Raw genomic sequence first — 56,069 nt, 5'->3', positions numbered from 1 at the left:
CCAACCCCGGCTACGCGCCGCGGATACCGGAAAAGCCGACGTTGCAACATTTTTCGGCGCTATTCGACAATGACCTGACCATGGGCTCGCTGTGGAACTCCGTGCTGCTGTCCTTCTTCTGTATGGTGCTGGTGGTTTCGAGTGCTGCGCTGGCGGCGTACGCGCTGTCCCGGGTCCGGGTTCCCGGCCGAGATGCCTTGCTGTACTTGCTTTTACTGCTGTCCAGTGTGGTCACCGGCACCGCGGCGATGGTGCCGATCTTCCTGATGATCTGGAAGCTCGGGCTGCTTGACCAGGAGTTCGGCGTGGTGCTCGTGCTGTCCGGCGGCTTGTTGCCTGCGGCGATCTTCATCCTGAAAGACTTCATGGACTCGGTGCCCCGGTCCTATGAGGAATCGGCCCGGGTGTTCGGGGCCGGACCGTTGCGCATCCTGCGCGACATCGTGGTGCCGATCGCCCGGCCGGGGCTGGCCACCATCGCGGTGTGGACCGTGGTGAATGTGTGGGGCAGCTATCTGGTGCCGTTCCTGCTGCTGCGCGATCAGGACAAGCAACCTGCCGCGGTGGTGGTGCGCACCTTCTACGACGAGGGCGGCGGCGCGCAGCTCGGTCCGATCTCGGCGTTCTCGCTGCTGTACTCGATTCCGGTGGTGCTGATGTATCTATTCGTCAACCGGCGCTACGGCTTCCGGCTCCACGGAGGGATCAAGTCTTAGATGGCACAGATCGATCTGGTCGACCTGACGAAAGTCTTCCCCGGCGACGTGACAGCCCTTGACGCCCTGACCTTCACAATTCAGGACGGTGAGTTCTTCGCGCTGCTCGGGCCGTCCGGGTGCGGCAAGACCACGCTGCTGCGCACCATCGCCGGGCTGGAAACCCCGACCGGCGGACAGATTCGGATCGGCGACAAGGACGTCACGCGGTTGTCGCCCGGGCGGCGCGACGTCGCGATGGTGTTCCAGGATTACGCGCTGTTCCCGCACATGACGGTGGTCGACAACATCGCCTATCCGCTGAAGGTCCGCGGCACCGATCGGCGGACCCGGGCGGCGAAGGCCACTGAGACCGGAAATCAGCTGTCCCTCCAGGGATTAATGGATCGCCGCCCCGCCGAACTCTCCGGCGGCCAGCAACAGCGAGTGGCGCTGGCCCGCGCAATGGCCTGCCACCCCAAGGTTTTTCTGTTCGACGAACCACTGTCCAACCTCGACGCACGCCTACGCCTCGAAGCCCGCACCTTCTTGAAGAAACTGCAACACGATCTCGGCGTCACCACCGTCTTCGTCACCCACGACCAGGCCGAGGCGCTGGCCCTGGCCGATCGAATCGCGGTGATGTCGAACGGCCAGATCCGCCAACTCGGCACCGCCCGTGCGGTATTCCGCCGCCCCGCCGATACCTTCGTAGCCAACTTCATCGGATCGACGCCGATGAACCTGATCCCGGGGGAACTGGTCGGCCAGGACCCCTCCGTCATCTGGGGTGCCCGCCCGGAGTACCTGACCTTCTCCGCCACCTCCGTACCGGATGCTTTGCGCGGCAAAGTATCCACGGTCGAACACCTCGGTGCCACCTCGTTGGTGACGGTGGCGGCCGACGGGTTCAGCGTCGGTGTCACGGTGCCAGAGGCGGACGAGCCCGCCTCGGGCACCGACGCTTGGGTAGTCCCCCAACCCGACCGAGTCCTGCTGTACGACGCCGAAACAGGTCGCCTACGCGCCTAACCATCGTTGCCGGGTCCAGGGGAAGAAGTCACGCTCGGCAGCGGCGATGAGGTCGCGATAGCCCATGCCGTAGGTCCACGCCGCGTACCGGAACGCGTCGAGTGCCGCCTCGAGTGGGTCTTCGTGGTCAACGCAGAAGTAGGCACCCACCGGCGGATATTGCTGAATGTGCGCACTCGAGCCCGGCACCCCGGAGACGACCGTCTTCGATATGCGCGGGTCACTGTCGAGGCGGCGGCGCAACCGCGCACTGCTCTGGAAATGCGGCGGCGGTGGCTGATTGCCGTCCATGGCCAGCAGGCCTTCGCGGATCCAATCGACGCCGGCGAGGCCCGCATGTTCGAAGGCACGGTGCACACTCCAACGCGCGAAGGCGCGCTGCTGCTCCGGGGTGAGTGCTTCTACATCCTCGAGCAGGCCGGGGCCGAGCGCCGACAGATAGTACGCGGAGACGATCCCGGCGAGCGCGGGACTCGGCGGGCGCAGACCCCATTGCCGGGTGCGCTCGTAGACGGCCTGTGCCAGTGGATGGTCGGGCGTGACACACCGCACGTCACCGTTGTCGTCGACGACGTAGACAACGCCGTAGTCGATTCGGACCTGGTCGGCCGTCGGTGGGGACGGCACGTAGTCGGTGCTGCGCGACTGCCGTACTCGGGACACTCCGCAGGCGGGCGCCGAGTGTCGCGGCCGGTAACTTTCGGGGAATTCCCCGGTGTGGTAGCCGAGGAATTCGCCAGTATCGGAGCCTGCGTCGGAGTCGAGGCCACCGGCATAGGCGGGCAGCAAAAAGCGGCCCGACGGGATCGGATCGCGGGTCGGCTCCTCCGGCGACATCGGGTGCGGGATCGCGTCGTCGGCGACGGACTCCTCGACTACCTCCCATTCACCACGATCGGCATCGGTGGTCGCATAGTCGGCAGCCCTGAACTGGCTGTGGTGGGCTCGGATGCGGTGGCGTGGCGTGCGCATAGTCAATTCCTCTGGCGTAGGGGCGGATCGTCCTCCAGTAGCTGGTGGCGTGATGCCACCTTCCTCGGTCGACAGCACCGCTCAGGAAGCCGCTACTGGTCGGCCGCCCAACAGTGATAATCAGTAAATTCAGGCATCTATTACCGGATATGTCGCACCTCACCCACCCTGCGTTATCCGTATAAAGCCACCCTGAAAACACTGTTAATCACCACTACGAAACCCCCTATCTGCCGCGAACTACTTATCTCCCGCGCACAAATCAGCCTGCAATATTTTGCGCGCCAGCACAACTGGTGCGCGCCGGCAAACCACCGCGTTGCGCTCACCGCGTTCTTCGCCCCGGCACAGTCGCCGCGCATGCTCTTTCGTGCCGCGCCCGAAATTGCTGGCAATTCCGTGCGCGTCAGCACAAAACTATGCGCGCGGACCCGGCCGCCTCAGGCGTCGAACCGATGACGTGCGGTCTCGATGTGCCCGAGGTATCGATGGGTCCAGCCGCACATCCGATCGACTGTTTCGCGAAGGGCTTGGCCCGGTTCGAGAAGGGTGTACTCGACCCGCGGCGGCACGGTGGGGTGCACGGTGCGCTCGACCAGACCGTTGCGCTCCAGCATCCGCAGATTCTGCGTGAGCATCTTGTGACTGATGCCCTCGACCTCATCGCGCAACTCGCCGAAGCGCAGGGTGCGTTCACCCAACGTCTCGATGATCAGCAGCGCCCACTTGTTGGCCACATCCGAGAAAATCTCGCGCGCCAGCGAATCCGCGCGCGACAAATCCGCGTCGTCGGTCAACCCACTGAGCTGCTTAGTCACCATCAGGTTCCCCAGTCACTAAAAAGTGCGTTCTTCCACGTCAGCGGCCACTCTCCTACAGTTCTCCAGTAACCACAAGAGACCACGAGAGCCACGGAGGCAAGCACTATGACCATCACCCTGGTAAACCCCAACGGCCTGCCGGAAGTCAGTGCCTACCACCAGGTCTCGATCGCCACCGGCACCAAACTGATCTTCGTCGCCGGCCAAGTCTCCTGGGATGCCACCGCAACGACCATCGGCGAAGGCGACCTGGCCGCCCAGGTCGAACAGTGCTACCTCAACGTCGCCACCGCACTGGCCGAAGTCGGCGCCACCTTCGCCAACGTCGCGAAACTAACCGTCTACGTCGTAGATTGGACCCCCGACAAAATGCCTCTCTTCGGCGAGGGAGTAAGCCGCGCAGCCGCCAGACTGGGCATCACCCCGACACCCCCGGGCACCCTGATCGGCGTCGCCGCCCTGGACATCCCCGCCCACCTGGTCGAAGTCGAAGCCACCGCCATCCTCGACTGAACCCACAGCCGCCTACTCGTTCCATCGACCCCGAACCACCTCGCGCACTGGAGCATTCGCCGCATCACGCTACGGTGTGGCCGATGAACGAGTACGAAGAGCGCCCGCTGCTCTTCCTCGATGTCGACGGACCGCTGCTCCCGTTCGGCGCAGACGTGCGGCCCCCACCCCAAAGCTCGGCCGCGGTCGGGCACTTGGCACGGCTGCGCCCGAGCATCGGACTTCGGCTGGCGGCATTGCCGTGCGAACTGGTCTGGGCCACAACCTGGGAAGCGGATGCCAACGCGGAGATATCGCCTCGAATCGGGCTGCCACAACTGCCGGTGGTCGCATGGCCCGATCCGTCGGGCGAACACCAGCGCGAGGACCAATGGTTCGGACTGCACTGGAAGACCCGGACTTTGGTGAACTGGGCGGCGGGACGCCCGTTCGCGTGGGTCGATGACGAGATCACCGATTCCGACCGAGACTGGGTCGCGACGCACCATCGAGGCCGAGCCCTGTTGCACCGAGTCGAGGCGTCTCGGGGTCTCGACCACGAGGACTTCACCGTTCTCGAGGACTGGCTGCGGGCAACTCGAGCTCAGCGAAGATGAGCCCCATCACCAGAGGCACGGGCCAGTCGACCCGGGCTGGTCGCTCCGTCGACCACGGTGTTGCGGAGCGTGCCGATGCCGGAGATTTCGACCTCGACGACGTCGCCGGGTGTCATCGGGCCGACTCCGACGGGGCTGCCGGTGAGGAGGACGTCGCCGGGTTGCAGGGTGATCCAGCGGGTGACGAATGCTAGTAGTTCTGGTACTCCGAAGACCATTTCCGAGGTGGGGGCGGATTGGACGACTTGGCCTGCTAGGCGGGTGGTGATCTGGAGGGCGGCGGGGTCTGCGATGTCGGTTTCGATCCAGGGGCCCAAAGGGCAGAAGGTGTCTGCGCTTTTGGCTCGGGTCCATTGGCCGTCGGCTCGCCAGTCGTCGGCCGTGACGTCGTTGGCGCAGGTGTAGCCGAGGATGAAGTCGGTGGCGTGGGCGGCCGGGACGTTGCGGGCGGTGCGGCCGATGACCACGGCCAGTTCGCCCTCGTATTCCAGGCGCTGGACCTCGGCGGGGCGCAGAATCTCTGCGTCGAGGCCGGTAATCGCGTTGGGGGACTTCAGGAACAGCGATGGCTGCTGCGGCCATAGCCTGCTCTTTTCGAGGATCTGGCCGGCATAGTTGCTGACCGCGCAGACAATCGTGCGGGGGTCGCACGGGGCAAGCAAGGTCAGCTCCGACAACCTCCCCACCACCGCGCCGAGCTCTGTTTCGAGTAGGTCGTGCACGACATCGCCGACCAGGGCGCCACACCCGATCCGTCCGTCGATCGAGTAGCGGACGATACGCATCGATGTCTCCTATTCGATTCCGGCCAGTGCTTCGCGCACCAGCTCGACGGGATGCCACGCGGTGCGACCCGCGCCGTGGAAGATCTGCTGCCGGCACGACACACCGGTCGCGGCGACGATGGTGTCTGCCGACTCGGCGGCGAGGGCCGGGAAAAGCCGGTCCCCGCCGACGGTCATGGACGTTTCGTAGTGCTCGGACTCGAAGCCGAACGAGCCCGCCATCCCGCAACACCCGGAGTCGATCTCCACCACCTCGACACCCGGAATCCGGCGCAGCAACGCCATGGTGGCCGCCGTGCCGACCTCGGCCTTCTGATGGCAGTGGCCGTGAAAGACGATCCGCCGGCCCGCCAGCGGTGAATCCGCGCGCAGCGTCAGCCGACCCGCGTCGATCGCCTCGACGAGCAACTCCTCCACCTGCTTGACTCGCGCCGCGACCGCCCGCACCGACGTCGAATCCGGCAGCAGCGCAACGTGTTCGTCGCGCAGCATGAACAGGCACGACGGCTCGCAGCCGACGATCGGCGAGCCGGGTTCGGTATCCTCGGCCAGCGAACGAACGAGCCCGGTGGCCTTCTTCTTCGCGTCATCGAGCAGCCCCTTGGACATGCTCGACCGCCCACAACACCCACCGCTCGCGAGCTCGACCCGCCAGCCGGACCGCTCCAGCAGTTCGATCGCCGCCACCCCGATGTGCGGCTCGGTGAACGTAGTGAACGAATCGGCAAGCCAATTCACAGTTCCCAGCGTCGTCTGATCAACCGTCACGCCCCGACGACGGAACCACCGCACCAAGTTGACCCGCTGGAACACCGGCAACGGCCGAGCAGCCGTAATGCCGAGCATGCGGTCCATCATCCGGCGCGCGAACCCGTTGCGCCCCGGCAGATTCGACAGCGGAGCCGTCGCCGATCCGATCCGATTGAGCAGCCTTATCGAACCGAAAGCCCTTGAACGCAAGGGTGTTCCATGGATTTCATGATGGTGCGCGAGCGTCTCGGCCTTGAGCGAGGCCATGTCCACACTCATCGGGCACTCGCTCTTGCACGCCTTACACATCAGGCACAGATCGAGAATATCGTGCAACCGCTCACCACCGAGCGCGGCATGCGGGTCCGGCTCGGACAGCGCCTTTACCAGCGCGTTGGCCCGCCCACGGGTGGAGTGCTCCTCGTTCTTTGTCGCGATATAGGACGGGCACATCACCCCGGCGGTGGATTTGCGGCACAGCCCGATATTCATGCAGCGATCCGCCGCACCACGCATTCCCCCGACGACCTCGAACTGCAGCGCCGTAGTCAACGGCGGCGCCGGCGGCAACGCGTCACGGTCGCGCAGATTCTCGGTCATCGGCGGCGCGTCGACGATCTTGCCCGGGTTCATCACGTTCCCAGGATCGAAGAGCCGCTTGACCTTTCGCATCGTCTCGTACAGTTCGTCACCGAAGATCTCCCGGTTGAACTCGCTGCGCGCGAGCCCGTCACCGTGCTCACTGGAGTTCACCCCGCCGTACTCGGCGACGAGATCCTTGACCGCCTCGGCGACCGCACGCATCGTGATCACCTGCGCCGGATCGGTCAGATCGACGAACGGGCGAATATGCAGACAGCCGACCGAGCAGTGCCCGTAGAACCCCGCCTCCATCTTGTGCTCGTCCAGAATCTCCTTGAACCGCTTGGTGTATTCGGCCAGGTGCGCCGGATCGACGGCGGTGTCCTCCACGAAGGCGAGCGGGCGGCGGGTGCCCTCGCCCGCGGCCATCAGCAGGCCGAGGCTGGACTTGCGGACCTTGAGCAACGCGGTCTGATCGGCGGCGGTGACCGCCCGCAGCGTGTGGTAACCGTGCCCGTTCTGCTGCCATAGTCGATCGAGCCGGTCCAGATCGGCGATCAGCGGCCCCTCGTCGTCACCGCTGAACGAGACGAAAAGCAGTGCGCCCGGGTCGCCGACGAGAATGTTGCCGAGCTCGGCATACTCGATCTTCTGCCGGGACAACTCCAGGATGGTGCGGTCCATCAACTCGACCTGATGCGGCTCGCAGCTCAACGCGTCCGTGGTGGCCGCGATGGCACTCACGGTGTCGGTGAAATGCCCTACCGCATATACCGTTCGGGCAGGCTTGGGCACCAGGTCCACCAGCGCGTGCGTGGCGATCACCAGCGTGCCCTCCGCACCCACCACGAACTTGGCCAGATCGAACGGCTTGTCTTCGCCGAAATCCACCAGCCGGTCGAGCCGGTAGCCACAGGCGCGCCGCCAGAACGTCGGCATGCCGGCCTTGATAGCCGACTCCTCGGCGATTACCAGTTCCGGAAGTTCTTGATAAATACGGCCTTCCAGGGTCTGCGCCGAGGCTCGTCGTTTGTGTTCGGCCTCGTCGACCGGTGCGAACCGGGCGCGCGAACCATCGGAAAGCACCACGTCCAGCGCCCGTACGTGATCGATCGTCATGCCGTAGGTCCTGGAACCGCTTCCCGCGGAATTGTTTCCGATCATCCCGCCGATGGTGGCCCGATTGCTCGTCGAGGTGTCTGGGCCGAACATCAACCCGTGCGCGGCCGCGGCCTGGTTGAGCTGGTCCTGCACCACCCCCACCTCGACCAGCGCGGTGCGGGCGATCGGATCGATCTCCAGGATCCGGTTCATGTACCGGGACAGGTCGAGCACCAGGCCCGGACCGACGGTCTGCCCGGCCAAACTCGTTCCCGCACCACGGGGCACGATCGGCACCCCGAGCTCACCGGCAGCCCGCACCGCCGCGGCGACGTCGTCGGCGTGCCGTGGAAACACCACGCCCAGTGGCGTTATCGAGTACATGCTCGCGTCGCGGGAGAAGATGTGGCGGCTGTAGTCGTCGAAGGCGACCTCGCCATCCATCGTCGTGCGGAGCGTGTCCTCCAGACGTGCGGCGACGGCGGACCGGTCGGCCGTTGCGGTGGGTAGGTTCATGAGAGTCCTTTGATCCTCGGTAGTTCACGACAGGGACCATGCGGCGGCCGACCCGAGGATCGGCCGCCGCGGCCGTCAGACGATCGGGGCAGCGTCCGTCACCGGTTGCGCCTCCACCCCTGCGGGTTTCGACATGACCACCAGTTGTTCCTCCGCCAGAACGGGTTTCGGCTCCGACTGGACCGCGTTCGTCGCCTCGCGCATCTTCTTACGCAACGTCAGGACGAGCAGCCCGGCGACAGCGAAGACCCCGCCGAAGAACGCTTGCGTGAGCGCGTACCCGCCACCGCTGATATCGCTGAGCCAGCCACCGATATAGGGCCCGAAGAAGCTGCCGAGATTGCCGACGCCATTGATCAGGCCCAATCCCGCCCCGGCGGCCGCGACCGGAACAAGTTTGGTGACCGTCGCCCAGAACGGTCCGTACCAGGCGATCGACGCTGCCGTACCCAAGATCATCGCCCCGAGTACCAACCACTTCTGATCCGGCGAGATCAAACTCGCGCCGCCGAGAATGATCGCCGCGGACCCGAGAACCAGCGCCATGTGCGCGATGTGCCCGCCGCGTTTGTCCGCCGATCTGCCGATGAGAATGATGGCGACGCCCGCGGCGATCTGCGGCAGTATCGCGACGAAACCCACCTTCAAATCGGTATGGAACGCCTTTTTCAACACGCTGGGCAGCCACAGGGTGAGACCGAGCAGACCCATCTGCGTCAACGTGTAGATGAGGGCGAAATGCCACACGATCTTGCTGGTGAAGGCCGCCTTGAAGGTGCCGCGATGCTGCAGCGGTTCGCCCTCCGCGACCCGGGAACGCTCGATGAAGTCGCGTTCGGCCGTCGACAACCACCCGGCCTTGGCGGGTGTGTCGCGCACTACCGCAAGCCAAGCCGCGAGCCCGACGACCAGCGGGGCACCGCCCTGGATGATGAACATCCAGCGCCAGTCCGTGTAGGTCAGCAGGATGCCAGAAAACGGTGCGGCCACGATCGCCGCGATCGGGGTGTACAGCTTGAAAATCGCATAGGCCCTACCCCTTTCGGCGAAGGGGAACCACGTCCGGATGGTGGCCATCAGCGCCGGTTGCACGCCGCCCTCGGCCACGCCGAGCAGGAAACGGGCGATCAACAGCTGGCCGACGGAATTGGTGAAGCCTTGCGCCATCGCGGCCACGCTCCACAACACCATCAGGATCGCGATCCACTTTCTGGCACTCCACCTTTCGGCCATATACCCGCCGGGGATCTGCAGCAGCAGATAGCCCCAGAAGAAGATGCCGCTCGCCAGACCCTGCTCGGCTTTGCTGAGCCCCATATCGGTTTCGAGGTGCGGCAGCGCGAAACTGATGTTGGTGCGGTCGATATAACAGATGACGTAGATGAAGACGACGATGGGCAAGATATACGTCCATCGCTTCATCTCGGACAGGCGCCGGATTGGCGTAGTTCGCTCGGACAACGACCTACCTCCTCGTAGGTGGCCGACGCGAAAAGCGTCGGCGTATAGCGGATCCCGGCTCGTGGCGGAGCATCGGGAGAGTCACTCGTGGCGGAGCATCTAGGGTCGAGATCTCCGAGGCCGGTGTCGCGTTGAAGCGCCGATCTGGCGGATCTGCCGTGCTTGACGTCCACGCCGTAATGGCGGGGGCTTACGATGTGCCCAGCGGGGAGCGATCGAATTCAGTTAACAGGGGCTGTTTCCCGGCGCTCACTGTCCATCGATGGAAAGTGCGGCGCCGGAGCATGTTTCATTCGGCGCGTAAGACCGAAAGAGCGGCTTGCAGACCGGCGGGATCGACAGCCACGCCGGCCAGTTCGAGACCCATCTGGACACCGGACAGGGTGCCTGCGAGGGTCAGGTCGTTGAGGTCGCCGAGATGACCGATTCGGAACACGCGCCCGGAGAGCTTGCCCAGCCCCGTGCCCAGTGACATATCGAAGCGGTCCAAGATGATTCGGCGCACCTTGTCCGCATCGTGTTCCGCGCCCAGCAGCACAGCGGTCAGCGCACTGGAGTACTCGCGTTCGTTGACACACAGCACCTCGAGACCCCAGCCACGAACGGCCGCCCTGGTCGCCGCGGCGTGCCGGTTGTGCCTGGCGAAGACGTTGCGCAAGCCCTCCTCTTCGAGCATCAGCAGCGCTTCCCGCAGGCCGTAGAGCAGGTTGGTGGCCGGGGTGTACGGGTAGAAGCCGTGCTCGTTGGCGTCGAGGATGGGCGTCCAGTCCCAGTAGGACTTCGACAACCGCGCCGCCGGTGCGGCCGCGAGCGCCTTGTCGCTGATCGCGTTGAAGCCGAGACCCGGTGGCAGCATCAGGCCCTTCTGCGAGCAGCCGACCGTCACGTCGACACCCCAGTCGTCGTGCCGGTAGTCGATGGATCCCAGCGAGGAGATCGTGTCGACCAGCAGCAGCGCGGGGTGGTCCGACTCGTCGATGGCGGCCCTGATCTCCGGTATCCGGCTGGCGACGCCGGTCGAGGTCTCGTTGTGCACCACCATCACCGCCGCGATGCGGTGCGCGGTGTCCTCAGCCAGCCGCTCGGCGACGGCCGCGGCATCGACGCCGCGCCGCCAGTCCCCCGGCACGAAGTCGACGACCAACCCGAGCCGGTTGGCCATGTCCCGCCACAGGCTGGCGAAATGTCCGGCTTCGAAGGCGAGCACCCGATCGCCGGGCGAGAGTGTGTTGACCAGCGCGGCTTCCCACGCGCCGGTGCCGGAGGAGGGATAGATGACGACGGGACCAGCCGTGCCGAAGACGGGTTTCACCCGGTCACGAAGGTCGAGGGCGAGTTCGGCGAAGTCGGGGCCGCGGTGGTCGATGGTCGGTTGCGCGATGGCGCGAAGTACCCGATCCGGGACGTTCGTCGGTCCGGGGATCTGCAGGAAATGCCGTCCACTATGAGCGGTCATCACATCGTTTCCATTCCGTGCCGTTATATGGCACACTGTGCCGTGAAAAGGTGCAGCAAGGGTAGGGATGCGCGATGAAGGAGTCAATACCTTGCGAAATGTCCTGAATACGCTTCGCGTGCTGGAAGAGGTCGCGGCCCGGCAACCGATCGGCGTCGGCGAGCTGGCGCGGGTGCTGGAGATGCCCAAGAGCACGGTCCAGCGGGCATTGGTCACGCTGGACGAGGCCGGGTGGATTCGTCCTGCGTCCGGCGAGGTGACCCGGTGGGTGTTGACAACCAAGGCGCTCGCGGTCGGCAGTCGCGCAGGCGGGGATCTCGGACTGCGCGGGGTGGCGTTGCCGATCATGGAGAATCTGCGCAGGCAGACCGAGGAAACCATCCACCTGACCGTTCCCGAGGACAGCAAAATGGTGCTGATCGAGCGGCTGGAAACCGACAAACCGGTGCGCACCAACATGGCGCTCGGCCACTCGCTGCCCATGCATGCGTCCGCCAACGGGAAAGCCGTTCTCGCGCACAGCAATCCGGAGTTTATCCGGCAACTGCTCGTCGACGAGCTACCGCGCTACACCGACACCACGGTCACCGATCCGGAGGAATTGCGCGCCGAACTGGCCGTGATCCGGGAGCGCGGGTTCGCGGTCAACCGTGGCGAATGGCGCTCCGATGTCGGCGCCGTCGCCGCAGTTGTACTGGGCGACAACGGAAAGCCAGTAGCAAGCCTCAGCGTGAACGTGCCCTTCAGCCGTCTGACAGACGAAACGGAGCCCGTATTCGGGGCAGCGGTGAGCGCGGCCGCGAACAGCCTCAGCGCCCGACTCGGCTAGCCTGCCGCAACCGCGCACCTTCTGAGATCCGCACGCGTGTCAGCGCGGCAATTCGGTGTGCGCGAAATCAGAACCTGTGCGGCTGAGGCAGTGCGCGCAGCCGCAAGCACCCGTCGGCGCGCGGCTCGGCCAACGGCGGTGCGCGCGAACGCAGGCATCCTCAGCGCAGCTCGGCGAACCGCGGGATCCCTGCCGCAGACGCACACCTTCTGACATCCGCACGCGTGTCAGGGCGGCGATTCGGTGTGCGGGGAATCAGGACTTGTGCGGCTGTTGCTGCTTCACCACAGGGGTTGTCTGCGATAGGTGTCGCTCGGCGATGTGGGTGCCGAGGCGCTGCAGCAGCTCCTCTCCCTCGGTGAAGCAGCGCTGGACGTCGGGCTCTATCGCTACCAGTGAATAGGCTGCCGTGAATCCGGCGGACTGTAATCGGGCTTCGGACAGGGTGTTTCGACCGCAGACCGCTACCGCCGGGATGCCCGCCGCATGGGCTGCGGCGGCGACGCCCGCGGGCGCTTTGCCGTGCAGGGTCTGTTCGTCGAGGGTGCCCTCGCCGGTCACGACCAAGTCCGTACCGGTTAGGTGGTTGCCGAAATCGGCCGAGTCCAGGACTAATTCGATGCCCGGAGCCAGTATGGCGTCGAGTACCGCTACCGCGGCGAAGCCCACTCCCCCGGCGGCGCCCGCGCCGGGGATGTCTCGGCGATCGGTGCCGGTGGTCGCGGCGACGATGTCGGCCCAGTGGGTGAGTGCGGCATCGAGCGCGGTCACCTGACGATCGTCCGCACCCTTCTGCGGGCCGTAAACGGCTGCCGCACCCCGTGAGCCGGTGAGTGGGTTGTCCACGTCGCAAGCGACGGTGAATTCGACACCGGCCAGTCGTTTGCGGAGTCCGGTCAGGTCGATGGTCGCCACGTCCGCCAAAGCCGCTCCGCCGTCACCGATTTCGGCGCCATCGGCATCGAGTAGCCGAGCACCGACTGCGCGCAGCATGCCCGCCCCGCCGTCGGTGCCCGCACTACCGCCGATGCCGAGCACCACCCGGCGGCAACCCGCGTCGACGGCCGCGGCGATCACCTCGCCGGTCCCCCGGCTGTTTGCCGACATCGGGGCGAACTTCCCGTCGGGCAGCCGGAGGAGCCCGGATACGTCCGCCAGTTCCACCACGGCGAGATCGCCGCGCCGGGCGTAGGAGGCGCCGACCGGTTCTCCGGTCGGCCCGGTGGCGACTACCGGGATCGCCGCGAACCCCGCCGCCAGGGCTGCCGCGACAGTCCCGTCGCCGCCGTCGGCGACCGGGATGACCAGCACCGACGCGTCCGGCAGCACCCGTCGAATACCGGCCGCGACGGCGGCGCCGACCTGTGCGGCGGTCAGCGAACCCTTGAACTTGTCGGGAGCGATGAGTACCCGGGGCATCCCGTCCTCAGTCCAGTAGCGCGGCAGCGGTGGGTGCGTCCGCGGCGGTCTCGGCGAGTTCCTCGAATTCGACAATATTGTCGATCTCCAGGCCCATCGACACGTTCGTCACCCGTTCGAGGATGCACTCGACGACCACCGGCACCCGGTGTTCGGCGATCAACTTCTTCGCCTCCTCCAGGGCCGGGCCGATACCCTCCGGCTCGAACACTCGAATTGCCTTGCAGCCCAGCCCTTCGACGACCTTGACATGGTCGACGCCGTATCCTGCGACCTCTGGGCTGTTGATGTTGTCGAAATCGAGCTGGACGTAGTAGTCCATGCTGAACGCTCGTTGGGCTTGGCGGATCAGCCCCAGGTACGAGTTGTTCACCAGCACATGGATATACGGGATGCCGAACTGTGCGCCGACGGCCAATTCCTCGATGAGGAACTGGAAGTCGTAGTCGCCGGACAATGCCACCACCGTGGCATCGGGGTCGGCCGTTGCGACGCCCAGCGCGGCGGGCAAAGTCCAGCCGAGCGGGCCCGCCTGGCCCGCGTTGATCCAGTGGCGTGGACGGTAGACGTGCAGCATCTGGGCTGCCTGGATCTGGGAGAGGCCGATGGTGCTGACGTAGCGGGTATCCGGGCCGAACGCCCTGTTCATCTCCTCATAGACACGTTGCGGTTTGATCGGGACGTTGTCGAAGTGGGTTTTGCGCTGGCCCAGTTGCTTTCGCGCCCGGACCTGCCCAGCCCAATCCGACCGATCGCGGAGTTCACCTGCCGTCGCGAGCTCACGGGCGACGTCGAGGAACACCTGCAGCGCGGCACCGGCGTCGGAGGTGATGCCGAAGTCTGGCGCGAAGACACGTCCGATCTGCGTCGGCTCGATGTCGACGTGCACGAAAGTGCGGTCCTTGGTATAGGTTTCGACCCCGCCGGTATGCCGATTGGCCCACCTATTACCGATACCGAGCACGAAATCGGATTCGAGCATGGTGGCGTTGCCGTAGGGGTGGGAGGTCTGTAGTCCGACCATGCCCGCATACAGTGGATGATCGTCGGGGATCGTGCCCCAGCCCATCAGGGTCGGCACCACGGGAACACCGGTCAACTCAGCGAATTCGACCAGCAAGCCCGCGGCATCAGAGTTGACGATGCCACCGCCTGCCACGATGAGCGGGCGCTCGGCCGCGTTCAGCATCGCGATCGCCTTCACCGCCTGAGCCTTGGTCGCGGCCGGGCGATGCACCTGCAGCGGCTCGTAGGTGTCGATGTCGAACTCTATTTCAGCGAGCTGCACATCGATCGGCAAGTCGATCAGTACCGGGCCGGGCCTGCCCTCGCGCATCAACCGGAACGCCTTCTGGAACGTACCCGGCACCTGCGCGGGCTCCAAGACAGTCACCGCCCACTTGGCCACCGGCCCCGCGATCGAGGCGATATCCACCGCTTGGAAGTCCTCCTTGTGCAACTTGGCCACCGGCGCCTGACCGGTAATACACAGGATCGGAATGGAATCCGCGCTGGCCGAATACAACCCGGTGATCATGTCGGTGCCCGCAGGACCCGAGGTACCGATGCAGATGCCGATATTGCCCGCTGCGGCACGGGTATAACCCTCAGCCATATGCGAGGCAGCCTCGACATGGCGGGCCAGCACATGCTTGATCCCACCATGCGCGCGCATCGCGCTATAGAACGGATTGATCGCCGCCCCAGGCAAACCGAACGACTGTGTCGCGCCTTCCTTTTCGAGAATCAACACCGCGGCGTCCGCGGTACGCATCCGTGCCATCGTCAGTTCTCCTTGTCCGCACGCCCACTCAGGCGCCGCACCCCGCGCATTAGGGCACTGTGGTCGAGTCCGCCGTCACCGCTCGCCTTGGCGGAGGCCATCAACTGTTCGACCAGCGAGCCGACCGGCACCACCACCCCGGCCGCCCGGGCCGCGGCCGTCACGATGCCCATGTCCTTGTGGTGCAGGTCGATTCGGAATCCGGGCGCGAAGGTTCGGGACAGCATGTTGTGCTGTTTCTGGTCCAGCACCTTCGAGCCGGCCAGCCCGCCGCCGAGCACCCGCAGGGCGGCCTCGATATCCACTCCGTACGCCTCGAGGAAGATCACGGCCTCGGCGAGGGCTTGGATGTTGGCCGCGACGATCAGCTGGTTGGCCGCCTTGACGGTCTGGCCGGAGCCGCTGGGGCCAACGTGCACAACGGTTTTGCCGAGCACGTCGAAGATCGGCGTCGCCTCCTCGAAGTCCGCGGCGTCACCACCGACCATGATGGACAACGAGGCGTCGACCGCGCCCTTCTCGCCGCCGGAGACCGGGGCGTCCAGCAGCCGGAAGCCGCGCGCGGCAGCCTGTTTCGCGAGTTCGACGGTGACATCAGGCCGGATGCTGGAAAAGTCGATGATCAAAGCGCCGGGCTCGGCGCTGTCGAAGACGCCCTTCTCGCCGCCCAGCACGTCCTTGACGTCGGGTGAGTCGGGCACCATCACGCAGATCACCTCGGCGCGGTGTACCGCGTCCGCGATCGAGGTGGCGGCGCGTCCGCCCGCGGCGACGATCGGCGCGGCCTTGGCAACGGTGCGGTTGTAAGCGGTCACCTTATGACCGGCGGTGGCCAGGTGGACGGCCATCGGGCTGCCCATGATGCCGAGCCCGATGAAAGCGATAGTGGTCATGCGCATTCCCTGAAGTCTTTCCTGGACAATGATTTACGCCGTGGTGCCGCGGCGCTCGCGCGGCAACCACGCGAAGCTGTCGGCGGAGCCTGCGGACGGCTTGTATTCGAGTCCGACCCAGCCGCGGTAACCGCGAGTCTCGAGTTCGGCGAGTTGCCGTTGCAGCGGAAGTTCGCCGGTGCCTGGCTCATTCCTGCCGGGGCTGTCCGCGATCTGTACGTGCGCGATCCTGGCGGTGTGCTCCGCGATGACCTTGTCGACATCGTCGCCGTTGACCGCCAGGTGGTACAGGTCGGCAAGCAGGCCGAGATTCGCTGCGCCCGTGGATGTTTGCACCCGATCGAGCACCGCGAGCGCGTCGGCGGCGGTCCGCAGCGGGTAGCGATCCGCGCCGCTCACCGGTTCGACCAGCACGGTGCCGCCGATCCGGGCGGCGACGGTCGCGGCGAGGGCGAGGTTTTCGGTCGCCAGCTCGTCCTGCGCCGCGGCGGATGCCTCATCGGTGCGATTGCCGTAGAGCGCGTTGAACGCTCGGCAGCCGAGGCGCTTGCCGATCCCGATGGTGACGTCGATGTTGTCGCGGAACTCGGTGGATCGAGCGGGCCAGGACAGCAGGCCGCGGTCGCCGTTCGGCATGTCACCGGCGGCGAAGTTCAGGCCCACCAACGACACTCCGGCGTCCTCGATGGCGGCGACGAAGGCATCGACCTCCTGGTCACCGGGAACGGCGCGGTCGAACGGCCACCAGAACTCGACCGCGTCGAAGCCGGCCCGCCGCACCGCTTCCGGCCGTTCGAGCAGCGGCAGCTCGGTGAACAGGATCGAGCAGTTGACCTCGTATCGGAGCGAATGGCTCATGGATCCCTCCAGATTAAATTCCACAATGCGGAAGTATTATTCTGATATACGGAATAGCTTAAGAGTTGAGGCTGACGCGGTCAAGGACGATGCGGGTCACAGCCGAGGGCCGAAAGATCGACGGTAGGCTTCCACCATCCGGAAACATGGAGGTAGCCAGTGACCGCAACGAGCGAAGCAAAGGGACGCACCGGCGGCGTCCAGTCCATCGAGCGCGCCTTCGGACTGCTCGAGACCATGGCCGATGAGGGCGGCATGATGGGCCTTTCCCAGCTCGCCACCGCCTCCGGCCTGCCGCTGCCCACCATCCACCGGCTCGTGCGCACCCTCGTCGACCTCGGCTACCTCCGTCAGGAACCGTCCCGCCAATACGTGCTGGGCCCGAAGCTGATCAAGCTCGGCGAATCCTCCGCACACATGCTGAGCCTGCGCGCCCGCCCGCACCTGGCGCGCCTCGTCGACGAACTCGGCGAATCCGCCAACATGGCCATGCTCGACGGCGACCAGATCGTCTACGTCGCCCAGGTCCCGTCCCGCCATTCCATGCGCATGTTCACCGAAGTCGGCCGCCGCGTCCTCCCGCACTGCACCGCCGTAGGCAAAGCCCTACTGGCAGGCATGCCGCCCGAACGCACCCGAGACCTTCTGCAGCGCAACGGAATGCCGCGCTACACCGAACACACCATCACCGACCCCGAAGAATTCACCCGCCAGCTCGCCACCGCCGCCACCAACGGCTACGCCATAGACGACGGCGAACAGGAACTCGGCGTCCGCTGCGTAGCCGTAGCCGTCCCCGAAGCCCCCGCCCACCTAGCCATCTCCATCTCCGGTCCCGTAGGCCGGATGTCCGAACAACTAGTAGACCGAGCCATCCCCCTGCTCACCGAAGTAAGCCAAACCCTCTCCGCCGACCTCCACTGAAACCTCTCTCCGCCAAGCCCATCCCGCTAGTTTCGTTGCTATGTGCGCGGCCCTACGCGTCTACCACTGTCATCGGCGTTGATGCTTAGACTTGCGGTAAGCCTCCACGGCCTTGCGCGAACTTCGCCAGATTCCGTCCGGCCCCTGAACCGCATCTAGACGCCCTCGCTGCGCGGCTTGGCGCAACGCAGGCAATGTGAAGTCTCCGTCCACCAAGGCAGGCAATGGAACCAACCGTGCGGGGCCGGCAACATTGGGCACAATGAAGCGCACGAGGTTGTCGTACATAGCGCGCGCAATCAACTCACCCAGAGCGCCATAGTCTCCGACATCGGCACGCTGTAGAGCCGTTAGATAGAGATCTCGCTGGCGTTTGAAGACGACGACTGGCGGATGGCCGAGTCGGACCAGGATGAGGTTGAGCACCAGTCGACCAGTCCGTCCATTTCCGTCGAGAAACGGGTGCACACGTTCGAACCTGTTGTGTATACGAGCCAGCTCCTCGGCCAGCGGCAGTTCTGTTTCGGTGCCCGTGGCGATTTCTTTGCCGAGCGAGCAGACGTCGGTGACCCATTGGTGGATCTGCTCAGGCACGAGAGGCCAAGTCGGAGGAGTCATACCAGCGCCGAAGGCGCGAATATCGTGCTCTCGGAAACTTCCGGGCCCCTCCCGATCGGTTGCGTCCGGGTGCGGTAAAACATCCCAGACCGGTGTCATTGCGGTTTCGTGAATCCGTCGGATTTCAGCGATGGTGACGAGCCGACCGTCGTTCAGTTCGCTCGGCTCCATGGCCTGGCTGTATACCCATTCGGCTGCGTCAGCGTAACCACGAACTTCGTTGTACTCCGCGAGAGGCTTTGCACCCACGGCGCGCCCCTGGTCGAGCAACGCCTGGACTTCACGCAAAACCAGCGTGTTTCCTTCCAGCGCCGTCGAGTGGTGAGCTTCCAGATGCCAGATGTCGTTCCAGATCGACTGGGCTTCCCTAGGGTTGGGCAACCCACCGAATCGATCATTGAGCTCTTTCAGCGCCAGATCGAGCCGGGCATACAGACTTGCGCGACTCGGTCGTCCCCTACCCACCACGAGCGACTCCCGCCAATCGGCGCACTCACCTGCCCACGAACGGCGCGGCAACCACGCTAGTTGATTAGTTCAATTGAGCATACCTTCAAGTGATCAAATTCTACGACCGCATACAGTCCGCTCCCCATAGGGGATACCGCGGAACCCCTCCAAGCGTCCAACCCAGCTCTGTATGAAGAGTCGAGACGACACCGTAGACCATAGCAACGACATTTCGCACTCTTCGACAGCGTGGGCCGTGCCGAGCGATCGGCATCATCCCAGCGGCCGGTCGATTTCGTTGTCCTGCAAACAACTTCGTGCTCCGCCAGCGCCGGATGGCACAGGTGGAAACTATCGCTGCCGCTCGAATAGCGAGAAGATGCGCACTATCGGCCGTCGGGCTCGGTCGTCATGAGCAGGTAGACAAGCGGCGGATTCTGGGCAACCAGGCCTGCAGGATCGACAGGTCCGGCAGGGTGATGTGTTCGGAGACGTTCGTCAGGCTGCGGTGGAGCCGGATCCAATGTGGCAGAGCAGTATTCGAGAAAGCTCCGACAACTCGGTTGGACCAAGTCGCTCCGACCGTCGTGGTTCGAGGTCGAGGACGAACAGACTCCAGGAGACCTGCGATGGGCGGTGCGCGAGTCCACCGTCGATCCCGTTGCTCGAATCTGATGGGCCGTCGAGTAGCCGCGCATCGGCAGTGAGCGGGCCGACGGCCCGATACTCGCCTGGGCGGCTGTCGGCGCCGCGGAATCGGGACTAACCGACGTCGCGGCGGAGCCAGGTGACCTCGGCGCCGGACTCGGTTCCGTAGCGGTAGATTTCGAGGTCTTCGTCCCAGGGGGTGCCGAGGGCGCGGTCTAATTCGGCGGCTAGGTCGTAGGTGTTGTATTTGCCGAGTTCGCCTGCGGCTTGGAGCATTGCGCGCAGGCGCATTTCGCCGAGGGTGACGTCGCCGTTGGCGCTGGTGGAACCGTGCCAGAGGCCTAGGCCGGGCACGAAGCAATACCGTTCGCCGTCCACTCCTTCGCTGGGGTCTTCGGTGACCTCGAAACGCAGGACGGGCCAGGAGCGCAGGGATTGGGCGATGCGGGCGGCGGTACCTACCGGGCCCATCCATTCGCTGGTCGCGCGGAGTTGGCCGTCGGCGGGTTGGGCGGTCCAGCGCAGCTTCGCGGGTGAGCCGAGAGCGGAGGTGAGTGCCCATTCGACGTGCGGGCACACCGCAGCGGGCGACGAGTGGATGTACACCACACCCGCCGTCACGTCCGCGAACTGACTCGATGCGCGCACTACTAACACCTCCAGCGTGGACGGGGGACGTCTTCCCCAACGAGCCCGTCTGCTGGTGTTGCCTGAGTGTACTGGAGTGCCCGATGTTACGTGTGTTACTTCACCGCCGTGTTGCGTGGGAGTGTCGCCTCCGCAATAACGGCATCACTGAAGGGCGGCCAGGCCGCTCTGGCCCAGTCGCCGAAATTCTGGTCGGTCAATGCGAGACACGCCAACGACGACGCGGGGTCCACCCACAAAAACGTGCCGGACTGCCCGAAATGACCATAAGTTCCCCCGGAATTGGTGCTACCTGTCCAATGCGGAGTCTTCCCGTCGCGAATCTCGAAACCCAGACCCCAGTCATTGGGGCGCTGCGACCCGTAACCGGGCAGCACGCCATTGAGGCCGGGGAATTGGACGGAGGTCGCCGCGGCGTGCGTCTGCTCGGAGATCAACCGCGGGTCCAGCAATTCCGCCGCGAAACGCGCCAGGTCGGCGGCGGTGGACCGCCCCGCGTGCCCGGCGGGCCCGGCCAGCACCGAATTGGTCATGCCGAGTGGCTCGAACACGGCGTCGTGCAGGTATTCGTCGAACGTGATCCCGGTCTGGTCGGTGACGAATCGCGCGAGCACCTCGAATCCGATGCTCGAGTAGATGCGGCGAGTGCCGGGTGCGGCCTGGATGTCGCTGGTGTCGAAGGCGAGGCCCGAGGTGTGCGCGAGTAGATGCCGCACGGTCGATCCGGGCGGGCCCGCGGGCTGATCGAGTTCGACCGCCCCCTCCTCCACCGCGACGAGCACCGCATAGGCCACCAGCGGCTTGGTCACCGAGGCGAGCGGGAACACCCGGTCCACCTCGCCCTCGTGCACTGCCTGTCCGTCGCCGGTGACAACCGCGGCGGCCGCGTGCCGAACCGGCCAGTCCCTGATCTGTTCGAGTGAACCCACTCAGCGAGCGTACGAGAAGAACGCCGCTACCATCGAAACACGATGAGTGAAAAGCTGACGATTCACGGCGAGGTCGAGTCCGGCTTCGGGCCCGTCGCCGACGCGTTCCGGCGCAATTTCGCCCAGCACGGCGAAATCGGTGCCGCCGTCGCGGTGTACGCGGGCGATCGGCCGGTGGTGGATCTGTGGGCCGGCCATCGCGATCGGCACCGGACCCTGCCGTGGGAACGCGACACGATCGTCCCGGTGTTCTCCTCGACGAAGGGCATGGCCGCGTTCACGCTCGCGGCGGCGGTGTCGAAGGGACTGCTCGACTACGAGCAGCCGGTGGCGAAGTACTGGCCGGAGTTCGCCGCGCAGGGCAAGGGCTCGATCACCGTGCGGCAGCTGATCGACCATCAGGCCGGGCTGTCGACCCTGGATTCGATGGTGGGGCTGAGTCAGATCGCCGACCTGGACGGGCTCGCGCCGATCCTGGCCGCGCAGAAACCCGCGTGGCAGCCGGGCACCCGACACGGCTACCACGCGATCACCCTCGGCCTGTACCAAGGCGAATTGTTGCGCCGCGTCGACCCGCAGCACCGCACGCTCGGCCGAATCTTCGCCGACGAGTTCGCGAAACCGCTCGGGCTGGACTTCTTCATCGGCCTGCCCGCCGACCAAGGATTGGAACGCATCGCCACCATGGCCGCCACCCGCGGCCTCGACGCCCTGCGCTACGAGCGCGACTTCCCGCTGCGCATCGGCGCCGAGATGGCCGCTAAACGCGGGTTCGCCTACGCGGCACTGAGCAATCCGCGCACCGGTAGTCCCGCACGGGCGACGCGACGCGAATTCCTCGAGGTGGAACTGCCCGGCTCCAACGGCGTCGGCAATGCCCGATCGCTGGCCCGCGTCTACGGTGCCGCGGCGGGCCGCACCGGCGCGCTCCCGATCGACGACAGCGTGCTCGGCAGGCTGGCGGCAGCGGACACCGCCGACGACGTTCCCGCCGCAGACCTGGTGCTGCACATCAAGACTCGCTACCACCTCGGCTTCCGCAAGTCCGGCGGCGAGTTCCGCTTCGGCTCCGACAAGCGCGCCTACGGCACCACCGGCCTCGGCGGTTCCTTCGGATTCGCCGACCCCGCAACGGGTCTCGGCTTCGGCTACTCGATGAACCGGCTCGGCCTGGCCGTCCTGGACGACGTCCGCAGCCGCAACCTCCGCCAAGCCTTGCTGGGCTGCACGAGCTGAACAGCGCCCTGACCGCGACTCCGGCGCTCGCCGGTAGCCTGACGCGGTGATTGCCTCGGGTGCCTGGGGTGTCGGCCCCGAACCTTTCGACTCTGCTGTCGCCGCTATGTTGTGGCGGGCCTACTACACCGAAGTGAGTGACCGGTGGTATCAGCTGCGCGAAGGACGGGTGACCGATCCGGCGGAACTCGAGCGCGAGATCGCGGCGGCAACGGGGGCCGAACTCGCGCCGCCACACGGGGTATTGCTGGTCGCGCGGTATGGCGGCGAACCGGCCGGGACGGCCGGGGTACGCCTGCTCGACGACGCGACCGCGGAGCTGAGCCGGATGTTCCTGCTCGCGAACATGCGGGGAAAGGGTGGTGCCGCACTTCTCGGCGCTGCCGCCGAACACCAGGCGCGCCTGCTCGGCGCGGAACGGATGGTGCTCGATACCCGGCTCGATCTGGTGGAGGCCAGGGCGCTGTATGCCCGGCTCGGGTACACAGAGTCGACGCCACACAACGACGAGATGTATGCGCAGTGCTGGTACAGCAAGAGGCTTTAGCCAAGCCGCACTCCTGCCTACACTGACGATGGCTCCACCCTCTTCAGCGATCGATCGATACCCGAACACGGAATCGAGGGACCTCGTGGCAGAGCAGCCCGCAACCATCGACACCTACATCGCCGCGTTTCCCGAAGACGTGCGCGGCATCCTCGAGGAAATCCGGCACACCATTCACCGCGCCCTACCGGACGCGACCGAGGCGATCAGCTACGACATCCCGACCTTCAAGGTGAACGGCCACAACGCCGTCCACTTCGCCGGCTGGAAGAAACACATCAGCCTGTACCCGATCCCGGACGGCGACAAAGCCTTCAACCGCGCCGTCGAACCGTACCGAGCAGGCAAAGGAACGCTGAAGTTCCCACTGACCAAGCCCATCCCGTACGACCTGATCGCCCAGATCGCGACCACACTGGCCACCCGCTTGGTGAGCAAGTCGTAAGACATAGCGTTCGTGACCCAGCTCGGCCGGGTCACGAACACGCTCGATCTACCAGTCGGCTTCGGTGTACTTGATGATGCCGCGGATGTTCTTCCCGTCCAGCATGTCCTGGTAGCCCTGGTTGATCTCCTCCAGGGCGTAGGTGCGGGTCACCATGTCGTCGAGGTTGAGCTGGCCCGCCTTGTACAGCCGGAGCAGGTTCGGCGCATCCTGCCGCGCGTTGCCGCCGCCGAAGATGGTGCCCTTCACGGTCTTCTGCAGCATGGACAGCAGGAAGCTGTTCATCTTGACGTCGCCTGCGTCCATCCGGCCCATCGAGGTGACCACAAGTGTGCCCGCCTTGCCGGTGAGGATCAGGCCCTCTTCGACGTAGTCGCCGTGCATTTCGCCCATGGTGAGAATGACCTTCTCGGCCATCCGTCCCTCGGTGGCTTCCATCAGCGGCATGATCGCGGCGGCCATGCTCTCGTAGGTGTGCGTGGCGCCGAACTTCTGCGCCTGCTCGCGCTTCCACGGGTTCGGGTCGATGGCAACGACTTTCGACGCACCGGAGAGCACCGCGCCCTGCAGCGCGCTCATGCCGACGCCGCCGATGCCCGCGATCACCACGGTCTCGCCGGGCTCGACCTGCGCGACGTGGGTGGCGGAGCCGAAACCGGTCGGCACGCCGCAGCCGACCAGGCAGGCCACCTCGAACGGGATGCTCGGATCGATCTTCACGACCGAGGTGTGGTGCACCGTCATGTACGGCGCGAACGTGCCGAGCAGGCACATCGGGATGACATTCTCGCCGCGCGCCTGGATCCGGTAGGTGCCGTCGCTGATCGCCTGACCCATCAGCAGGCCCGCGCCCAGATCGCACAGCGCCATGTTGCCGCTCACGCAGGACGGACAGCGCCCGCACGCGGGGATGAACGACAGGATGACGTGGTCACCCACCGCCAGATCGGCGGGGCAGTTCGGCCCGAGCTTGGTGATCACGCCCGCGCCCTCGTGGCCGCCCATCACCGGGAAGGCGGGCATCGGCGTCGCGCCGGTGACGATGTGATGGTCCGAATGGCACATGCCGGCTGTTTCCAGTCGGATCTGCACCTCACCGGAAACCGGATCGCCGACCTCGATCTCTTCTACCGACCACTGTTGGTCGATCCCCCACAGGATCGCGCCCTTCGTCTTCATTCCTGTCGACCCTCTCGCATGCACGTGCTTATATGTGACTGCACCCACACTAAGCCAAAAGTGGAACGCGTTCTAGTGCCGAGTTGGAAATTCAGCGGTATCGGCGATCGAGGGCCCGGAACACGTTCTAGTCTTGGGTCGGAAATCAGCCGCGCACGTCGTGCACGTGGTGGACGAGATCGTGGATGAAGTAGCGCGCGAACGACTCGACCGTGAAGATCGCACCGTCGCTGCGCTCGCCACTACGGTCACGCTCGGCAGGCGGCACGGACTCGAAGGACCGCGCGACCACGTCGGCCGCCTCGGCGAGTTCGGTGGCGACCCGCGCCGGGTCCTGCTCGCCGTAGCGGTCGCTCACGGCGGTCTCGTCCTGATCCCAGTTCGCGAAGCGCGGGACCGTGCCGTCTGTGGTGCCGCGCAGGATCTGCTGGAGCCGGACGTCGAAGAGCCGGCACACATCGCGCACGTGCGCGCCGTACTCCAGCGGCGACCAGGTCGAGTCGTCCGGCCGAACCCTGGCATCGGGGCGGGCGAGCACCTCGGCGAATCGGGACGCACTCTCGCGCGTCAACGGCGGCACGTCCGCGTAGTCGATCGTGGCGGGATCGAATCCGCAATCGGCACAGGCACGTTCGAGCACCCAGGTCCAGTTCTTCACATCAGGCACGATCGGCATGCGCCCAACCTAACCTGGCCGAATATCGGCAACCACAGATATTCGGCCGACTGTCGGCAACATCCCGACAATTACTCCATCAAGCCGTGCGCGCGCTCGAACAGCTCCAGCGTGATGGCGTGCAGGAAGTCGCCGACCTGCTTGGGCGCCTTGCCCGCGAACGCGCGGGCATGCGTGCCCTCCAGCACGATGCCGAGCTTGAAGCAGGCGAGCACGGTGTACCAGGGGACGGCGCTGAGATCGCGGTCGGAGAACTTTCCGTAGTGCGCGACCATCTCCTCGGGGGACGGCAGCCCGCCCGCGGCGCCGAGCTTGCCGACCAGCGCGGCGCCGGTGCTGCCCGGTTCCGGCCTGGTCGCGATCTGCCAGCCCAGATCGAGCAGCGGATCGCCGATGGTGGACATCTCCCAGTCGACCATGGCCGCGACCTGCGGGCCGTCGTAGGAGAACATCATGTTCGCGAGGTGGCAGTCGCCGTGCAGGATGCCCGGCGTCCACTGCGCGGGGCGATTGCGGTCCAGCCACTCCCCGACCCGCTCGACACCGGGAATCTCCGGGCCGGGGTAGCCCTCGTTGACCGAGTACGACTCGAGTTCGCCGAGCCAGCGCGGCACCTGACGCTCCAGGAAGCCGTCGGGCTTGCCGTAGTCGGACAGTCCGAGGGCCTGATAATCGAGCACGCCGAGCCGGGCGATGGCCTCGACCGCGGACAGGCCCATCTCCTTGCGGATCGCCGGATCACCCGCGTGCAACTCCGGCAGCTCGTTGGCCGGATTGAAGCCGTTGATCGGCTCCATCAGATAGAAGACCGCGCCGATCACCGAGTCGTCGGGGCAGGCCGCGATCACCCGCGGCGCGCGCACATCGGTGCCGTTGATCGCCGCGAGCAGCCTGGCCTCGCGCCGGATCACGTCGTTGCTCTTGGTGCGCAGATGCTTCGGGCCGCGGCGCAGCACGTAGTCCGCGCCACCGCGACTGAACCGGAGCATGACGTTCTGCGTCCCGCCGCCGAGCGCGGTCACCTCCTCGAATTCGCCTGCGGGCAGGCCTTGCTCATCCATCCACTTGCCGACGAGGGCGAAGTCGACGAGTGCACGATCCACGCCAACCGGTTGCGCAACAGACATGCCCAACATTGTGCACCACCCGCCGAAGCCAACTGAAGGCACTAGACAACAGTTGGGCCCGACCGGTGCGGCGTAGGGTTTCGGGCACCATGCGCACGTTGTTGATCGACAATTACGACTCGTTCACCTACAACCTGTATCAGCTGATCAGCGAGGTGAACGGCATCGAGCCGACTGTCGTGCGCAATGACGAGGTCGGCGAGCTGGAATTGGCCCGCTTCGACAACATTGTCATCTCGCCCGGACCGGGCCGCCCGGACGTCGCTCGCGATGTCGGCATCTCGGCCGCGGTGATCGGCGAGACGGACCTGCCGTTGCTCGGCGTGTGCCTCGGGCATCAGGGCATCGTGGTCGCCGCGGGCGGGACGGTCGCGATCGCGCCTGCCGCGCGGCACGGCTACCTCGACCGGATCGAGCACGACGATCAGGACCTGTTCGCGGGCCTGCCCCAGGGGTTCACCGCCGTCCGATACCACTCGCTGTGCGCGGAACGACCGCTGCCGGACAGTCTGGAGATCACCGCGACGGCCGCCGACGGCGTGATCATGGGGGTGCGGCATCGCACGCGACCGCAGTGGGGTGTGCAGTTCCATCCCGAGTCGATCGCCAGCGAATTCGGCGCCGCGCTACTGCGCAACTTCGCGAAACTGACTGCGGCACACCGGGCTCGGGCGACCGGCCGGGCCACGGCGGCGCAGCGAGGCGACCTGGTGACCATGCGGCTGCGTCCCGTCACCATCGCCGCGCCGGTCGGCGCGCAATCACGTTCGGAGACAACACTGTCCACAGTGGCGCCCGAGCAGTTCCCGGCCCTGGTCGAGCAATTCGGTGCGCTGGGCAGCGGATTGCTCAGCGCCGCCGCCGGTTCGGCGCGACCCGACGTCGCCGACCGCTACGGCGGTGCACCGCGCCATTGGCAGCTGCAGCACGCCGTGCTCGACCGGGCGATCGATACCGAGAGCGCGTTCGTCCGGCTGTACGGCAACTCCCCCACCGCTTTCTGGCTCGACAGCGAGCACGTCGAGCCGGGCCTGGACCGGTTCTCGTTCCTGGGCGACGCGAGCGGACCGCTGGCGGAGGTGGTGCGCTACCGGGTCGGCACCGGCGAGGTGACCGTCGAATCCTCGGACGGCAATCGGCGCGTGGTCGCGGGCGGGGTGCTCGACTATCTGGCCGCCGAATTGCGGCTGCGCCACCTCGAACTGCCCGATCTGCCTTTCGATTTCGCGGGTGGCTACGTCGGATACCTGGGTTACGAGGTGAAGGGCGATTGCGGCGGGCGGACGGCCAACCGGGCGCCGACACCGGACGCGCAATGGATCTTCGCCGACCGGATCGTGGTGGTCGATCACGTCGGCGGCCGCACCCACCTACTGTCGCTGACGGATTCGACGGCGGACTCACTGCGCGCGGGCGCCGACTGGCTGCGTGATGCCGGGGAAACCCTGGAAACCCTTCCGACGTGGGCGAATCCACCGACCCTGGACGTGCCGTCGGACGGCGACGTCGTCGAACCGCTGCTCACCCGCGGCCGGGACCGCTACCTCGCCGACATCGCGGTCTGCCGGGAACGGCTGCTCGCGGGCGAGTCCTACGAGATCTGCCTCACCGACAGCGTAACCGTGCCCGCCGTCGAAGACGGCGGACTCGACTTCTACCGCACGCTGCGCCGCTGCAATCCGGCGCCGTACGCGGCCTACCTGCGGTTCGACGACCTCGAAATCGCCTGCTCCTCACCGGAACGCTTCCTCAAGATCGACCGCAGTCACACGGTGGAGAGCAAGCCGATCAAGGGCACCGCCCCGCGCGGCAGCACGCCCGCCGAGGACGAGCGGCTGGCCCGCGAACTGGCTGACAGCCCGAAGACCAGGGCCGAGAACCTGATGATCGTCGACCTGCTGCGCAACGACCTCGGCCGGGTATGCGAGATCGGCAGCGTGCACGTGCCGAAGCTGATGGCCATCGAGTCGTATATGACCATGCACCAGCTGGTTTCCACGGTGCGCGGCACGCTGCGCCCCGGCGTCGGCGTGATCGACTGCCTGCGCGCGTGTTTCCCCGGCGGCTCGATGACCGGGGCACCGAAGCTGCGCACCATGGAGATCATCGACGAGCTGGAGACCGAAGCGCGCGGCATCTATTCGGGCACCATCGGCTTCCTCGGGCTCGGCGGCACCGCCGACCTCAACATCGTCATCCGCACCGCCGTGCGCTACGACGGACGCTGGCGGATCGGCGCGGGCGGCGCCATCGTGCTCGACTCCGACGCCGAAGACGAGTACCACGAGATGGTGCTCAAGGCCGCCGCCACCCTGCGTGCGGCAGCGGACCACGTCGCCCACTGAGGGCCCACAGGCCTGCCATACGTCTCACCGGGCCTCAGCACCCTGGGAGACGTACCAGAACTCTGTGACACCGCGGGCGGCCCGCCGAGTGGAGGGGTCGTCGGGTTCGGCGTGTCGGTGGGTCGTGGCATAGTTCGGTGGCGATGAAACTCAGCAAAGGCGCCAATGCCGCGGTACCGACATCCCTTCTTGCCGTGGTTGTTTCGTGGCGGTCGGACCACGCGGTAGACGCGCATGCCCTCTTGCTGGGCGAGTCGGGCGCGGTTCGCACGGATCGTGATCTGGTGTTCTACAACGCGCCGCGGCATGTTTCGCAGGCGGTGACGCTGGATCAGGAGCCCGCGCCGCGGACCGCCCGGCTGAGTGTTTCGCTGCCGCGTACGGAGTCGGACGTGGCGCGGATCGTGATCACCGGGTCGGTCGACGAGGGCACCTTCGGCGACATCACGGGTCTGTCCCTCACCATTCACGACGCGCACGGGCCGATGGCCGGGTTCGCGATCGAGGACGCCGACCCGGTCACCGCGCTGATGTTCGGCGAGTTCTATCGCAGGGACGGACAGTGGCGATTCCGCGCTATCGCTCAGGGCTGGTCCACCGGGTTGTCCGGGCTGGTCACCGAATTCGGGGTGCGCGTCGACGATCAGCCGCGACCGTCGCACCCGGCGGACCCGTTCGGCGGACGGGCGCCGCAGCCCCCGACGCTGGAGCGCGTTCCGGTCGACGACTCGACCGACCGGGAGCCGATCCCGGCGAACCCACGGATGCGGCAGACGGATCTCCTCGACCAGCCGGCCCGCCCGCCGCACCAGCGGCCCGTCGATCTCGCCCGACGTCTGGCCGACCCGGCTCCGGCACCGGCCCCACCACCGAATCCCGAACTGGCCGACTGGCATTCGGACCCCGAGAACCCCGCGCAGCTGCGCTGGTGGGACGGGACCGAATGGACCGGCGCCACTCACCATCGGCATCAGACGCGCGACCGGCACTGCGACCGCTGCGGAAACCTCCTCCGTCGCAAGCTGTTCGGCGGCCTCGCGGCCTGCCAGTCCTGCGACATGGAGATCGCGGAGTTCCTGACGCACTGGCACACCCAGGCGTGGCGGGTGCTCACCGCGCACGGACCGCGCGGCCCCGAGTGGGCGGCGCTGTGGGCGTCGTTGCGCTATCAGCGCATCGAGGAGAGCGCGGGTCGCGCGGCGCTGCGCGACGCGGGGCTCAGCTACGTGGAGCGACTCGTCACCTTCACCTTCGCCGACGGCGAGGTCGAGCACGACGAGCTGGCGGCATTCGAGCACGCCGTCACCGAACTGGCGCTGACCGGTCCGCTGATCGAGGACCTGCGGCGGCGAATGCACCGCGGCCGCACCCTGTCCCGGCTGCGCGCGGGCGAGCTGCCGGTGATGCGCACCCCCGGCCTGCATCTCGATCCCGAGGAGAAGGTGCATCTGGATCTGCCCGCGGTGCACGTCCGCCAACTGGCCCGTGGCCCCAGGCTCACCGAGGGCAGGTTGATCGTCAGCAACAAGAAGCTGCGCTTCGTCGGCGACGGCACCGGCACCGAATTGCTGTGGTCCCGTGTGGTTTCCGTGCACACCGAGCAGAACGCGGTGCTACTCGCGGCGACCTCGTCGCGCGGCGGCGCCACCTTCACCGTCAGCGACCCGGACTACGTCGCCGCCGCGCTCGAGGGCGCGCTACGGGTGGCCAAACGGCTGATCCTCACCCCGGGCCAGCGCGACACCCGCAGCATCTCGCAGGAGGTGAAAGCCGAAGTGTGGCAACGCGACGGCGGCAAATGCGTCGAGTGCGGCGACACCCACTACCTCGAGTTCGATCACATCATCCCGCTCAGCCGTGGCGGCGCGACCAGCGCAACCAACCTGCAGATCCTGTGCCGCTCCTGCAATCGCGCGAAGGGCGCCCGCATCTGAGCTATCCGGTCAGCAGACCCACCGCTTGGCCGAGGTCGAGCAGCATCGCGTCGAACAGGATCTCCGGGTTGGACAGCGGGATCGGATAGTTGCCGAAGACCTCGAGCGTGACGTGCCCGTACAGGCGCGCCCACAGCTGGATCATCAGGTACATCACGCCCAGGTCGAGCTTCTCCGCCGGGAACTTCTGCCCGGTCTCCGACAGCGCCGCGAGCAACTCGGTCTGGAAGTGCACGAGATCCTCGCGCAGTTCCGGCGGTATCACGTCGGTCGGCGGCGTGACGATGTCGTAGTTGGCCAGCAGCCGGCCCGCCGCCGCGAGGAAGATCCGGCCGAACGGCTCGTCGAATCGGCGCAGCGCGCGGGCCTCGCCGCCGCCGGGCGAGGCGAACACCAGGGTGAATTCCCTGGTGTGCGCCAGCGCCCAGCGGCGAAATCCCTTGCAGATGGCGAAGAACTGCACCACGCCGTCGTCGGGCAGGGTGGCGATCTCGGCGGACAACTCGTCGCCGAGATCGGCACAGAACTCCAGGCGCAGCCGTTCCAGCAGGTCGTCCAGGGACCCGTAATAGCGGTACAGCGCGGGTGCGGTGATGCCGAGCTCGCGCGCGATCGCACGCAGGCTCACCGCGGCTTGTCCATGGTCGACAAGCAGCGTCCTGGCCACCCGCCGGATCTCAGCGTCGGTCACGATCGGCGAGCGGCCCCGGGGTTTAGGGTTGCTCATCCTGTGATTCAAGCGTATTCAACGTCCCACCGCTTGATGCCGTTCAACCAGCCGGAACGCAATCGCACCGGTTCCGCGACCTGACGCAGGTTCGGCATCGCATCGGCGATGGCGTTGAACATCAGATCGATCTGCAGCCGGGCCAGATTCGCGCCGACGCAGTAGTGCGTGCCGGTACCGCCGAAGCCGACATGCGGGTTGGGGTTGCGCAGTACATCGAAGCTGAACGGGTCCTGGAATGCTTCCTCGTCATAATTGGCCGAGCCGTAGAACAGCCCGATCCGCTGACCCTTCTTGATCTGCTGGCCGCCGAGCTCGAGATCCTGCGTCGCGGTGCGCTGGAAGGCGTTCACCGGGGTGGCCCAGCGGACGATCTCGTCGGGCGCGGTGCGCGGCCGCTGCTCCTTGTACAGCTCCCACTGCTCCGGGTTGTCCACGAACGCCTTCATGCCGTGCGTGATCGAGTTGCGGGTGGTCTCGTTGCCTGCCACCGAGAGCAGGATGACGAAGAAGGCGAATTCGTCGGAGGCCAGGCCGTCGCCGTCGATATCGGCGTTGACCAGCTGCGTCACGATGTCGTCTGCCGGGCACTTGCGGCGGTCCTCGGCCATGTTCCACGCGTAGCCCATCACCTCGGCCGTGGCCGCCTGGTGATCGCCCTCGAATTCGGGATCGTCGTAGGAGATCATCTGGTTGGACCAGTCGAAGATCTTCCTGCGATCCTCCTGCGGGATGCCGATGAGCTCGGCGATCGCCTGCAGCGGCAGCTCGCAGGCGACCTGCTCGACGAAGTCACCGCGGCCGGACTTCTTGGCGTCGTGCACGATCTTGGCGGCCCGCTCGGTGAGCGCGGCGCGCAGGCTTTCGATCGCGCGCGGGGTGAAGCCCTTCGAGATGATGCGGCGGACCTTGGTGTGCTTGGGCGGATCGAGATTGATCAGCAGCATGTCGCTGAGCATGCCGATCTGCTCCGGGGTGACGTCCTCGTTGAACCGGATGATCGAGCCGTTTTCGTGCGAGGAGTACAGCTCGGGGTGCTTCGAGATCTCTTTGATGTGGTCGAGCTTGGACACCACCCAGTAGCCGCCGTCATCGAAGCCACTGGCCCGGCCGGACTGCGCGCACCACCACACGGGGGCGGTGCGGCGCAGCTCGGCGAACTCCTGCACGGGCAGTCGGCTGGCGAGCATGTCGGGGTCGGTGAAATCGAATCCTGCGGGAATCGCGGGGGTGGTCACGGTCACGGCTATCTCCTAGCGGTCTGGACTGCAGACCTCACAACGTTGTGTGGAACACGTTCCAGAAGAGATGCAACCACAGAACCGGGGCTTGTGAACAGTGTTTAGTAAAACCCGTTTACTTAATTGTTCGCCCGACGATCAGGACACCGGAGTCAGGGGCGGTGGTTGCCAACGGCCTTGGATCGCGTCCTCTTTCGGCGCGTACAGCCGCAAGGTGAGGGAGAACTGCCCGGACCCGGGGATGGGCAGCCAGTTGCCCGGCGGAACTTCCGGACCGGGGTCGGCCTGCTGAACCGCGAGGTCGATCGAGCCATCGGGGTTGGGCACCACCGGAACCTGGTGGCCGATCGCGTAGATCCCGGCCGGGTTGGACAACAGGTAGTTGTCGGCGCCGTAGGCGGTCAGCGACCAGAAGGCGTCGACCGGCGGCGTCTGGCCCGCCGGGAAGTGCAGGCGGAACCGGCCGGTGCTGCCGTTGGCACCCGCCGTGGCGAACAGCGTCGGATAGATCGCGTCCTGAGGCAGGTTGGCGCCCAGCCCTTTCCAGGCGATGGCGGCCCGCTGCAAATAATTCGTGCCATAGGTGCCGATGGCGGGGTCGAACGTCCAGCCGTTCTCGTTCATCGACTTCGGATCGAGGTAAACCGGGATCTGCTGGCGGGCCGTATCGACCGCCGAGGACAGCTCGGCGTCGGAGAGACCGACGACACTGCCGCCCGGCGTAATGCCGATCGTGGCAAGACGTTTCATGGCGGGCGCGTCATCGGGTGCGGGTGGGTTGATCGCCAATACCGCGCACAGCCGATCGAAGAAGGTCCGCGCGTCCAGCTCGGCGACCTGCTTGGCGGGCGGGGTCGAATCCGCTTGTGGCGCAGGCGGAACGGTCGGTGCCGGTCGCCGCTCGGTCCAGTTGCTGAGTGGCTCCAGCCGCAACTGCTGCTGGAGCGCGTGCACCGCGGCAAGGTCGTCGGTGCCGTTGACCTGGATCCGGCCGAGCAGCCACACCGTCGGCGTCGGCACGGGCAACGGCATGACATCGTCGGGCAGCGTGCCGGACCAGTTGGGTCCGACGATGGCATAGGTATACGGCGGACCCGACTTCGCGTGCGGCCGAACGCTACTCGGGTTGTGCGCGGTATTCGTCCACGCGTCCAGCACCTGCATCAACCAGTACCGGTCTGCCATCGCCGGCACTTGCAACACCATCGGCTCGGCGCGCAGGTCGAGCCAGGCGGACGAATACAGCGTGTCCAGGTTGACCCGCACCACATCCCGGCGCGCGGGCGTCGCCAGCGCCGCGGCGTGCTGGAACCGATTGGCCGGGGTCCTCGCCGCGGCGGCGGCCCTGGTGACGTCCATCAGGACCAGCGGGAAGCCGAAGATATAGGCGTCCTTGGCGATCGCCTCGGCCTCGCTGGGCGCCGTGGTGACGGGGCCGGACGACGCGTCGTCGGATCCGCCACACGCCGTCAAGCCGAGCGCGGACGCCGCCGCGGTTGCCGCCACGCCGAACATGGTCCGGCGCGACACTCCGCCTTCGGTCTCGCCCATAGGTCTTTCCCCTGCTTCCGATCCGATCGGACATTGCGAGAGATCCGCGCAGGAGTATAGCTAAATGTTTGCCGTCAGAGCCTCATGTGCCCAGCACGGCGTTCATGATGGTGCCGGCACTTGTCGCGACAACACCGCCGATCATGGCGCCCGCGATCATCTTCGGCGATTGCAGCGCGCCACCCTGCCACTTCTCCCAGGCGAACTTACCGCCCGCGAAGATGATGGCGAGGATCCCGGAGAGCAGCGCGAACCAGGTGAGGTAGCGAACCATCTGTAACAGCTTGTCCGACAGGGGCGGCGCTTCCGGGGTCGGGTTGCTGACCTGTGCCAGCGTCGTGAAGCTGTCCCCGATCGACGTCAAAATGATGCTCACCGTCTACTCCCTACGCTCCACTACAACTTTGCCGCCGCTGAGCTGCCACGCGAAAGCTGTTAAACCACCGATGAATTCGATCTTGGATGAGGATACGGGCACGCCGCTACTCCCGTGGGACTGCGGCCTCTGCGAGCTCACGCTCCGCGGTATCACCTGCGGAATCGCCCCCAAGCGGTAGTAAACGACAACCCGCCGACGACACCGGCGGTGCGCGGCGACCGGGTCCTCGAGCACCCCGCCCCACCCATCATCCCGACCTATAGCAACCCCGGCAAGGCCTCGGCGACGCCGAACTTCACTGCGCCGCACCGACCCGACTGCATTGCAGCGAACAAACCGATACCATCGCAGTCAGCGAATCTTGCCCTGTCCCGAATCCAGAATGAGCTGACCACGATGATCCTGCTCGCCGTGCACGACACACTGCTTGCTCAGATCGGCAACCCCAGCCCCGAGGCTCCGCCGGTCTCCGACAAATTCCTTCAACTGGTCCGCTACTTCACCTGGTTCGTCCTGCTGGCGGGCATCACCGCCATCATCTACGCGGGCGGCAAGTTCGCCTGGGAGAAATGGACCGGCGGCGGACTCGACTCCCCGAAGATGGTGGCGGGCGCCATGATCGGTGGTGTCGTCGCGACGAGCGCGGGCACCATCATGAACGCCGTCATCGGCTGACCGCCCCCGCCACGAGAACCCCACTCCCCCAACATCTCCAGCCCGGCTTCGGTATGCGCCGGACACGGGCGGGCCGCGGCGGTACCCAGCCCGCCGCGGCCTCCTCCCGAACTACCGATCCGCGAGCCAACTTCCGTGGAACCCGAACGGGACACGCTGCGGCAGGTGGATGGCGGCCACCGGCTCGGCGGCCACATCGTCGGCATTCAGAATGGTCAGATCGCTACGGTCGGTCTCGGCGTTATAGACATAGGTCATGAGATAGCCGTGGCCGCCGGGATTCTGGTCGGCGGGCGCGAACGCGGCCTCGCCGGGAACCCGACCGGGACCGAACTCGTGCGAGGTCTGCGCGCCGGTGCGCAGGTCATAGCGCATGAGGGCACCGGAATCGCCGGCCACCGAGGCATGCCCGAAATGCGCAGCCAGACCGACCAGGCGATCGTCGACCCGGGGGAACTCCGCGTTGCGATCATCGAGCTGCTCCTCGGCGACGGTGCCCGCGCTGAGATCGATCGTCCAGCGCCACAGGGTCGACTTGTCGAAACCGTCTGAACTGGTGCGCCACAACTCCGCGTAGCGCATCACATACAGCACGATCTTGCCCGGCTCGTCGTGCGCGTTCAGTGAATGGAAGACGTAGCAGGGGTCGATCGGGAACCAACTGACCTCGCCGAACGGGTCGTCGCGCCGCAGCACCCCGAGCCGTGCCTGGTAACTGTCACTCCAGCGGAACGGCATCCCGGCACCGCTCGCCGCGGTCGCCAGGTCGAAAACGACCGGCAGATCCATGAATACGACATGTTCGGCGGTGAGATTGAAGTCGTGCTGCATGGTCGCGGCCGGCACCTCGATAGGACGGCTGAACAGCAGATTGCCGTCGGCGTCGGCGCGGTGGTAGGTCAGGAACGGCTCGCCGACCACCTCGTAGCCGAAGAAGTGCAGCTCGCCGGTGACCGGGCAGGTCTTGGGGTGCGCGGTCATCGCGGTGTGCAGCTTGCCGTCGAAATCGTAGGGGCCGACGGTATCCAGCTCGCAGCTCAGTTCATAGGGATAGGACGTCTCGACCAAAGCCAGCGTCCGGCCCGCGTGCCGGATGACGTGGGTGTTGGCGACACCGGCGGTCAGGTTCCGCTCGCCGGTTTCGCTGTAACTGCGGGCACCGTCGGTGAAGGTCGAGGTGCGCACCCAGCGATTGCGATAGGAGACGGCGCGGCCGTTCTCGATCCGCACCCCGTGCACCATGCCGTCGCCGGCGAACCAGTGCCGGGCGGCGGCCTCGTGCGGGTTCGGTCCGTTGCGCAGGTACCAGCCGGTGAGCTCGGCCGGAATCTGCCCGGTGACAGGGAGGTCGTAGGCGGTCAGTTCTTCGGTGACGGGTGCGTAGTTGCCGGTGAGGTGCGGGACGGAAGTAGTCATGGGAGACAACCGTTCTGGTCGAAAGGTCAGGCTTGGGCGGCGGTACGCGCCTTGGCCTGGACGTAGGCGACATAGCGGATGGTGAAGACCACCGGGATCACGAAGGCCAAGACCTGCGCGATGGTCCGCGGGGTCGAGTCGGCATGCGCGAGCGCCGCAAGCACGATGCAGCCGATGGTGAAGCTCGCCGCCCAGACCGAGGTGAGCACGTAGGCGGTGCGAATGAACACCGGGTTGTCCCAAAGTTCTTTCGGGGCGGTTTGTTTCGCGATGCCGAGGGTGAAGGGCTTGCGCAGCGCCAGCGAGACGAGGGCGATCAGCGCGAGTACGCCCGAAGAGATCGCCGGGCTGTAGGGATGCAGGGCGGTGTTCGGATCGGCGAAGGCGAGCACCGTCAGCGCCGCGAAGAAGATCATCGAACCGATGTCGATGATCAGGGCGTCGAAAGTGCTGCCCGCACGCAGCTTGCGGGTCACCTCGAACACCGACAGGAGCAGGGCGATGAGCGCCGCCCACTGCCAATGCGCGGCGGGAATCACCGCGTAGACGATCCAGGGGGCGAAAGTGCGCAAGTACGACATGTCCGAAGCTCCTCGACTCGCGTTGCCGCGACGTTCCAGTTGTGACATGTCAAAACTAGAGCGTCCTACTTAGACCTGTCAATAGTGGAATGTAGAGTGGGAGGCATGAGTCTCCGATACGCGATGCTCGGACTGCTGGCCGACCGTCCCGCCAGCGGGTACGACCTGCTGCAACGGTTCAAAGTCTCGCTGGCCAATGTCTGGTCCGCGACCCAGAGCCAGATCTATACCGAGCTCGGCAAGCTCGCCGACGCCGAACTGATCGCAGTATCGGACGAAGGCCCGCGCGGCCGCAAGGAATACACGATCACCGAAGCCGGGCTGGCCGAGCTGCGGCACTGGCTGACCGACACCAGGCCGAAGCGGGTGATCCGCAACGAGACGCTGCTGCGCGTCTTCTTCCTCGGCGCGGTCTCCCATGCCGAGGCCGCCGACTATCTGGACGGCATCGCGGCCAGGTCCGGCAAGGCCCAAGTGGAGTTGCTCGCGCTCAAAGAATCGGTCGACTGGGACGACAACGACTTCTCCAGGTACGGCCGCATCGCGATGGAGTGGGGCGAGCGCTTCCACGCGATGAACGAGGAGTGGGCCAGGTGGGCGATGGAGCAGATCCCCGAGGACTGAACGCAATTCGGCGAGTTCGCTCAGCGCAGGATGCCCGCCGTCTTGGCCGCGCGCAGCCAATCCGGGAACTCGCCGAGCAAGCGCGCGTACAGCTCACCGTCGTCGACCTTGTCGATGTCGTCGAGCGCGAAAAAGCCCGCGTTGTCGACGATTCGGTCGGTCATCTCATCGAGCGAGCGCAGCAGACCGTAGTTGGCGCGGCCGAGTCCGATGAACTGCCAGAAGGCGGGCAGCCGCGCCGCCTCGCGCATGAGCGCGGCGATCTCCCGCTTCTTCGCGAAACCGCCGTCGGTGAAGAACAGGATCAGCGTCGGCCCGTCGCCGGGGCGTAGCGAGGCGATGATGTCGCGCATGATCGGCAATTCGTCGTTGCGGCCGCCGATTCGGTCGTAGTCGATGCCCGCGTGCGTGCCGCCGAGGTGCAGATAGGTGTGCGCCCATTCGTCGCCGTGCGCGACCGTGATGTCGGGCAGCTTGGCGAACGAAAGAGCGTAGAGGTAGGCCTCCAATGCGCCGTTGTCGTCCAGCTGAGTCGCCACCGGAATCATCCGCTGCACCACGCGATGCACCACCCCGGTGCGGTACTGCTTGATCATGCTGCCGGTCTTGTCGATCACCAGCACGATGCGTGCTCGAATTCCCCAGGCGTCCTTGCTGATCAGCACCTTGGCGACCTCGCGCTTGCGCATGTCCAGCTTGCCGCGCTTCTCGAACGAGAGCGCGGCCTCGCCGGGCACGGTCCGCACCGGAAGATCCGGCTGCGCGAGGTGCGGCGGCGCGGGCTGCGGTTCCGCCGATCCGGGCGCATCATCAACGCGCACACCGTGATCGGTGACGAGCGCCGCGAATCCACCCGCGTACCCCTGCCCCACCGCCCGGACCTTCCACTGCGCACCACGCCGATACAACTCCAGCGCGATCACCACCGACTCGCTGCCGAGACCCTCGATCCGATACTCGTACAACACATTTCCGGAGGGGTCGGCCACCGTCGCCACCGGCGCGGCGAACTGCCCGAACGTAGCGTCCGGGTCGTCCAATGTGATGACCGCCCGCAACTGAGCGATCTCCGCAGGCACCTCGGCGAACGAAACCTCCAGCGCCGCAGCAACACCGACACGCAAAACCACGCCGGGCGCAGCAGGCTGATTGAAGAACACGAAGTCGGCATCCGAGCGCACCGCGCCGGTCTCGGTCACCAGCAACGCGGACACATCCACGGCCGCCTCGGTCCGCACCGACAGCACGACCCGCGACTCGTCCAACGACCCGTTCTGCCCATTGACAAGTGCAGCGCCCACCGAGACTCCCTAGAACGGACCGAAGAACCGTAGCCAGAGTAGGGCAGCGACTACTCGACCGCCGGGGGATCCGACCGCCAGCCGGTCAGCGCGATGACCTCCGCCGCGATCTCCTCGGGTGGCCGATCGCTCGTGTCCACGACATGCGCCCAATCCGGCACGGCATCGTGCAGCCGACGCGCCATCGCGATGCTGCGCTCGAGATGCCGTTCCAGCTCGATGCCGTTCTCGCGCTGCGCAAGTCGCGCACGGGCGGTGCGATCGTCGCAAGTCAGCAGCACCGCGGTGACCGTGGGCGTATCCCCCATCGCGGCCGTGAGCGCACCGATGACCTGTGGGAACACGCTCGCCGTGTTCGTGTAGACCAGCCGCCGGTAGCCGAGCGCACGGTAGTTCTGCCACATCGCCGCCAGATTCTGTTCGGCGAGCCCGTGTTCCCAGGTCGGCGGATAGGCCAGGTCGAGGTTGTCGCCCTCGATCAGCGCATGTCGCACTTCGGCGTCGGACAGTCTCGCATGCACCGCGAGCCCGACTCGGCTCTTGCCGACACCCGATCGTCCGCCGAGGAACAGCGCTTCCGATTCCGAGATCACCTGCCAAGCATGTCAACCGCCCGGTGCGACCGCGATCACAGCCCTTGCGCTCGTAACAGTTGTGAAGTCACAATAGTTGTGTGATTACAACTGTCCAGGAGATGACCGCGCGGCGTAAGACGCTCGTGCTGGCTACCTGTTGTCTGAGCCTGCTGATCGTTTCCATGGACTCGACGATCGTGAATGTGGCGATACCGAGCATTCAGACCGATCTGCACGCGCCGCTGCCCCGGCTGCAGTGGATCGTCGACGTTTACACGCTCACCCTCGCCAGCTTGCTGATGCTGGCCGGCGCCACCGCGGACCGGTTCGGGCGGCGCAGGGTGTTCCGCGTCGGGCTGGTCACCTTCGCGGTCGGATCGCTGCTGTGCAGCCTCGCGCCGTCCATCGAGGTCTTGATCGGCGCCAGGTTCCTGCAGGCAGTCGGTGGTTCGATGCTCAATCCGGTGGCGATGTCGATCATCACCACCACCTTCACGGGACGGGTGGAGCGGGCTCGCGCGATCGGGGTGTGGGGTGCGGTGGTCGGCATCTCGATGGCGCTCGGGCCGACCGTCGGCGGCGTGCTGATCGACGCGTTCGGCTGGGCGTCGGTGTTCTGGATCAACCTGCCGATCTGCGCGCTCGCGCTGGTGATGACGGTGCTGTTCGTGCCGGAATCGAAGTCGGCGACGGTGCGCGGCATCGACCCTATCGGCCAGGTGCTCGCGGTGGTGTTCCTGTTCAGCACGGTGTTCGGGCTGATCGAGCGCAGGCCGTTGATCTTCGTGGTCTCGGCGCTCGCGCTCGCCGCGTTCGTCTACTACGAGTCACGCCGCGTCGACCCGTTCATCGATCTGCGCTTCTTCCGCAGCGTGCCGTTCGCCTCGGCGACGGTGATCGCCATCTTCTCGTTCACCGCGCTCGGCGCGTTCCTGTTCAGCTGCTCGCTGTATCTGCAGCAGGTCAGGCACTATTCGGCGGTGCACACCGGCCTGCTGTACCTGGCGATGGCCATCGCGATGGTGATCGTCTCGCCGCTGTCCGGCCGGCTGGTCGGCCGGGTCGGGACCAAACCGTCGCTGATCGTGGCGGGCGTGATGATGACCGTCGCCGCCGTCATGCTCACCACCCTCGACCCGAATACCCCGGTGTGGCAGCTGGTGATCATGTTCGCGATCTTCGGTATCGGCTTCGGCTCGGTGAACGCGCCGATCACCACCACGGCGGTGAGTGGGATGCCGCTGGATCGGGCGGGCGCCGCGTCGGCGGTGGCCTCGACCAGCCGTCAGGTGGGCGTGAGCATCGGTGTCGCGCTGTGCGGCGCGCTGGCCGGCGCGGGACTGTGGTGGGTGATCGCGGTGCTCACCGCCGGGGTCGCCATACTCGGCATAGTCGCGAATACCCCGTGGGCCAAGCGGTCGAGTGACCGCGTCGCCCCACTGCTGGAACAGAAGGTGCCCGTCCATGCCGGATGACAACCCCACACCCGACGAGGTGTGGGCCCTGCTCACCCGAGTCGTGATGTACTCCCGCGACCCGTGGCGCCGCGCCGCAGTCGAGCGAACAGGGTTGCCGTTCAGTCGCATTCGCGTGCTCCGCCGCCTGCGCGCCGCCCCGATGACCGTGAAGGAGCTGGCGCACGCCGCGGCGATCGACGCGCCGGCCGCCACGGTCGCGGTCAACGATCTCGAAGAGCTGGGTTACGTCGACCGGGAAGTGGATCCCACCAACCGGCGCAAGAAGCTGGTATCCATCACCATGGCCGGTCGCGCCGTGCTCGCCAAGGCACTGGCGACCCCCGATCCCGCGCCCGACTCGGTCACCGCCCTGCCCGCCGACGACCTGCGGGTACTACGCGACATCCTGAGCAGGATCGAGCATTGACTCTCAGGCGCTGACGAATTCGCGATCGCCGTACTGCACGCTGCCCGAATCCCAGGAACCGCCGAGGCCCGCGACGAACCGTTGCGCCAACGCCGTATCGGCGACATCGACCACGAGGATCAGGGTGTCGGCCTCGGTGACCGACCCGCCGACGAGCCGTTCGCGTGCCATCGGGTCGGCGACCAGCGCGTCCCGGAACCGTCGCACGTCGACACCGCTGATCGTCACCGTAAACGCGTCTACCCCAGGGGAATTCGAGGCGAGCCGCTGGAAGGTCAGCACCGATTCCTGCTGGAACTGCCCGCGCACCTGGTCGGCGATCTGCCGCAGTTCGGCACCGTCGACACAGGCCAGATGAAACTCACGGGACCGTTCGTAGGTGGCCTGCTGCCGCTCATCCGACCAGAAAACGCCGCTGACCAACGTCGACCCAACGGGTAATCCGATGTGCCGCAACGCGATCCCGTCGACGGCGAGCTCGAACCCGTCCAGCCGGGTGTGCAGCCGCTGATCCTCCGGATCGGTAATGGTCGCGGTGTTGTCGGTCGCGAACAGTTCGGCGGTGGCCTGCAACGGATTTCCCGCCGCACACGCCACCGGGCCCGCTACGGCAGGTCCCACTCCCCCTAATAGCCCCGCACTGACGAACACCGACGCAACAACAGCCACCATCCGTGCCGCGATCATCCCGATCCTCCCGAGCCGCTGATCTACGCGATAGACCTGTGCACCCTATCGCCGGACTCGGCGTCGTCACCACGTTTTTGCGACGTCGCTCGGACGCGGACGAGCGGGCGGCGCCCGATGGGGCACGCACCCGCTCGACGGCAGCGACCGTTCATCGGTCAGTTGCGGAAAGCGTCCTTGACCTTCTCGCCTGCGTCCTTGAGGTTGGACTTGACCTGATCGCCCTTACCCTCGTTCTTCAGATCCTGGTCGTCGGTGGCATTACCGAACTTCTCCTTCGCCTGGCCGGCGAGTTCTTCAGCCTTGTTCTTGGCCTTGTCAGCTGTGCTCACTGTCTAACCCCTTTCCGATTGGGCTCGACCGACCTGCCTTTATCGGGCCAGTCAAGTGGCGGATAACCGGACGACGGCGATGCAAACACGCGCGGCGGGTCTCCGGCACCGCCGGTATCCCACGCTTAGGCCCTCGAGCTGGGGCTCAGGCGTAGAGTTCGAGGTGAAAATTCCCCGAGTCCAGAAGTGTGGCTCGCCATGCGCCACCGAACCCGGAGGAATCATGACCCTCGTATCGCGCGACGAACTCATCCAGCCCGCACCCTCGCGCCCACCGCCCGAGCAGACCGGTCCGCGGCTGTACGACATCGCCGAATTCACCGAACTGGGTGACCGGCTGGTCCGGAAACTGTTCGATTCCGGGCTGCGGCTGGACACCATCCGCATGGCGTTCGACCGGGACGGGCTGACCACCGTGGAGCTCAACGAGCACCGGACCGCCATCGTCGAGGTCCTCGCCAATCTCGATTCGATGATCCGCACCACCGGCTTGGCGATGTTGAGTCTTACCGCCGCCGCGCCGATGGCCGAGCTGCGCAGCAGAAGGCTCCGATGAGCCGCTGCTCACGCCGCGCCGGACCGCGGCCACCGCTGGGCGGGTATCCGCCCGCGCGTTACCCTGATTCCGTGCACCTCACGGCTGGTCCGCGCGACCATGACCACGGATGACCAGTACGCCGTCGTAGCGATAGCCTCGTCGGCAGGCGGCATCACCGCGCTCTTCAAGGTCCTCGGCGCCCTCCCTGCCACGCTGCCGGTACCCGTACTCGTCGTTCAGCATCTCGATCCACGCCACAAGACCGTGCTGGCCGAATTGCTCTCGCGCCGAACCGAATTGCACGTGAAACTGGCGGAGGCCGGGGAAACCATCAAGGCGGGAACCGTCTACATCGCGCCGCCGAACCACCACCTGTTGGTCGAGCCGCAGGGGAGCCTCACGCTGTCGGGCAGCGAACTCGTACACTTCGTCCGGCCCTCCGCTGACCTGCTGTTCGAATCGGTGGCGGGCGCGTACGGACCGCGTGCGATCGCCTGTGTGCTGACCGGATCCGGTAGCGACGGTGCGACGGGAGTCAGCGCGGTGAAGTCCCGCGGCGGCACGGTGGTCGCGCAAGATCCGGAAGAGGCGGAATTCAAGGGCATGCCGGGCGCCGCCGTGGCGACCGGCGACGTGGATCTCGTTGTGCCACTTGACGAGATCGCCGGCGTCATTCGTGGTCTGGTGGCGGAGAGCGCCGCGTGACCGAATCGAGCGAGGAGATCATGACGGCACCGGGTGAAGAGATCGACACGGTCGATCCGGCGCTGGAAGATCTGCTGTTGTTCATTCGAGATTCGCGCGGGTTCGATTTCACCGGCTACAAGCGCACGTCGCTGACCAGGCGTATCCGCAAGCGGATGCAGGAGGTTCGGGTCTCGGACTACCTCGATTATCGAGATCTGCTGGAAAGCAACGCGGAAGAATTCCGCCACCTGTTCAACACCATCCTGATCAATGTCACCAGCTTCTTCCGTGACCTGGAGGCGTGGCAATACCTCCAGCGCGAAGTGTTGCCGGAACTGATCGCGAATGCCAAGCCGAACAGCGAGATCCGGATCTGGAGCGCCGGCTGCTCCAGCGGGGAGGAAACCTATTCGCTGGCGATCGCGTTCGCGGAGGTGCTCGGCATCGAAGAGTGCGTGCAACGGGTCAAGCTCTACGGTACCGATGTCGACGAGGAAGCCTTACGCGAGGCACGGGCCGGCGTCTACCCGGCGAAGGCGCTCGGGCAGTTGTCCGGTGAGCTCAGGGACCGATATTTCGAACCGATCGGCGATAAATTCGCCTTCCGGTCGGACCTGCGCCGCCGGGTGATCTTCGGCCGCCACGACATCACCCGCGACGCGCCCATCTCACGCCTCGATCTGCTGGTGTGCCGAAACACCTTGATGTACTTCAATGCCGAGGCACAATCGCAGATCCTGGACCGGTTCCGTTTCGCGCTCCGAGAGGGCGGATTCCTGTTCCTCGGCAAGGCTGAATTGCTGCTTTCCGAGGGCGATCGGTTCGCGGTGGCGAGCATGCGTCAGCGCATCTTCCAGCGACGGGCGGGCGAGGTCAGGCCGCCGCCCCCGCCGAGCACGGCGCGACTCGACGTCGAACTCGGCAGGGAGGTGCAGGGCCTGGTCAAGAAACGCCAGCTCAGCGAGCTCGCCCTGGAGACAACACCGTTCGGCGTGATCGGGGTCGACGCCGAGGGCAAAATTTCCATCCTCAACAACCAGATGCGCAGTCAATTCGGCCTGACACAACACGATGTCGGCAAACCGCTGAGCGCGCTGGAAATCTCCTATCGACCGGTCGAATTGCGATCGCTGATCGAGCAGGCCGTGTCCGAGCGCCGCAGCATCCGGGTCAATGCGGCGGAACGCAAGGTCGGCCCCGGCGACGTCCAATATTTCGAGGTGCATATCCAGCCGCTGTGGGCCAGCGATGGCACGGACGTCGGAGTCGTGGTGCATTTCGTCGATATCACTGTCGCGAACCGGCTTTCGCTCGAGGTGAAGGTGAAGCGGGAGGAACTCGAGACTGCCTACGAGGAACTCCAATCGACCAACGAAGAACTCGAAACCACCAACGAAGAACTCCAATCCAGCATCGAGGAATTGGAGACCACCAACGAAGAACTCCAGTCCACCAACGAAGAACTCGAAACCACCAACGAAGAACTCCAGTCGGGCAACGAAGAACTCGAAACGATGAACGAGGAGATGCGGATACGCACCGACGAATTAAACGAGACCCGCACCTTTCTCGAGGGCGTGCTGTCCAGCGTCGCGGCGGGTGTCGTGGTGCTCGACGATCAGTTGCGAGTCCGGAGCTGGAATCGGGGCGCCGAAGAGATGTGGGGGCTGCGCTCCGAGGAGGTCCAGCAGCAGGTGTTCTTCGCGCTCGACTTCGGGCTGCCGACCCAGCAGTTGCACGAAAGCATTCAGCGCTGCCTCAAAACGAGTCGCCGGGACGGCCCGGTGAAGATCCCGGCCGTCAATCGAATCGGGCGTTCGATAGTCTGCGCGGTGACCTGTTCGCCATTGGACGGCAACCGCGAGGGTGTGGTGCTGCTCTTGGAAGAGGTCCCACCGACACACGTTGCCATACATGGCAATTAACGCCGCCGTTAGCTCGAGCGGGTAGGCTGGCCCCGTGCGGTCGTATTCGGACGCTCACCAAGAAATTGCCCGTGAGTGGCAGGAATTTAGCGCCGAGCGTGAACGTGCCGCTCGGGCGGCAGCGGTGGCCGCGAAATACGAGACACAGGCCACCCAGCGACCAGAATCCATGCGGCCGTTCCGGCAGCGCATGGCCGAGTTGCATCGACGCATCGAGGGCCGCCACCTGGCCTGCGCGCGACTGCACCGGCTGCATGCCCTGCGGCTACAGCGGTGGTATATCAGCGATCAGGCCACGCTGCGGCCGGTCTTCATGGCCGCGGTGGCCCAGCACCTCGGCATGGACTGCGCCGCGGTCACCCTGTTCGGCCAAACAGGTGAGGAACTGCTGGTCGCCGCCTCGGACGGCATCGCGCGGGCGGCGCATGACCTCGAACTGCTGATCGGCGAGGGTCCCGCCCGCGACGTAGTCGGTGGCCGGGAATTCGTCGCCGCGGACGGTGCCGACATGACCATGCGCTGGCCGCAGTACGGTCCCGCCCTGACCGAACTCGGCGTGCAGTCCGTGGTCGCGGTCCCGTTGCCCTCCGCTCGCCTACTCGGCGCCCTGTGCGTGTTCACCAGCCGAGCCGGACTGCGCACCGAAATCACGCCGGCCGCCGAAACCGTGGCCGACGCGCTTGCCAATACGCTGCTGCTCGCCTCGCACGGGACCGCCGACGACGGTGCTCCGCAAGGCACCCTGTTCGATGACGCCGATTACCTCGCCGTGGTGCACCAGGCGGTCGGCATGGTTGCCGTGCAATGCGGTTGCGATCTCGACACCGCGCTGGCGCTGCTGCGCGCCCGCGCCTTCGCCGGCGGCAGCGCAGTATCGGAGATCGCCCGCCGCGTACTAGAGGACGGATACCAATTATGTTGACCGTCAAGGTATTTCATGGCTGACGAACTGGCTTTGGGGATGTCGGAGTTGACGGCCCTGTTATTGACCGGCGACGAGGTCGCCGAATCACTCTGTGCCGTCGCCGATGCCGTCGTGCGGATGCTACCGAATCACCCGATGGCGGGGGTCACGCTCATCCGCGGACACGGCACTATCGTCGGCGGTTCCGGTGCCGCGCACGCGATGCTCATCGAGGAAACGCAACGCAGCGAAGGATACGACCCCTGCCTGCAGGCCATCGGTACGGCACAACAGATTTCGGTCCCCGACGTCGCGGCGGAGCATCGCTGGGGCGGCTATTCGAACCGGATGCTCGCCTATGGCGTCAAATCTATCTACGCCCAACCGCTTTCGGTGGATGGCGAGGCGGTCGGCGCGCTGTCGCTCTACTCGACCGAGCCGAAAGGCTTCACCGACCGGATCCGGCGGGCGGCCGACCTCACGGCCGAACACCTCGGCGTGCTGCTCGCCGTCGCGACCGACAACGCGCGGCAGGCCGAGCTGACCGAGCAGCTGCGGGCCACGTTGGCCTCGCGATCCACCATCGATCAGGCACTCGGCATCCTGATGGCCGAACGGCGCTGCGACCGCGACGCGGCCTTCGAGGTGCTGCGTGGCAGGTCCCAGCAACGCAACGTCCGGGTCGCGGTCTTGGCCGTGGAGATCATCCAGACCGTCACCGGCCGGGCTCCCGCCGCGCCGCATTTCGTCGAGCCGATAGCGCCCTCGCGGTCCGAGCGCCATTCGTGATCGCCCACCCCCCAAGGATTTTCGTGCGTCCGGCGGCATCGGCAGGACAAACCGACGGCGAAAGCCTTACTGCCGAGTAGAATTAAGGATGTCCTTCTGAAGTCCCGCAGCGCGGCTCTGGAACTTGCCACTCGATGCTCGGGGGACGTATGGACGATCCCGCTTTATCCAGTGACCCCACTGATCGCCGGGCCTACCTGCGTTCGCTGTTCCTTGATCGGCAAGACGCGGGACGTCGACTCGCCGACCGGCTGCAGGCTTTCCGCGGCCCGGATGTCGTCGTCCTCGGCGTGCCGTGCGGCGGCGTCCCGGTCGCCTTCGAGATCGCCGTCCAGCTGCGACTGCCGCTCGACACGATCGTCGTCAATAAACTGCGCGTCCCCTATCGGCCGGACCTGTCCTTCGGCGCCATCGGCGAGGACGACACCCGGATCATCGATGAGGTCGTCGTCCGCAGTTCGTTGCTGACGTCACAGGAACTCACCGATACCGAATCACACGAACGGGCCAGCCTGCGCCGCCGATCCGAGCGATTCCGGCGGCACGGTGCGCAAGCGAAGCTGGGCGGGCGCACCGCGCTGGTCATCGATGACGGCGTCACCACGGGTATCACCGCGCGGACCGCCTGCCGCGCCGCCTATCGTCGTGGTGCGGTCCGCGTCGTGCTTGCCGTCCCGGTCGCACCGCACCGGATCGTCCGGTCGCTGGCCTACCACGCGGACAAGGTCGTGTGCCTGGAAACACCGGCCAACCCTCGCCCGCTGGACGAGTCCTACCTGCGCTTCGACCCGGTCACCGACACCGAGGTGGATTGGCTGCTCGGCGCGCACGGCCCGACGCCGAGCGTGCCCCGCCGAATTCGGCTGGCGGAGAGCGGGAACGAAAGCGGGTAGACCGGTTACCCCGGCCGCCGCGCCCGGAAACCTGACGTGGCCCCTTTCGATGGCTCCGTTGCCCGCGATAGGTATACGATTCTGCGGGCGGTGGAACGGTCCAGAATGAGGCCCTCCACTCTATTTTCGAGCACGCGAGTCCGATGAGCGTGGGATGGACCGGAGGCGGCATTGTCCGAGATGTCGATTACCACTTTCGCGGTGGACACCACGTCCAACGGTGTCAGCGAGGGTCTGCTTTCCGAGCTGGTCGAGCACTTGAGGCAGAACCGCACCATCCTGCGTGAAGAGTGGGCGCGGCGCATTACCGAGGCGCAGTTACTGACCGCGATGACGCCCGACGAGATGTTCTCGGAGGCGACGTCGGTCTACGACAACTACGTGGCCGTGCTGGAGACCGGTTCGGTGGAGGCGCTGCAGGACTACGCCCGCGACCTGTCCGAGCGCATCATTCCGCGAGGCGTCGAAACCGACGAAGTGCTCGGCATCGTGCTGCTGCTGCGCGACGTGCTGGCCCGCTCGCTGTTCGAGAAATACCAGGCGGATTTCCAGCTGCTCAACGCCGTGCTCGACGCCTACGAGCCTGCCGCCAACCGGATCGCCAACACGGTGGGCGTCTCCTTCGTGGAGGAACGCGAACGCATCATCCGGCAGCAGCAGGAGGCGATTCGCGAGCTGTCCACCCCGGTGCTGCAGGTCCGTGAGCAGCTGCTCATCCTGCCGATCATCGGCGTGCTCGACGGGCAGCGGGCCCGTCAGCTCACCGAACAGCTGCTGCGCGCGATCCGGGCCAACCGCGCCAAGGTGGTCGTCATCGATATCACCGGCGTGCCGACCATCGATTCCACCGTGGCCAACCACCTGGTGCAAACGGTCGACGCGTCCGGCCTGATGGGTGCGAACGTGATCATCACCGGGCTGTCCTCGGAGATCGCGCTGACGCTGGTCACCATCGGACTCGACCTGTCCAAGATGAACGCGGTCGGCGACCTCCAAGGCGGTATCGAGGAAGCCGAACGACTGCTCGGTTACGAAGTAAGCCGCCCCGGCACCGGGGAGACCACCCGGCGACCGGAAGCGTGACGCGCTAGTCGGTGTGCTCGTGCACGGTGAGCAGCAGATGATCGAACGCCGTCTGCACATGCGGCGGCGTTGGCGGCAGTGAATCGAGTTCGGCGATCAACCGGATGGCCAGCGTGCGCAGCTTGACGTTGGTTTCCTGGGACCGCCACTGCAGCACCCGGAAGGCCTGCTCGGCGTTGAGCCGATAAACCCGCATCAGCACGCCCTTGGCCTGCTCGATCACCGCCCGCGCCTCGAAAAGCTCCGGCAGCGTGCCCGCGAGCATCTCCTGGCGCTGTTCGTCGATGGTTTCGGTCAGGTCGACGTAGTAGCCGGTGGTGCCGACGACCTTGCCGCCCTCGGTCATGGTGTCGCCGAAGACGATCACGTGGCGTACCTGACCGGTGGTGTCGATGATGCGGTGGCGGCTGCAGAACGGCTCGGCATTGCGCAACGACTTGGCGATGGTCTCCGCGACCTGTGCGCGGTCGTCCGGATGCTTGTGCGAGAGCAGCAATTCCGTCGTCGGCGTCACCGTCCCCGGCGCGTACCCGTGCATCACGGCAACCTCGTCCGACCACTCCCACCGCTGATCGGCGAACCAGAAACCGAAGCTTCCGGTCGCCTGCGGTGTGCCGCCACCGACCACCTGGACGACCGCGTTGGCAGCCGATTCGGCGGCCTTCGCGCCTGTTTCCATCACCCGGTAAGTATGCGCCCTACCTGCGGTTTTTGTGCCGCGTCGGCGGTCGGTCGCTCGTGTCGGAACCATAATGAAACACCACAAATTCAGAGTCTTTGTGCCCTGTCCGCCGGGACTTTGTGCCCTATCCGCCGGGGTAAGACGAGTCACATCGCCGCGACCACATGTCGGCTGTCGGGTTGGGCACACACTCGGCGGGTATGGCCGGAGTGAATCGTTGGGAGGCGGCGCACATGATGAAGGTGGATTCCGGTACCTCGACACCACGCCAGACGGCGGTGGTCGCGCACCGGGTGGCGGTAGAACTGGCTGCTCAGCCGCATGAACTGGGGATGTTGCGTGCGCTGACCGACACCATGTGCATGATGGCCGACGTCACGCTCGACGCGATCCCGGATATTCGGCTGGTGCTCAGCGAGGCGGCGACCGCGTTGATGCTCGACGCGGTGCCCGGCTCGACCCTGCGGTGTGCGTTCACCTACACCCGGCGCCGGATCAGCGCGCGGATCAGCGCGACAACAACGCGGGATGTCGAAGTCAGTCGCGATCCGCTGAGCTGGCAGTTGGTGCAGGTGCTCAGCGATTCGGCGGAAATGATCCAGGATTCTTTTGATCTCGACGCGGGTGGGTACCCGACGGCCATCGAATTCAGTTGGGAGCGAGGGATATCCGATGCAACGTGAGTTCACCACCGACCGGGCAGACGCACCGCGGCGCACGAGTTCACGCGGTGACAGTTACGACAACATCGAGCCTTGGTTCGAGAAAATGGCGGCACTCCCGGCGGACGACCCGCATCGAAACGACTTGCGCGAGGAGGTAACTCGGCTGTGCCTGCCGCTGGCCGAGCACATCGCGCGCAAATTCTCCGGCCGCGGTGAGGCTTTCGACGATCTGCATCAAATCGCCAGGGTAGGTTTACTTCTCGCGATCGACCGCTTCGACGTGTCGCGCGGCAGTTCGTTCCTGTCGTTCGCCGTGCCGACCATCATGGGCGAGGTGCGCAGGCACTTCCGGGATCGAACCTGGGCGGTGCGAGTTCCGCGCAGGCTCAAAGAGATTCAGCAGCTGATCGGGCCCGCCACCGAGACACTGTCGAGCAGGCTCGGCCGGGTGCCCACCGCCAGGGAGATCGCGGCCGAGCTGGAGGTGGAGGTCACCGAAGTCACCCAGGCGCTGATCGCCAGGAACGGTTATCAGACCAGCTCCATCGATGGCATTGCGCGCGACGACGGTGAGAGTTCGCCGCTGCCCGTCGCCGCCGGGCTCGGCGCGGAGGAACCGTGCTACGAGCTGCTGGAGCAGTCGATGACGGTGCGTCCGCTGATCGCGGCGCTGCCCGAGCGGGAGCGGCGGGTGCTGATCATGCGGTTCTTCGAATCGCTGACCCAGGCGCAGATCGCCGAGCAGCTGGGGGTTTCCCAGATGCAGGTGTCGCGGATCCTGACCAAAACGCTGAATACCCTGCGTGAACAGGCGTTGGACGAGCAGCCCGCCCACTTGGCCTGAGCGGTTATGCCACGTGGCCCGGCTTCAGGTCGGCGACGGAGTTGTAGCGCAGGGGTTCGATGCTCGATACCGGAGCGGAGGACTGCTCCGGTGCGATGAGCATGCCGACGTGATCGCCCAGGTCGTGCCGTTCGAGGATGCGTCCGGTGAACCAGCCCGCGGCGGCGGCCAAGATGGGCAGCTCGGCCGGGCCCGGCGCCCACTTGCAGTGCGCGAACTTGTTGATGTCGTCGCCGGTCTCCGCGCCGAAAAGCGCTGCCAGCGAGGATTGTTCCCGACCGAGCAGATGCACGGCGAGGTGCTCGGCGGCCATCGCGACGCCGAAGGTGAAGTTGTTCTTGGAGATGCCGACCAGGAAACGCGGCGGTTCGATGCTCACCTGCGAGGTGAAGCCGACCAGGCACCCGGCCTGGCGGCCATCGGCGCGGGCGGTCACGACGAACACCGGATAGTCGGCGGCCGCGATCACCGCGTCGAAACCGGATCTCTCTGCTGGGGCGTTGTCCGACATGATCCTCGCGCTCGGCTCGGCCGCGGCCATCCCCGCGCCCTTCGACACGGCTCGGGACCACGACAAGTGGGCAGTCTGTCACCACAGTACGAGACGTTGCCGGTGCGCAGCGGGGTCAGCGACCGGTCATGATGTCCTGGCGGAGTTTGCTGATGTTGGCTTTTTCGTCGAGTAGCCGCTCGATGCCCGCGTCCAGTTGGCGGGTGCGCTCGTCGAGTTGCGCGAGCACGTCGTCGCGGTCCTGGTCAGTGGCGCTTTGCGGGGCGGTGCACGCGATGTGGATCAGGGCGGCGGCTTCGGACAGGGACAGACCAGAGGCGAGCAGGCAGCGAATGTCGTGCACGGTCTTGACGTCTTCTTCGCGGTAGTGCCGGTAGCCGTTGGGGTCGCGCCCCGGGGTGAGCACGCCGGCGTTCTCGTAGTGGCGCAGCATCCGCGGGCTCGCGCCCGTACGCTGGCTCAAATCCTTGATCTGCACCCGCGAGCTCCTCCTTGACATTGACGTTAGTGTCATACTTTACCTTGGCCGTATGACGAACGAACGGAATCGGCCGAACGTACTGCTCGTGGTGTCCCATCCGGATCACGAGTCCGCCACCTGGGCCATCGCCCGCGCGGTCGAGCAGGGCATCCACAGCGACGGAAGTACCACTGCCACAACGCATGACCTGACGGCCTCGGGCTTCGATCCGGTGTTCAACGCGGCGGATCTCGCGGTGCACCGACTGCTCGGCGAGGTGCCCGCCGACGTGCGACGAGAGCAGGAGCTGATCGAATCGGCCGACGTCGTCGCCGTGCTGTTCCCGGTCTACTGGTGGTCGATGCCCGCGCTGGCCAAGGGCTGGATCGACCGGGTATTCAGCCGAGGCTGGGCCTACGAGAACAGTTCCCCCGAGGGACCGAGCGCGGTGAAGGAGCTGCACTTCATCGCGCTGGCGGGCGTCAACCAGGACAGTTTCGATCGCCGCGGCTACAAAGACTCGATCACCCTGCAACTCCACGCTGGCATAGCCGGTTACTCCGAGATCGCCGAATCCTCGATCGAAATCCTCTACGGCACCGAAACCACCGACCCGCAGGCCCACCAGGAACTCGCCGCCCAGGGCTACAAACTCGGCGCCGACCTAGCCCAGCGCGCCCAATCCGCCTTCGACAACGGCTAATTCACCCATCGCCCGTCCGCCACGGCCGCCCGGATCGCCGCCAGTCCGGGCGCCCGCATCCGCCCCGCCGCGATCAGCGCCTCGGCCTTCCCGGCATTGATCCGTGACCACGGGCTCTTCGGCCGCCGCGGCGAATACCGCTGCAGGTAGTACTGCTCGTCGAGGCCCTTGCGATGGCTGTCGATCCACCCGTAGCAGAGCGCCACCTCGAGAGCCGCGCCGATCGTGAGCCCGGCCGCCCCCTTCTTGGCGATCACCAACCAGATCCCCGCCGACTCGTCGTGCCGGTCGGCCAGCCACGACTCCCAACCCGCCGCGTCCGGAAAACGAACAGAACCTGCGTCGATGCGCTCCATAACCTCATCATCCGCACTGAAGTGCGCACCGAATGAGCACTTTGATTCCGCGTCATGACACGGCGGAAGTAGTGGCGTAGCGGCGGGTTCGCACCCGCGACCTTTTGACCAGGCCATTATCGTGTGTTGGTGCGTGGCGAGACAGACGAGACCGGTCGGGACGGAAGTGGTGGCGAAGGCATTTCGCCGCGGGCGCTCTTCGTGTCCAGGCTGGAGGAGCTCTGGGAGGCTGCCGGGAATCCGACGTTGCAGCGGGTCGCGGCCGCTACCGAGGCGCGGCTGAAGGCGGCTCGCACACCGGCACAGAACCATCGGTCGTTGATGCAGCGCATCAGTGATTGGCGCAGTGGGCGCAACGTGCCCTCGCGATTCGAATCGCTGGATCCAGTGCTGGTGACGTTGATCGCGTTGGTGCGGCAGGCATCTGGTTCCGTTCCGTCGGACTTGTCGAACCGGTCGGCCTGGCGGCGGGTGTGGAAAGCGGCGATCGCCCAGCCCGTACGCCCGACGGTGCTGACCTCGCTGCGCCGCGATATCCCCACCTTCGTCGGGCGTGATCTCGAGGTGCAACGGATCTTGGCCGCGGCGGGGCCGGGGCGAGTGGTGTCCATCCACACCATCGACGGCATGCCCGGCGTCGGGAAGACCGCGTTGGTCACGCGGGCGGCACATCTGCTGTCCGACGGGTTTCCCGACGGCAGGTTCTTCATCGAATTGAATTCGCACACTCGAGGTCAGGTGCCTGGAGATCCTGCCGAGGTGCTGGCCACTCTGCTCACCGGGCTCGGTATCGCACCGAAGCACATTCCGGATTCCCTCGACGCACGCCGTGACCTGTGGCGCGACCGCGTCAGCGCCAAGCGCGTGCTGCTGGTACTCGACGACGCTCGCGACCATGACCAGATCGAACCGCTGCTACCCACCGGGCCCCGCTGCCTCACCCTGATCACCAGCCGCCGCCGGCTCATCGCCCTGGACGACGCTCTCCCGCTGGCGCTGGACACTCTCCAGCCCGATAGCGCCATCGACCTGTTCTGCCAACTGGCGCAACGCAACCCGCAGGGCGACGATGTCGCGGCGGTCGCCGAGATCGTCCGGTTATGCGGGTACTTACCACTGGCGATCGTGCTGCTCGCCGGCCGACTCGCCCACCACCCAGCCTGGACTCTCCCCGGCCTGGCGGAGGAATTCCGCACCGCTCGAGATCGACTCGACGAACTCGACGCCGGGCAGCGCGCGGTACGCGCCGCGTTCACCGCCTCCTACGACAGTCTGCTGCCTCAACGGCAGCAACTGTTCCGGAGACTGGGGCTGCACCCGGGCCCCGATTTCGATGCCTACGCGGTCGCCGCGTCGAACGGCATCTCGCGCGCCGAGGCCCGATCCGAACTCGACTCCCTCTACACCTACCACCTCATCGAGGAGACCACGCCTGGCCGTTATCGCCTGCACGACCTGGTGCGCGAATACGCGCGCGCCCTCGCCGCCACGGACGACGACGGTACCGAGGCAGTGCGGCGATTGCTGGACTACTACCGGGACACTGCCGCAGCGGCGGACCGATGGCTGACACGCAGGCCACGCCCCGAGGGCGCCTCGGTCGTGTCAGGTGCCGTGGTCCAGGAATTCGGCGACGAGATGAATGCGCTGAGGTGGCTGCGGCGGGAGCGAGCCAACCTCCTCGCCTGCCTCGAGTACACCGCCGACCGCGATCCGGCGCGGATGGTCGGGCTGACCGAGGTGCTTGCGGAATTGCTGGAGCGCGAAGGGCCTTGGCCATCGGCCCGGCGGCTGCACCAGCGCGCCGCCGAGGCGACAGACCAGTTGGGCGACCGCCTCAGCCGAGCCAACGCCCGCACCAACCTCGGCATCCTGCAATGGCAGATCGGGAAGTATGACCAAGCCACCGACCTACTCCAGCAAGCCCGCTCCCTGTACCGGGAAGCCGGCAACCGCTTCGGCGAAGCCAACACCCTGCGCAACCTCGGCAACGTGCAGTGGCAGACCGGGAACTACGACCAAGCCGCGGACCTACTCCAGCAAGCCCGCGACTTGTACCGGGAGACCAGCTCTCCCTTCGGCGAAGCCAACACCCTCGCCAACCTAGGCGGCGTGCGCCGAGACAACGGCGACTACGAACAAGCCGCAGACCTACTCCAACAAGCCCTCACCCTGTTCCAGCAGGCCGGCTCCCCCTTCGGCGAAGCCAACACCCTCGCCAACCTAGGCGGCGTGCGCCGAGACAACGGCGACTACGAACAAGCCGCAGACCTACTCCAACAAGCCCT

General features: G+C 66.1%; 56 protein-coding genes (1 of these 56 only partly in view). 26 read left to right on the top strand and 30 right to left on the bottom strand.

What is annotated here, in order from left to right; genetic code table 11:
• Positions 1 to 716, top strand: partial view of a carbohydrate ABC transporter permease gene (locus ACIBCN_RS01400; protein WP_396989475.1) — the 3' portion only. 109 nt of this gene lie to the left of the window's left edge; the window shows 716 of its 825 coding nt (coding positions 110-825); the start codon falls outside the window, past its left edge; it ends in the stop codon at positions 714 to 716.
• On the top strand, positions 717 to 1,727 hold the full coding sequence (locus tag ACIBCN_RS01395; protein ID WP_396989474.1) for an ABC transporter ATP-binding protein: 1,011 nt from the start codon (positions 717 to 719) through the stop codon (positions 1,725 to 1,727).
• Here ACIBCN_RS01395 and ACIBCN_RS01390 read toward each other — a convergent pair.
• Positions 1,716 to 2,699, bottom strand: a complete 984-nt coding sequence (locus tag ACIBCN_RS01390) for a hypothetical protein (RefSeq protein WP_396989473.1) — start codon at positions 2,697 to 2,699, stop codon at positions 1,716 to 1,718. The two genes, ACIBCN_RS01395 and ACIBCN_RS01390, sit on opposite strands and share 12 nt — an antisense overlap.
• A 440-nt stretch (positions 2,700 to 3,139) precedes the next feature.
• Positions 3,140 to 3,520: a winged helix-turn-helix transcriptional regulator gene (locus ACIBCN_RS01385; protein WP_396989472.1), complete on the bottom strand. Its 381-nt coding sequence runs from the start codon at positions 3,518 to 3,520 to the stop codon at positions 3,140 to 3,142.
• A 105-nt stretch (positions 3,521 to 3,625) separates the two neighbouring features.
• On the opposite strand from ACIBCN_RS01385, the gene ACIBCN_RS01380 reads away from it, so the two are divergent.
• Positions 3,626 to 4,033, top strand: coding sequence for a RidA family protein (locus ACIBCN_RS01380; protein ID WP_396989471.1), 408 nt, complete (start codon positions 3,626 to 3,628; stop codon positions 4,031 to 4,033).
• An 83-nt stretch (positions 4,034 to 4,116) separates the two neighbouring features.
• A complete protein-coding gene (locus ACIBCN_RS01375; RefSeq protein ID WP_396989470.1) occupies positions 4,117 to 4,629 on the top strand; it encodes an HAD domain-containing protein in 513 nt (170 codons plus the stop codon).
• Here the strand turns inward: ACIBCN_RS01375 and ACIBCN_RS01370 are convergent.
• The 4 genes from ACIBCN_RS01370 to ACIBCN_RS01355 form a co-directional block, all read right to left on the bottom strand.
• Complete coding sequence (locus ACIBCN_RS01370; protein ID WP_396989469.1) at positions 4,617 to 5,414, bottom strand: fumarylacetoacetate hydrolase family protein; 798 nt, start codon at positions 5,412 to 5,414, stop codon at positions 4,617 to 4,619. The genes ACIBCN_RS01375 and ACIBCN_RS01370 overlap by 13 nt on opposite strands.
• Positions 5,415 to 5,423: 9 nt before the next feature.
• Positions 5,424 to 8,363, bottom strand: a complete 2,940-nt coding sequence (locus tag ACIBCN_RS01365) for an FAD-binding and (Fe-S)-binding domain-containing protein (protein WP_396989468.1) — start codon at positions 8,361 to 8,363, stop codon at positions 5,424 to 5,426.
• A 75-nt stretch (positions 8,364 to 8,438) separates the two neighbouring features.
• Complete coding sequence (locus ACIBCN_RS01360; protein ID WP_396989467.1) at positions 8,439 to 9,824, bottom strand: MFS transporter; 1,386 nt, start codon at positions 9,822 to 9,824, stop codon at positions 8,439 to 8,441.
• A 289-nt stretch (positions 9,825 to 10,113) separates the two neighbouring features.
• Positions 10,114 to 11,280, bottom strand: a complete 1,167-nt coding sequence (locus ACIBCN_RS01355; protein WP_396989466.1) for a pyridoxal-phosphate-dependent aminotransferase family protein — start codon at positions 11,278 to 11,280, stop codon at positions 10,114 to 10,116.
• Positions 11,281 to 11,371: 91 nt separating this feature from the next.
• Here ACIBCN_RS01355 and ACIBCN_RS01350 point away from each other — a divergent pair, with 91 nt between their 5' ends.
• Positions 11,372 to 12,109, top strand: coding sequence for an IclR family transcriptional regulator (locus ACIBCN_RS01350; protein ID WP_396989465.1), 738 nt, complete (start codon positions 11,372 to 11,374; stop codon positions 12,107 to 12,109).
• A 255-nt stretch (positions 12,110 to 12,364) separates the two neighbouring features.
• Here the strand turns inward: ACIBCN_RS01350 and ACIBCN_RS01345 are convergent, their stop codons facing one another.
• Genes ACIBCN_RS01345 through ACIBCN_RS01330 form a run of 4 tightly spaced genes read right to left on the bottom strand, consistent with a single transcriptional unit; the run spans position 12,365 to position 17,062 of the window.
• Entirely contained in the window at positions 12,365 to 13,528 is a 1,164-nt protein-coding gene (locus ACIBCN_RS01345) for a glycerate kinase (RefSeq protein WP_396989464.1), read from the bottom strand.
• A gap of 7 nt (positions 13,529 to 13,535) precedes the next feature.
• Complete coding sequence (gene gcl, locus ACIBCN_RS01340) at positions 13,536 to 15,311, bottom strand: glyoxylate carboligase (protein WP_396989463.1); 1,776 nt, start codon at positions 15,309 to 15,311, stop codon at positions 13,536 to 13,538.
• A 2-nt stretch (positions 15,312 to 15,313) separates the two neighbouring features.
• The gene (locus tag ACIBCN_RS01335; protein ID WP_396989462.1) at positions 15,314 to 16,204 is read right to left on the bottom strand and encodes a 2-hydroxy-3-oxopropionate reductase; all 891 of its coding nucleotides are present in this window, start codon (positions 16,202 to 16,204) and stop codon (positions 15,314 to 15,316) included.
• 33 nt (positions 16,205 to 16,237) lie between these two features.
• Positions 16,238 to 17,062, bottom strand: coding sequence for a hydroxypyruvate isomerase family protein (locus tag ACIBCN_RS01330; RefSeq protein WP_396989461.1), 825 nt, complete (start codon positions 17,060 to 17,062; stop codon positions 16,238 to 16,240).
• A gap of 159 nt (positions 17,063 to 17,221) precedes the next feature.
• Between ACIBCN_RS01330 and ACIBCN_RS01325 the strand changes: the two genes are divergently transcribed.
• Positions 17,222 to 17,986, top strand: a complete 765-nt coding sequence (locus ACIBCN_RS01325) for an IclR family transcriptional regulator (protein WP_396989460.1) — start codon at positions 17,222 to 17,224, stop codon at positions 17,984 to 17,986.
• A gap of 69 nt (positions 17,987 to 18,055) precedes the next feature.
• Here ACIBCN_RS01325 and ACIBCN_RS01320 read toward each other — a convergent pair whose 3' ends face one another.
• From ACIBCN_RS01320 to ACIBCN_RS01310, 3 genes are all read right to left on the bottom strand, one after another.
• On the bottom strand, positions 18,056 to 19,072 hold the full coding sequence (locus tag ACIBCN_RS01320; RefSeq protein ID WP_396989459.1) for a Fic family protein: 1,017 nt from the start codon (positions 19,070 to 19,072) through the stop codon (positions 18,056 to 18,058).
• Positions 19,073 to 19,816: 744 nt separating this feature from the next.
• Positions 19,817 to 20,350, bottom strand: coding sequence for a DUF3145 domain-containing protein (locus ACIBCN_RS01315; RefSeq protein WP_396989458.1), 534 nt, complete (start codon positions 20,348 to 20,350; stop codon positions 19,817 to 19,819).
• Between the two features lie 95 nt (positions 20,351 to 20,445).
• On the bottom strand, positions 20,446 to 21,279 hold the full coding sequence (locus ACIBCN_RS01310; protein WP_396989457.1) for a serine hydrolase domain-containing protein: 834 nt from the start codon (positions 21,277 to 21,279) through the stop codon (positions 20,446 to 20,448).
• A gap of 42 nt (positions 21,280 to 21,321) precedes the next feature.
• Between ACIBCN_RS01310 and ACIBCN_RS01305 the strand changes: the two genes are divergently transcribed.
• The 3 genes from ACIBCN_RS01305 (at position 21,322) to ACIBCN_RS01295 (ending at position 23,507) form a co-directional block, all read left to right on the top strand.
• Positions 21,322 to 22,515, top strand: a complete 1,194-nt coding sequence (locus ACIBCN_RS01305) for a serine hydrolase domain-containing protein (protein WP_396989456.1) — start codon at positions 21,322 to 21,324, stop codon at positions 22,513 to 22,515.
• Positions 22,516 to 22,561: 46 nt separating this feature from the next.
• Positions 22,562 to 23,062 carry a GNAT family N-acetyltransferase gene (locus ACIBCN_RS01300; protein ID WP_396989455.1) on the top strand — a complete coding sequence of 167 codons (501 nt, stop codon included), beginning with the start codon at positions 22,562 to 22,564 and terminating at the stop codon, positions 23,060 to 23,062.
• Positions 23,063 to 23,147: 85 nt separating this feature from the next.
• A complete protein-coding gene (locus tag ACIBCN_RS01295) occupies positions 23,148 to 23,507 on the top strand; it encodes an iron chaperone (protein WP_396989454.1) in 360 nt (119 codons plus the stop codon).
• Between the two features lie 48 nt (positions 23,508 to 23,555).
• Here the strand turns inward: ACIBCN_RS01295 and ACIBCN_RS01290 are convergent, their stop codons facing one another.
• The 3 genes from ACIBCN_RS01290 to ACIBCN_RS01280 form a co-directional block, all read right to left on the bottom strand.
• Complete coding sequence (locus ACIBCN_RS01290; protein WP_396989453.1) at positions 23,556 to 24,686, bottom strand: NDMA-dependent alcohol dehydrogenase; 1,131 nt, start codon at positions 24,684 to 24,686, stop codon at positions 23,556 to 23,558.
• Between the two features lie 145 nt (positions 24,687 to 24,831).
• On the bottom strand, positions 24,832 to 25,362 hold the full coding sequence (locus tag ACIBCN_RS01285; RefSeq protein WP_396989452.1) for a DinB family protein: 531 nt from the start codon (positions 25,360 to 25,362) through the stop codon (positions 24,832 to 24,834).
• Positions 25,363 to 25,433: 71 nt separating this feature from the next.
• Positions 25,434 to 26,498, bottom strand: coding sequence for a phosphotransferase family protein (locus ACIBCN_RS01280; protein WP_396989451.1), 1,065 nt, complete (start codon positions 26,496 to 26,498; stop codon positions 25,434 to 25,436).
• 80 nt (positions 26,499 to 26,578) lie between these two features.
• On the opposite strand from ACIBCN_RS01280, the gene pabB reads away from it, so the two are divergent.
• Together pabB and ACIBCN_RS01270 are read left to right on the top strand one after the other, a co-directional pair.
• Complete coding sequence (gene pabB, locus ACIBCN_RS01275; protein ID WP_396989450.1) at positions 26,579 to 28,834, top strand: aminodeoxychorismate synthase component I; 2,256 nt, start codon at positions 26,579 to 26,581, stop codon at positions 28,832 to 28,834.
• A gap of 143 nt (positions 28,835 to 28,977) precedes the next feature.
• Entirely contained in the window at positions 28,978 to 30,768 is a 1,791-nt protein-coding gene (locus ACIBCN_RS01270) for a TerD family protein (RefSeq protein WP_396989449.1), read from the top strand.
• Position 30,769: 1 nt separating this feature from the next.
• Here the strand turns inward: ACIBCN_RS01270 and ACIBCN_RS01265 are convergent, their stop codons facing one another.
• The 4 genes from ACIBCN_RS01265 to ACIBCN_RS01250 form a co-directional block, all read right to left on the bottom strand.
• Positions 30,770 to 31,495, bottom strand: a complete 726-nt coding sequence (locus ACIBCN_RS01265; protein WP_396989448.1) for a TetR/AcrR family transcriptional regulator — start codon at positions 31,493 to 31,495, stop codon at positions 30,770 to 30,772.
• A gap of 8 nt (positions 31,496 to 31,503) precedes the next feature.
• The gene (locus tag ACIBCN_RS01260) at positions 31,504 to 32,733 is read right to left on the bottom strand and encodes a cytochrome P450 (RefSeq protein ID WP_396990154.1); all 1,230 of its coding nucleotides are present in this window, start codon (positions 32,731 to 32,733) and stop codon (positions 31,504 to 31,506) included.
• A gap of 141 nt (positions 32,734 to 32,874) precedes the next feature.
• The gene (locus tag ACIBCN_RS01255; protein ID WP_396989447.1) at positions 32,875 to 34,287 is read right to left on the bottom strand and encodes a DUF1254 domain-containing protein; all 1,413 of its coding nucleotides are present in this window, start codon (positions 34,285 to 34,287) and stop codon (positions 32,875 to 32,877) included.
• Positions 34,288 to 34,369: 82 nt separating this feature from the next.
• The gene (locus ACIBCN_RS01250; protein WP_396989446.1) at positions 34,370 to 34,663 is read right to left on the bottom strand and encodes a hypothetical protein; all 294 of its coding nucleotides are present in this window, start codon (positions 34,661 to 34,663) and stop codon (positions 34,370 to 34,372) included.
• Between the two features lie 399 nt (positions 34,664 to 35,062).
• On the opposite strand from ACIBCN_RS01250, the gene ACIBCN_RS01245 reads away from it, so the two are divergent.
• Positions 35,063 to 35,341, top strand: coding sequence for a hypothetical protein (locus ACIBCN_RS01245; protein ID WP_040733125.1), 279 nt, complete (start codon positions 35,063 to 35,065; stop codon positions 35,339 to 35,341).
• 111 nt (positions 35,342 to 35,452) lie between these two features.
• Here the strand turns inward: ACIBCN_RS01245 and ACIBCN_RS01240 are convergent, their stop codons facing one another.
• Together ACIBCN_RS01240 and ACIBCN_RS01235 are read right to left on the bottom strand one after the other, a co-directional pair.
• The gene (locus tag ACIBCN_RS01240) at positions 35,453 to 36,757 is read right to left on the bottom strand and encodes a carotenoid oxygenase family protein (protein WP_396989445.1); all 1,305 of its coding nucleotides are present in this window, start codon (positions 36,755 to 36,757) and stop codon (positions 35,453 to 35,455) included.
• 26 nt (positions 36,758 to 36,783) lie between these two features.
• A complete protein-coding gene (locus ACIBCN_RS01235) occupies positions 36,784 to 37,338 on the bottom strand; it encodes a hypothetical protein (protein WP_396989444.1) in 555 nt (184 codons plus the stop codon).
• Between the two features lie 105 nt (positions 37,339 to 37,443).
• Here ACIBCN_RS01235 and ACIBCN_RS01230 point away from each other — a divergent pair, with 105 nt between their 5' ends.
• Positions 37,444 to 37,962 (top strand): PadR family transcriptional regulator, encoded by a 519-nt coding sequence (locus ACIBCN_RS01230; RefSeq protein WP_396989443.1) that lies wholly within the window; start codon positions 37,444 to 37,446, stop codon positions 37,960 to 37,962.
• Positions 37,963 to 37,982: 20 nt separating this feature from the next.
• On the opposite strand, the gene ACIBCN_RS01225 is transcribed toward ACIBCN_RS01230, so the two are convergent.
• Both ACIBCN_RS01225 and ACIBCN_RS01220 read right to left on the bottom strand, forming a co-directional pair.
• Positions 37,983 to 39,263, bottom strand: a complete 1,281-nt coding sequence (locus tag ACIBCN_RS01225) for a VWA domain-containing protein (RefSeq protein ID WP_396989442.1) — start codon at positions 39,261 to 39,263, stop codon at positions 37,983 to 37,985.
• A gap of 50 nt (positions 39,264 to 39,313) precedes the next feature.
• The gene (locus tag ACIBCN_RS01220) at positions 39,314 to 39,856 is read right to left on the bottom strand and encodes an ATPase (protein ID WP_396989441.1); all 543 of its coding nucleotides are present in this window, start codon (positions 39,854 to 39,856) and stop codon (positions 39,314 to 39,316) included.
• Between the two features lie 80 nt (positions 39,857 to 39,936).
• On the opposite strand from ACIBCN_RS01220, the gene ACIBCN_RS01215 reads away from it, so the two are divergent.
• Both ACIBCN_RS01215 and ACIBCN_RS01210 read left to right on the top strand, forming a co-directional pair.
• Positions 39,937 to 41,313: an MFS transporter gene (locus ACIBCN_RS01215; protein ID WP_396989439.1), complete on the top strand. Its 1,377-nt coding sequence runs from the start codon at positions 39,937 to 39,939 to the stop codon at positions 41,311 to 41,313.
• Positions 41,303 to 41,722: a MarR family winged helix-turn-helix transcriptional regulator gene (locus tag ACIBCN_RS01210; protein WP_396989438.1), complete on the top strand. Its 420-nt coding sequence runs from the start codon at positions 41,303 to 41,305 to the stop codon at positions 41,720 to 41,722. Before ACIBCN_RS01215 ends, ACIBCN_RS01210 begins: the two co-directional genes overlap by 11 nt.
• 3 nt (positions 41,723 to 41,725) lie before the next feature.
• Here ACIBCN_RS01210 and ACIBCN_RS01205 read toward each other — a convergent pair whose 3' ends face one another.
• On the bottom strand, positions 41,726 to 42,409 hold the full coding sequence (locus ACIBCN_RS01205) for a hypothetical protein (protein WP_396989437.1): 684 nt from the start codon (positions 42,407 to 42,409) through the stop codon (positions 41,726 to 41,728).
• Between the two features lie 158 nt (positions 42,410 to 42,567).
• On the bottom strand, positions 42,568 to 42,741 hold the full coding sequence (locus tag ACIBCN_RS01200) for a CsbD family protein (RefSeq protein ID WP_396989436.1): 174 nt from the start codon (positions 42,739 to 42,741) through the stop codon (positions 42,568 to 42,570).
• A 223-nt stretch (positions 42,742 to 42,964) separates the two neighbouring features.
• Here ACIBCN_RS01200 and ACIBCN_RS01195 point away from each other — a divergent pair, with 223 nt between their 5' ends.
• From ACIBCN_RS01195 to ACIBCN_RS01165, 7 genes are all read left to right on the top strand, one after another.
• Entirely contained in the window at positions 42,965 to 43,297 is a 333-nt protein-coding gene (locus ACIBCN_RS01195; protein ID WP_396989435.1) for a hypothetical protein, read from the top strand.
• A gap of 99 nt (positions 43,298 to 43,396) precedes the next feature.
• The gene (locus ACIBCN_RS01190) at positions 43,397 to 43,984 is read left to right on the top strand and encodes a chemotaxis protein CheB (protein ID WP_396989434.1); all 588 of its coding nucleotides are present in this window, start codon (positions 43,397 to 43,399) and stop codon (positions 43,982 to 43,984) included.
• The gene (locus tag ACIBCN_RS01185) at positions 43,981 to 45,891 is read left to right on the top strand and encodes a CheR family methyltransferase (protein ID WP_396989433.1); all 1,911 of its coding nucleotides are present in this window, start codon (positions 43,981 to 43,983) and stop codon (positions 45,889 to 45,891) included. The genes ACIBCN_RS01190 and ACIBCN_RS01185 overlap by 4 nt, the downstream gene beginning before the upstream one ends.
• Positions 45,892 to 46,015: 124 nt before the next feature.
• The gene (locus ACIBCN_RS01180; protein ID WP_396989432.1) at positions 46,016 to 46,813 is read left to right on the top strand and encodes a GAF and ANTAR domain-containing protein; all 798 of its coding nucleotides are present in this window, start codon (positions 46,016 to 46,018) and stop codon (positions 46,811 to 46,813) included.
• Positions 46,814 to 46,828: 15 nt separating this feature from the next.
• Positions 46,829 to 47,584, top strand: coding sequence for a GAF and ANTAR domain-containing protein (locus tag ACIBCN_RS01175; protein ID WP_396989431.1), 756 nt, complete (start codon positions 46,829 to 46,831; stop codon positions 47,582 to 47,584).
• Positions 47,585 to 47,733: 149 nt separating this feature from the next.
• Positions 47,734 to 48,477 carry a phosphoribosyltransferase gene (locus ACIBCN_RS01170; protein ID WP_396989430.1) on the top strand — a complete coding sequence of 248 codons (744 nt, stop codon included), beginning with the start codon at positions 47,734 to 47,736 and terminating at the stop codon, positions 48,475 to 48,477.
• Positions 48,478 to 48,657: 180 nt separating this feature from the next.
• On the top strand, positions 48,658 to 49,560 hold the full coding sequence (locus ACIBCN_RS01165; RefSeq protein WP_396989429.1) for an STAS domain-containing protein: 903 nt from the start codon (positions 48,658 to 48,660) through the stop codon (positions 49,558 to 49,560).
• Positions 49,561 to 49,564: 4 nt separating this feature from the next.
• Here the strand turns inward: ACIBCN_RS01165 and ACIBCN_RS01160 are convergent, their stop codons facing one another.
• Entirely contained in the window at positions 49,565 to 50,239 is a 675-nt protein-coding gene (locus tag ACIBCN_RS01160; RefSeq protein ID WP_396990153.1) for a PAS and ANTAR domain-containing protein, read from the bottom strand.
• Between the two features lie 203 nt (positions 50,240 to 50,442).
• Between ACIBCN_RS01160 and ACIBCN_RS01155 the strand changes: the two genes are divergently transcribed.
• The gene (locus tag ACIBCN_RS01155) at positions 50,443 to 50,925 is read left to right on the top strand and encodes an anti-sigma factor (RefSeq protein WP_396989428.1); all 483 of its coding nucleotides are present in this window, start codon (positions 50,443 to 50,445) and stop codon (positions 50,923 to 50,925) included.
• Positions 50,915 to 51,751 (top strand): RNA polymerase sigma factor SigF, encoded by an 837-nt coding sequence (locus ACIBCN_RS01150; RefSeq protein ID WP_396989427.1) that lies wholly within the window; start codon positions 50,915 to 50,917, stop codon positions 51,749 to 51,751. Before ACIBCN_RS01155 ends, ACIBCN_RS01150 begins: the two co-directional genes overlap by 11 nt.
• 4 nt (positions 51,752 to 51,755) lie before the next feature.
• Here ACIBCN_RS01150 and ACIBCN_RS01145 read toward each other — a convergent pair whose 3' ends face one another.
• Together ACIBCN_RS01145 and ACIBCN_RS01140 are read right to left on the bottom strand one after the other, a co-directional pair.
• Positions 51,756 to 52,262, bottom strand: coding sequence for a flavin reductase family protein (locus tag ACIBCN_RS01145; protein ID WP_396990152.1), 507 nt, complete (start codon positions 52,260 to 52,262; stop codon positions 51,756 to 51,758).
• A gap of 115 nt (positions 52,263 to 52,377) precedes the next feature.
• A complete protein-coding gene (locus ACIBCN_RS01140; RefSeq protein WP_396989426.1) occupies positions 52,378 to 52,740 on the bottom strand; it encodes a MerR family transcriptional regulator in 363 nt (120 codons plus the stop codon).
• A 52-nt stretch (positions 52,741 to 52,792) separates the two neighbouring features.
• Between ACIBCN_RS01140 and ACIBCN_RS01135 the strand changes: the two genes are divergently transcribed.
• Entirely contained in the window at positions 52,793 to 53,425 is a 633-nt protein-coding gene (locus ACIBCN_RS01135; protein WP_396989425.1) for an NAD(P)H-dependent oxidoreductase, read from the top strand.
• Here ACIBCN_RS01135 and ACIBCN_RS01130 read toward each other — a convergent pair.
• Positions 53,422 to 53,781: a YdeI family protein gene (locus ACIBCN_RS01130; RefSeq protein WP_396989424.1), complete on the bottom strand. Its 360-nt coding sequence runs from the start codon at positions 53,779 to 53,781 to the stop codon at positions 53,422 to 53,424. The genes ACIBCN_RS01135 and ACIBCN_RS01130 overlap by 4 nt on opposite strands.
• 129 nt (positions 53,782 to 53,910) lie before the next feature.
• Here ACIBCN_RS01130 and ACIBCN_RS01125 point away from each other — a divergent pair.
• Positions 53,911 to 56,069: ATP-binding protein (locus ACIBCN_RS01125; protein WP_396989423.1), on the top strand; the 2,159-nt coding region annotated here is incomplete at its 3' end.

This window comes from Nocardia sp. NPDC051052 (assembly GCF_044456045.1).
GTDB lineage: Bacteria > Actinomycetota > Actinomycetes > Mycobacteriales > Mycobacteriaceae > Nocardia.
This window is presented reverse-complemented; position numbering and strand designations above follow the sequence as displayed.

What these genes read in the sequence shown, in the direction of transcription:
- ACIBCN_RS01330 (WP_396989461.1), bottom strand. Translation starts at nt 17,062, where the DNA reads ATGAGCCATTCGCTCCGATACGAGGTCAACTGCTCGATCCTGTTCACC.
- ACIBCN_RS01305 (WP_396989456.1), top strand. Translation starts at nt 21,322, where the DNA reads ATGAGTGAAAAGCTGACGATTCACGGCGAGGTCGAGTCCGGCTTCGGG.
- ACIBCN_RS01170 (WP_396989430.1), top strand. Translation starts at nt 47,734, where the DNA reads ATGGACGATCCCGCTTTATCCAGTGACCCCACTGATCGCCGGGCCTAC.
- ACIBCN_RS01255 (WP_396989447.1), bottom strand. Translation starts at nt 34,287, where the DNA reads ATGGGCGAGACCGAAGGCGGAGTGTCGCGCCGGACCATGTTCGGCGTG.
- ACIBCN_RS01130 (WP_396989424.1), bottom strand. Translation starts at nt 53,781, where the DNA reads ATGGAGCGCATCGACGCAGGTTCTGTTCGTTTTCCGGACGCGGCGGGT.
- ACIBCN_RS01235 (WP_396989444.1), bottom strand. Translation starts at nt 37,338, where the DNA reads ATGTCGTACTTGCGCACTTTCGCCCCCTGGATCGTCTACGCGGTGATT.
- ACIBCN_RS01245 (WP_040733125.1), top strand. Translation starts at nt 35,063, where the DNA reads ATGATCCTGCTCGCCGTGCACGACACACTGCTTGCTCAGATCGGCAAC.
- ACIBCN_RS01135 (WP_396989425.1), top strand. Translation starts at nt 52,793, where the DNA reads ATGACGAACGAACGGAATCGGCCGAACGTACTGCTCGTGGTGTCCCAT.
- ACIBCN_RS01370 (WP_396989469.1), bottom strand. Translation starts at nt 5,414, where the DNA reads ATGCGTATCGTCCGCTACTCGATCGACGGACGGATCGGGTGTGGCGCC.
- ACIBCN_RS01265 (WP_396989448.1), bottom strand. Translation starts at nt 31,495, where the DNA reads ATGAGCAACCCTAAACCCCGGGGCCGCTCGCCGATCGTGACCGACGCT.
- ACIBCN_RS01390 (WP_396989473.1), bottom strand. Translation starts at nt 2,699, where the DNA reads ATGCGCACGCCACGCCACCGCATCCGAGCCCACCACAGCCAGTTCAGG.
- ACIBCN_RS01335 (WP_396989462.1), bottom strand. Translation starts at nt 16,204, where the DNA reads ATGACCACTATCGCTTTCATCGGGCTCGGCATCATGGGCAGCCCGATG.
- ACIBCN_RS01270 (WP_396989449.1), top strand. Translation starts at nt 28,978, where the DNA reads ATGAAACTCAGCAAAGGCGCCAATGCCGCGGTACCGACATCCCTTCTT.
- gcl (WP_396989463.1), bottom strand. Translation starts at nt 15,311, where the DNA reads ATGGCACGGATGCGTACCGCGGACGCCGCGGTGTTGATTCTCGAAAAG.
- ACIBCN_RS01380 (WP_396989471.1), top strand. Translation starts at nt 3,626, where the DNA reads ATGACCATCACCCTGGTAAACCCCAACGGCCTGCCGGAAGTCAGTGCC.
- ACIBCN_RS01375 (WP_396989470.1), top strand. Translation starts at nt 4,117, where the DNA reads ATGAACGAGTACGAAGAGCGCCCGCTGCTCTTCCTCGATGTCGACGGA.
- ACIBCN_RS01345 (WP_396989464.1), bottom strand. Translation starts at nt 13,528, where the DNA reads ATGCCCCGGGTACTCATCGCTCCCGACAAGTTCAAGGGTTCGCTGACC.
- pabB (WP_396989450.1), top strand. Translation starts at nt 26,579, where the DNA reads ATGCGCACGTTGTTGATCGACAATTACGACTCGTTCACCTACAACCTG.
- ACIBCN_RS01240 (WP_396989445.1), bottom strand. Translation starts at nt 36,757, where the DNA reads ATGACTACTTCCGTCCCGCACCTCACCGGCAACTACGCACCCGTCACC.
- ACIBCN_RS01195 (WP_396989435.1), top strand. Translation starts at nt 42,965, where the DNA reads ATGACCCTCGTATCGCGCGACGAACTCATCCAGCCCGCACCCTCGCGC.
- ACIBCN_RS01385 (WP_396989472.1), bottom strand. Translation starts at nt 3,520, where the DNA reads ATGGTGACTAAGCAGCTCAGTGGGTTGACCGACGACGCGGATTTGTCG.
- ACIBCN_RS01210 (WP_396989438.1), top strand. Translation starts at nt 41,303, where the DNA reads ATGCCGGATGACAACCCCACACCCGACGAGGTGTGGGCCCTGCTCACC.
- ACIBCN_RS01160 (WP_396990153.1), bottom strand. Translation starts at nt 50,239, where the DNA reads ATGGAAACAGGCGCGAAGGCCGCCGAATCGGCTGCCAACGCGGTCGTC.
- ACIBCN_RS01150 (WP_396989427.1), top strand. Translation starts at nt 50,915, where the DNA reads ATGCAACGTGAGTTCACCACCGACCGGGCAGACGCACCGCGGCGCACG.
- ACIBCN_RS01205 (WP_396989437.1), bottom strand. Translation starts at nt 42,409, where the DNA reads ATGATCGCGGCACGGATGGTGGCTGTTGTTGCGTCGGTGTTCGTCAGT.
- ACIBCN_RS01165 (WP_396989429.1), top strand. Translation starts at nt 48,658, where the DNA reads ATGTCGATTACCACTTTCGCGGTGGACACCACGTCCAACGGTGTCAGC.
- ACIBCN_RS01230 (WP_396989443.1), top strand. Translation starts at nt 37,444, where the DNA reads ATGAGTCTCCGATACGCGATGCTCGGACTGCTGGCCGACCGTCCCGCC.
- ACIBCN_RS01285 (WP_396989452.1), bottom strand. Translation starts at nt 25,362, where the DNA reads ATGCCGATCGTGCCTGATGTGAAGAACTGGACCTGGGTGCTCGAACGT.
- ACIBCN_RS01280 (WP_396989451.1), bottom strand. Translation starts at nt 26,498, where the DNA reads ATGTTGGGCATGTCTGTTGCGCAACCGGTTGGCGTGGATCGTGCACTC.
- ACIBCN_RS01145 (WP_396990152.1), bottom strand. Translation starts at nt 52,262, where the DNA reads ATGTCGGACAACGCCCCAGCAGAGAGATCCGGTTTCGACGCGGTGATC.
- ACIBCN_RS01290 (WP_396989453.1), bottom strand. Translation starts at nt 24,686, where the DNA reads ATGAAGACGAAGGGCGCGATCCTGTGGGGGATCGACCAACAGTGGTCG.
- ACIBCN_RS01355 (WP_396989466.1), bottom strand. Translation starts at nt 11,280, where the DNA reads ATGACCGCTCATAGTGGACGGCATTTCCTGCAGATCCCCGGACCGACG.
- ACIBCN_RS01155 (WP_396989428.1), top strand. Translation starts at nt 50,443, where the DNA reads ATGGCCGGAGTGAATCGTTGGGAGGCGGCGCACATGATGAAGGTGGAT.
- ACIBCN_RS01175 (WP_396989431.1), top strand. Translation starts at nt 46,829, where the DNA reads ATGGCTGACGAACTGGCTTTGGGGATGTCGGAGTTGACGGCCCTGTTA.
- ACIBCN_RS01190 (WP_396989434.1), top strand. Translation starts at nt 43,397, where the DNA reads ATGACCACGGATGACCAGTACGCCGTCGTAGCGATAGCCTCGTCGGCA.
- ACIBCN_RS01365 (WP_396989468.1), bottom strand. Translation starts at nt 8,363, where the DNA reads ATGAACCTACCCACCGCAACGGCCGACCGGTCCGCCGTCGCCGCACGT.
- ACIBCN_RS01395 (WP_396989474.1), top strand. Translation starts at nt 717, where the DNA reads ATGGCACAGATCGATCTGGTCGACCTGACGAAAGTCTTCCCCGGCGAC.